Origin of the sequence: Carboxydothermus ferrireducens DSM 11255 (assembly GCF_000427565.1) — a bacterium.
GTDB lineage: Bacteria > Bacillota > Z-2901 > Carboxydothermales > Carboxydothermaceae > Carboxydothermus > Carboxydothermus hydrogenoformans.
This window is the reverse complement of sequence record NZ_ATYG01000018.1, coordinates 1-57,671: the sequence shown is the minus strand read 5'-3', so window position 1 is coordinate 57,671 and position 57,671 is coordinate 1. Positions and strand designations below refer to the sequence as shown.

Annotated in this window: 57 protein-coding genes and 1 pseudogene (1 of these 58 running past the window's edge); 2 read left to right on the top strand and 56 right to left on the bottom strand. The window is 40.5% G+C overall.

Annotation, left to right across the window (positions count from 1 at the left end; all coding sequences use genetic code 11):
• From CARFE_RS0107695 to CARFE_RS0107675, 5 genes and pseudogenes are all read right to left on the bottom strand, one after another.
• A protein-coding gene (locus tag CARFE_RS0107695; protein WP_028052335.1) for an acyl-CoA dehydratase activase crosses the window boundary here: on the bottom strand, nt 1-1,315 show its 5' portion. Its footprint begins 317 nt before the window's first position; only the first 1,315 of its 1,632 coding nucleotides appear in the window; the start codon lies at nt 1,313-1,315; the stop codon falls past the left edge of the window.
• A 23-nt stretch (nt 1,316-1,338) separates the two neighbouring features.
• The gene (locus CARFE_RS0107690) at nt 1,339-2,589 is read right to left on the bottom strand and encodes a 2-hydroxyacyl-CoA dehydratase subunit D (protein ID WP_028052334.1); all 1,251 of its coding nucleotides are present in this window, start codon (nt 2,587-2,589) and stop codon (nt 1,339-1,341) included.
• A 115-nt stretch (nt 2,590-2,704) separates the two neighbouring features.
• Nucleotides 2,705-3,136: pseudogene (locus CARFE_RS16830) on the bottom strand (ASKHA domain-containing protein).
• 60 nt (nt 3,137-3,196) lie between these two features.
• Entirely contained in the window at nt 3,197-4,531 is a 1,335-nt protein-coding gene (locus tag CARFE_RS14695) for a hypothetical protein (RefSeq protein ID WP_034541878.1), read from the bottom strand.
• Between the two features lie 113 nt (nt 4,532-4,644).
• A complete protein-coding gene (locus CARFE_RS0107675) occupies nt 4,645-5,937 on the bottom strand; it encodes a vWA domain-containing protein (RefSeq protein WP_161625132.1) in 1,293 nt (430 codons plus the stop codon).
• 28 nt (nt 5,938-5,965) lie between these two features.
• Here CARFE_RS0107675 and CARFE_RS0107670 point away from each other — a divergent pair, with 28 nt between their 5' ends.
• Nucleotides 5,966-6,826 (top strand): AAA family ATPase, encoded by an 861-nt coding sequence (locus CARFE_RS0107670; protein ID WP_028052332.1) that lies wholly within the window; start codon nt 5,966-5,968, stop codon nt 6,824-6,826.
• Here CARFE_RS0107670 and guaB read toward each other — a convergent pair.
• Nucleotides 6,814-8,265, bottom strand: coding sequence for an IMP dehydrogenase (gene guaB / locus CARFE_RS0107665; protein WP_011344097.1), 1,452 nt, complete (start codon nt 8,263-8,265; stop codon nt 6,814-6,816). The genes CARFE_RS0107670 and guaB overlap by 13 nt on opposite strands.
• Before the next feature lie 134 nt (nt 8,266-8,399).
• Here guaB and CARFE_RS14690 point away from each other — a divergent pair, with 134 nt between their 5' ends.
• Entirely contained in the window at nt 8,400-8,675 is a 276-nt protein-coding gene (locus CARFE_RS14690) for an alpha/beta-type small acid-soluble spore protein (RefSeq protein ID WP_084138863.1), read from the top strand.
• On the opposite strand, the gene CARFE_RS0107655 is transcribed toward CARFE_RS14690, so the two are convergent.
• The 50 genes from CARFE_RS0107655 to CARFE_RS0107410 all read right to left on the bottom strand — a co-directional run bounded on the left by CARFE_RS0107655 (nt 8,676) and on the right by CARFE_RS0107410 (nt 57,361).
• Nucleotides 8,676-9,101, bottom strand: coding sequence for a DUF3842 family protein (locus CARFE_RS0107655; protein ID WP_028052330.1), 426 nt, complete (start codon nt 9,099-9,101; stop codon nt 8,676-8,678).
• Nucleotides 9,098-10,249, bottom strand: a complete 1,152-nt coding sequence (locus tag CARFE_RS0107650) for an aminotransferase class I/II-fold pyridoxal phosphate-dependent enzyme (protein WP_028052329.1) — start codon at nt 10,247-10,249, stop codon at nt 9,098-9,100. Before CARFE_RS0107650 ends, CARFE_RS0107655 begins: the two co-directional genes overlap by 4 nt.
• 27 nt (nt 10,250-10,276) lie before the next feature.
• Nucleotides 10,277-11,161, bottom strand: coding sequence for a dipeptidase (locus CARFE_RS14685; RefSeq protein WP_051250225.1), 885 nt, complete (start codon nt 11,159-11,161; stop codon nt 10,277-10,279).
• Between the two features lie 76 nt (nt 11,162-11,237).
• Complete coding sequence (locus CARFE_RS0107640; protein WP_028052328.1) at nt 11,238-11,498, bottom strand: stage V sporulation protein S; 261 nt, start codon at nt 11,496-11,498, stop codon at nt 11,238-11,240.
• Between the two features lie 120 nt (nt 11,499-11,618).
• A complete protein-coding gene (locus CARFE_RS0107635) occupies nt 11,619-12,395 on the bottom strand; it encodes a TIGR00282 family metallophosphoesterase (protein ID WP_034541877.1) in 777 nt (258 codons plus the stop codon).
• Between the two features lie 17 nt (nt 12,396-12,412).
• The gene (locus tag CARFE_RS0107630; RefSeq protein ID WP_154652739.1) at nt 12,413-12,940 is read right to left on the bottom strand and encodes a hypothetical protein; all 528 of its coding nucleotides are present in this window, start codon (nt 12,938-12,940) and stop codon (nt 12,413-12,415) included.
• Between the two features lie 55 nt (nt 12,941-12,995).
• Entirely contained in the window at nt 12,996-14,537 is a 1,542-nt protein-coding gene (rny, locus tag CARFE_RS0107625; RefSeq protein WP_011344089.1) for a ribonuclease Y, read from the bottom strand.
• 131 nt (nt 14,538-14,668) lie between these two features.
• The gene (locus tag CARFE_RS14680) at nt 14,669-15,112 is read right to left on the bottom strand and encodes a regulatory protein RecX (RefSeq protein ID WP_011344088.1); all 444 of its coding nucleotides are present in this window, start codon (nt 15,110-15,112) and stop codon (nt 14,669-14,671) included.
• A gap of 2 nt (nt 15,113-15,114) precedes the next feature.
• On the bottom strand, nt 15,115-16,146 hold the full coding sequence (gene recA / locus CARFE_RS14675; protein ID WP_210432941.1) for a recombinase RecA: 1,032 nt from the start codon (nt 16,144-16,146) through the stop codon (nt 15,115-15,117).
• Nucleotides 16,147-16,199: 53 nt separating this feature from the next.
• A complete protein-coding gene (locus tag CARFE_RS0107610; protein WP_028052327.1) occupies nt 16,200-16,691 on the bottom strand; it encodes a CinA family protein in 492 nt (163 codons plus the stop codon).
• Entirely contained in the window at nt 16,684-18,000 is a 1,317-nt protein-coding gene (gene rimO, locus CARFE_RS0107605; protein ID WP_028052326.1) for a 30S ribosomal protein S12 methylthiotransferase RimO, read from the bottom strand. The genes CARFE_RS0107610 and rimO overlap by 8 nt, the downstream gene beginning before the upstream one ends.
• Nucleotides 18,001-18,019: 19 nt before the next feature.
• On the bottom strand, nt 18,020-18,712 hold the full coding sequence (locus tag CARFE_RS0107600) for a helix-turn-helix domain-containing protein (protein ID WP_028052325.1): 693 nt from the start codon (nt 18,710-18,712) through the stop codon (nt 18,020-18,022).
• Nucleotides 18,709-19,749, bottom strand: a complete 1,041-nt coding sequence (mnmH, locus tag CARFE_RS0107595; protein WP_028052324.1) for a tRNA 2-selenouridine(34) synthase MnmH — start codon at nt 19,747-19,749, stop codon at nt 18,709-18,711. The genes CARFE_RS0107600 and mnmH overlap by 4 nt, the downstream gene beginning before the upstream one ends.
• A 96-nt stretch (nt 19,750-19,845) precedes the next feature.
• On the bottom strand, nt 19,846-21,213 hold the full coding sequence (gene ypeB / locus CARFE_RS0107590) for a germination protein YpeB (RefSeq protein WP_028052323.1): 1,368 nt from the start codon (nt 21,211-21,213) through the stop codon (nt 19,846-19,848).
• 4 nt (nt 21,214-21,217) lie between these two features.
• Complete coding sequence (locus tag CARFE_RS0107585; protein ID WP_028052322.1) at nt 21,218-21,700, bottom strand: cell wall hydrolase; 483 nt, start codon at nt 21,698-21,700, stop codon at nt 21,218-21,220.
• A gap of 79 nt (nt 21,701-21,779) precedes the next feature.
• Nucleotides 21,780-23,984, bottom strand: a complete 2,205-nt coding sequence (locus CARFE_RS0107580; protein WP_028052321.1) for a DNA translocase FtsK — start codon at nt 23,982-23,984, stop codon at nt 21,780-21,782.
• A 24-nt stretch (nt 23,985-24,008) separates the two neighbouring features.
• Nucleotides 24,009-24,794, bottom strand: a complete 786-nt coding sequence (locus tag CARFE_RS0107575) for an undecaprenyl-diphosphate phosphatase (RefSeq protein WP_028052320.1) — start codon at nt 24,792-24,794, stop codon at nt 24,009-24,011.
• A 14-nt stretch (nt 24,795-24,808) separates the two neighbouring features.
• Entirely contained in the window at nt 24,809-26,407 is a 1,599-nt protein-coding gene (locus tag CARFE_RS0107570) for a ribonuclease J (protein WP_245570762.1), read from the bottom strand.
• A gap of 195 nt (nt 26,408-26,602) precedes the next feature.
• Nucleotides 26,603-27,484 (bottom strand): 4-hydroxy-tetrahydrodipicolinate synthase, encoded by an 882-nt coding sequence (gene dapA, locus CARFE_RS0107565; RefSeq protein WP_028052318.1) that lies wholly within the window; start codon nt 27,482-27,484, stop codon nt 26,603-26,605.
• Nucleotides 27,485-27,506: 22 nt separating this feature from the next.
• Entirely contained in the window at nt 27,507-28,739 is a 1,233-nt protein-coding gene (gene dapG, locus CARFE_RS0107560) for an aspartate kinase (RefSeq protein WP_011344076.1), read from the bottom strand.
• Nucleotides 28,732-29,751, bottom strand: coding sequence for an aspartate-semialdehyde dehydrogenase (locus CARFE_RS0107555; protein WP_028052317.1), 1,020 nt, complete (start codon nt 29,749-29,751; stop codon nt 28,732-28,734). Before CARFE_RS0107555 ends, dapG begins: the two co-directional genes overlap by 8 nt.
• Nucleotides 29,752-29,774: 23 nt before the next feature.
• Nucleotides 29,775-30,347 carry a dipicolinate synthase subunit B gene (dpaB, locus tag CARFE_RS0107550; RefSeq protein ID WP_028052316.1) on the bottom strand — a complete coding sequence of 191 codons (573 nt, stop codon included), beginning with the start codon at nt 30,345-30,347 and terminating at the stop codon, nt 29,775-29,777.
• Nucleotides 30,344-31,252, bottom strand: coding sequence for a dipicolinic acid synthetase subunit A (dpaA, locus tag CARFE_RS0107545; RefSeq protein WP_028052315.1), 909 nt, complete (start codon nt 31,250-31,252; stop codon nt 30,344-30,346). The genes dpaB and dpaA overlap by 4 nt, the downstream gene beginning before the upstream one ends.
• Before the next feature lie 74 nt (nt 31,253-31,326).
• The gene (dapB, locus tag CARFE_RS0107540; RefSeq protein ID WP_028052314.1) at nt 31,327-32,118 is read right to left on the bottom strand and encodes a 4-hydroxy-tetrahydrodipicolinate reductase; all 792 of its coding nucleotides are present in this window, start codon (nt 32,116-32,118) and stop codon (nt 31,327-31,329) included.
• A 91-nt stretch (nt 32,119-32,209) separates the two neighbouring features.
• Nucleotides 32,210-32,455, bottom strand: coding sequence for a YlmC/YmxH family sporulation protein (locus CARFE_RS0107535; protein WP_028052313.1), 246 nt, complete (start codon nt 32,453-32,455; stop codon nt 32,210-32,212).
• Nucleotides 32,418-32,723 (bottom strand): hypothetical protein, encoded by a 306-nt coding sequence (locus CARFE_RS14670; protein WP_011344070.1) that lies wholly within the window; start codon nt 32,721-32,723, stop codon nt 32,418-32,420. The genes CARFE_RS0107535 and CARFE_RS14670 overlap by 38 nt, the downstream gene beginning before the upstream one ends.
• 55 nt (nt 32,724-32,778) lie before the next feature.
• Entirely contained in the window at nt 32,779-34,008 is a 1,230-nt protein-coding gene (locus CARFE_RS0107525) for a M16 family metallopeptidase (protein WP_028052312.1), read from the bottom strand.
• Between the two features lie 12 nt (nt 34,009-34,020).
• The gene (locus CARFE_RS15600; RefSeq protein ID WP_051250223.1) at nt 34,021-34,998 is read right to left on the bottom strand and encodes a D-alanyl-D-alanine carboxypeptidase family protein; all 978 of its coding nucleotides are present in this window, start codon (nt 34,996-34,998) and stop codon (nt 34,021-34,023) included.
• A gap of 42 nt (nt 34,999-35,040) precedes the next feature.
• Nucleotides 35,041-35,730: a polysaccharide deacetylase family protein gene (locus CARFE_RS0107515; RefSeq protein WP_028052311.1), complete on the bottom strand. Its 690-nt coding sequence runs from the start codon at nt 35,728-35,730 to the stop codon at nt 35,041-35,043.
• Nucleotides 35,731-35,796: 66 nt separating this feature from the next.
• Nucleotides 35,797-36,060, bottom strand: a complete 264-nt coding sequence (locus tag CARFE_RS0107510) for a late competence development ComFB family protein (protein ID WP_028052310.1) — start codon at nt 36,058-36,060, stop codon at nt 35,797-35,799.
• Nucleotides 36,061-36,085: 25 nt separating this feature from the next.
• Entirely contained in the window at nt 36,086-37,837 is a 1,752-nt protein-coding gene (gene pyk, locus CARFE_RS0107505; protein WP_028052309.1) for a pyruvate kinase, read from the bottom strand.
• 19 nt (nt 37,838-37,856) lie between these two features.
• The gene (gene pfkA / locus CARFE_RS0107500; protein ID WP_028052308.1) at nt 37,857-38,822 is read right to left on the bottom strand and encodes a 6-phosphofructokinase; all 966 of its coding nucleotides are present in this window, start codon (nt 38,820-38,822) and stop codon (nt 37,857-37,859) included.
• On the bottom strand, nt 38,819-39,793 hold the full coding sequence (locus CARFE_RS0107495) for an acetyl-CoA carboxylase carboxyltransferase subunit alpha (protein ID WP_028052307.1): 975 nt from the start codon (nt 39,791-39,793) through the stop codon (nt 38,819-38,821). The genes pfkA and CARFE_RS0107495 overlap by 4 nt, the downstream gene beginning before the upstream one ends.
• A 14-nt stretch (nt 39,794-39,807) precedes the next feature.
• Entirely contained in the window at nt 39,808-40,650 is an 843-nt protein-coding gene (gene accD, locus CARFE_RS0107490; RefSeq protein WP_028052306.1) for an acetyl-CoA carboxylase, carboxyltransferase subunit beta, read from the bottom strand.
• A 12-nt stretch (nt 40,651-40,662) separates the two neighbouring features.
• The gene (locus CARFE_RS0107485) at nt 40,663-40,848 is read right to left on the bottom strand and encodes a DUF2007 domain-containing protein (RefSeq protein ID WP_028052305.1); all 186 of its coding nucleotides are present in this window, start codon (nt 40,846-40,848) and stop codon (nt 40,663-40,665) included.
• 18 nt (nt 40,849-40,866) lie between these two features.
• Complete coding sequence (gene mtrB / locus CARFE_RS0107480) at nt 40,867-41,109, bottom strand: trp RNA-binding attenuation protein MtrB (protein ID WP_051250230.1); 243 nt, start codon at nt 41,107-41,109, stop codon at nt 40,867-40,869.
• A gap of 3 nt (nt 41,110-41,112) precedes the next feature.
• Complete coding sequence (locus CARFE_RS0107475; RefSeq protein WP_028052303.1) at nt 41,113-41,790, bottom strand: cation:proton antiporter regulatory subunit; 678 nt, start codon at nt 41,788-41,790, stop codon at nt 41,113-41,115.
• 42 nt (nt 41,791-41,832) lie between these two features.
• A complete protein-coding gene (locus tag CARFE_RS0107470; protein ID WP_028052302.1) occupies nt 41,833-45,183 on the bottom strand; it encodes a DNA polymerase III subunit alpha in 3,351 nt (1,116 codons plus the stop codon).
• A 47-nt stretch (nt 45,184-45,230) separates the two neighbouring features.
• On the bottom strand, nt 45,231-46,538 hold the full coding sequence (locus CARFE_RS0107465) for a DRTGG domain-containing protein (protein ID WP_028052301.1): 1,308 nt from the start codon (nt 46,536-46,538) through the stop codon (nt 45,231-45,233).
• Entirely contained in the window at nt 46,539-46,940 is a 402-nt protein-coding gene (locus CARFE_RS0107460) for a Fur family transcriptional regulator (protein ID WP_028052300.1), read from the bottom strand.
• Between the two features lie 45 nt (nt 46,941-46,985).
• Nucleotides 46,986-48,122, bottom strand: coding sequence for an N-acetyl-alpha-D-glucosaminyl L-malate synthase BshA (bshA, locus tag CARFE_RS0107455; protein ID WP_028052299.1), 1,137 nt, complete (start codon nt 48,120-48,122; stop codon nt 46,986-46,988).
• Nucleotides 48,123-48,130: 8 nt separating this feature from the next.
• Nucleotides 48,131-48,838 carry a bacillithiol biosynthesis deacetylase BshB1 gene (bshB1, locus tag CARFE_RS0107450; RefSeq protein ID WP_028052298.1) on the bottom strand — a complete coding sequence of 236 codons (708 nt, stop codon included), beginning with the start codon at nt 48,836-48,838 and terminating at the stop codon, nt 48,131-48,133.
• Nucleotides 48,839-48,851: 13 nt separating this feature from the next.
• Nucleotides 48,852-50,087: a VWA domain-containing protein gene (locus CARFE_RS0107445; protein ID WP_028052297.1), complete on the bottom strand. Its 1,236-nt coding sequence runs from the start codon at nt 50,085-50,087 to the stop codon at nt 48,852-48,854.
• Between the two features lie 13 nt (nt 50,088-50,100).
• Nucleotides 50,101-50,973, bottom strand: a complete 873-nt coding sequence (locus CARFE_RS0107440) for an AAA family ATPase (RefSeq protein ID WP_028052296.1) — start codon at nt 50,971-50,973, stop codon at nt 50,101-50,103.
• A 76-nt stretch (nt 50,974-51,049) separates the two neighbouring features.
• Entirely contained in the window at nt 51,050-51,898 is an 849-nt protein-coding gene (gene nikC / locus CARFE_RS0107435) for a nickel transporter permease (RefSeq protein ID WP_051250222.1), read from the bottom strand.
• Nucleotides 51,899-51,911: 13 nt separating this feature from the next.
• Nucleotides 51,912-52,916 carry an ABC transporter permease gene (locus CARFE_RS0107430; RefSeq protein WP_028052294.1) on the bottom strand — a complete coding sequence of 335 codons (1,005 nt, stop codon included), beginning with the start codon at nt 52,914-52,916 and terminating at the stop codon, nt 51,912-51,914.
• A gap of 61 nt (nt 52,917-52,977) precedes the next feature.
• A complete protein-coding gene (locus CARFE_RS0107425; protein ID WP_028052293.1) occupies nt 52,978-54,579 on the bottom strand; it encodes an ABC transporter substrate-binding protein in 1,602 nt (533 codons plus the stop codon).
• A gap of 61 nt (nt 54,580-54,640) precedes the next feature.
• Nucleotides 54,641-55,627 carry an ABC transporter ATP-binding protein gene (locus CARFE_RS0107420; protein WP_028052292.1) on the bottom strand — a complete coding sequence of 329 codons (987 nt, stop codon included), beginning with the start codon at nt 55,625-55,627 and terminating at the stop codon, nt 54,641-54,643.
• Entirely contained in the window at nt 55,608-56,597 is a 990-nt protein-coding gene (locus tag CARFE_RS0107415; protein WP_028052291.1) for an ABC transporter ATP-binding protein, read from the bottom strand. The genes CARFE_RS0107420 and CARFE_RS0107415 overlap by 20 nt, the downstream gene beginning before the upstream one ends.
• Nucleotides 56,598-56,740: 143 nt before the next feature.
• Nucleotides 56,741-57,361 carry a response regulator gene (locus tag CARFE_RS0107410; RefSeq protein WP_218852237.1) on the bottom strand — a complete coding sequence of 207 codons (621 nt, stop codon included), beginning with the start codon at nt 57,359-57,361 and terminating at the stop codon, nt 56,741-56,743.
• Between the last annotated feature and the right edge of the window lie 310 nt (nt 57,362-57,671).

Here is a 57,671-nt window from a genome sequence, read left to right as displayed (position 1 = left end):
CTTCCGCATGTACTTTGGCCATTTCATTTATTGAAATACCTAAAGTCCTTGACATCACTTCTAAAAACCGGCCTGTCCCGGCGGAGCATTTATCATTCATTACAAAATCAATAACATTGCCGCTCTCATCAAGCCTTATTACTTTGCTATCCTGTCCCCCTATATCGATTACGGTCCTCACCCTATTGTCTATAAAAAATGCCCCTTTACCGTGACAGGTAATTTCGGTGACCATTTTATCTGCAAAGGGAATGCTTACTCTTCCATATCCTGTAGCTACTATCGATGTTATATCCTTTTCTTTAATTCCTGCATTGTTTAATGCTATTTCAAAAGCTTTAAAGGCACTCTCTAACGCCTTAGGCCCCGTTGGTATAATAGAATATGACATTATATTTCTATTTTCATCAATAATCACGACATTTGTAGAAGTAGAACCACTGTCAATTCCTGCAAAATATCCTTTTTTAGCTTTTTTTTGTTCCATTTTTTTGATGTCAGTTGTTTCAAAAAAAGCAGCTATCCTTGTTAAAATCTGTCCACTGTTAGAATCAGTATAGTCAGTTTCAATTTTTAAAAAAGGAATATTTAACTGACTTTTCATTTCAGCATACTCATACGAGTAATAATCACAGAACTTTATAGTATTGTAAATTATACCCTTGAAGTCTTTATTAAAGAACTTACTCCGATCTTCCGCCATTCTCATGCAGGGCGTTAAATTAAGAAGCGATGCCGCATAGCCTTTTAATAAATTATCTTCTGATTCAATATTGAACATTCTGTCTTCACCTGTACATGTAAAATTTATAATATTTACTGAGCAGGAATTTTTAATTTTTTCTACAACATCATCTTTGAGTCTTGCACCTAAAATCGCAATACTTTCAGATGGTTCTTGCATCTTTCTGAAGGATGATTTATCTTCTAAAATTTTCAAGAAATTTTCTATAGTAAAGCCTTTATTTTTAAATGCTTTATACGCATCTATAAATTTAATAATTTCCTTATAAAATACATCTACCGCAAAAGTATCTTTTTTTCTGGGAAGGTCCAGAATATAGATAAATTTTACTCTATCTTTTAAAACATCATAAAGTCTTTTTATACTGTCACAACAGCTGGTCAAAACCACTTCTTCAATATTATTTTCAATAATATTTTCCAAGACTCCTTTCACGAAACTGCACGTATTTGGATGAAGCAGGGCTTCGGCACGTTCATAAGACTTACCTCCCGATTCAATCCTTTCCGGTTTTTCTCCAAAGGCTTCAATAATTTCCACCGGAGTATATTTACAAACGTAACCTACCAAGTTTTCACCCCCTACGGGCATTACTAAAGCATTTCCAGAAAAGCTTCCAGCCTCGTCCTGTTCTGCCCCACCTGGTTATTTCTTTTATCTACACAGTCGCCATCTAAATAAAGAAATGGGATACCCATTTTTGTTGCAAGATCTTTAATGATAAAAGTTCCACCTATGGACTGCTTGCAGCCAAGGTGGCAAAACTGTATTATTCCGTCTGGTTTTATCTTTTCAATTAATTCTCTAATTCTGGTGACTTTTCTCTCCATTTCACCATTGAAAGTATTTAAAATAAGTTTTTCAGCAATTCCGCGAAAAGGGTCCTTTTCGTCAATTTCGTCAAGATAATCAAAATTTAAATCACTTCCAGCAATATGAAATTTATTACTAAAATTAAAATAATCTTGAAAATTTTTCTCAAATATAGGGAGAAGGTGAACAAAAAATATACTTTTTCCACTTCTTGGGGGAGCATTTTTTATATCGTCGAGCAGCATTTCATAAAACTTTAATATCTCTTTGCTCCCAATAAATATATGAGATGCAAAAAGCATATACATTTCAAAAGTCATGGGAATCAAAAGGGTTTTTTCTTTTAAATAATTTAAATACTTATTTATGAGGGTTCTTGTCTTATTTTCAATTTTTACAACTTCCCTTAATTTATCAAGATCAAGCTTTCTCTTAAAAACTTCTTCAAGTTTTTCCACCATTTCTATAAGCTGTTTTTTTACATAAGCTACGGCTTCTTTAGAGTACTTATAAGGCACATCGATAATATATAATGGAACGTTTTGTTTTTTAGAAAGATACCTGAAGGTAGGTACGTTTGCATCACAAATGCTGGAAGTGGTTAGCATAAATTCTGGCTTTTTAAGAATTTTAAGCTCATTGGCCCCGATAAAAGTTTTATGATAACTACATAAAGTATTTGATATCCCCCTAGATTCGGCAGTATCAATAAGATAATCTTCAATAAAAAAACCTGACATAAAAGAAGAATATGCTTCAATAAATAAGGGCTTTATATCCAGAGCAATTAAAAACTCACAGGGTGAAAAAATGTTTACCCAGGCAGAATTTTGAGGATTTTCTAATGAATCTTTTATACTTTTTATACAGTATTTAGTTAGATAATGTAAAGAATTGGGTCCCCTTTTATCTTTAAAAATGCTTACATAGTAATAAGCAGTAGTAAGTCCAAAATTTATAAGTTTATTTATTTTTTCAGGTTTATCCATATTTCTTTTAATAATATTACTGTAAAACCTAACTACATCCATTTTCATCACTGCCTCTTATCCCCAAGTTTTTTATCGCCAATTTACCCGCTCCCGGGCTTTCTTGACCGCCGTATCGGGAAGGCTCACTACCTCCATCCCCGGTAGCCCGCGTTTTTTATCTATCCCCATTTTTTTCTATTAATACCGTTATAGGTAACGGTATGGACTTTGGAAAGCCTTTTTCTTCTCCTTTGGTCCTTTCTGTTTCCTTATTCGGCATCTTTCCCAAAATTCCTCTAAAAAGAAAAAACCCTGCTTGAAAAAGAGGGAAATAGTCGAGATTAGTATAAGGCAAAAACATGCTGCCGACGAATTTATTCATAAAGGCCTGGCTGGCATAGAACTCGAAGTAGGTAATGTTACGCGCAATGGCCCCAGCCTCGACCCGTTTCTGCTTGGATTAAAGTACCAGTCGGGCCCCTTCTCCGGGAGAGTTACCCAGGCGCACCATCCTATCCCGGGGTAAGTCTGGATACAAACCAATGGTAATGGCCGATTCAAGGTGAAGATACTGGCCAAAGCCTCCGGCGACATAAAAACGTTCGATGTCGGAAAGTTGGTATGAAATAATATGATTTCAGAAAAAAAGCTCCCATCACGGGAGCTTTCAAATATTTAAATTTACCGTCCGCCACCAGGTTACTATCTTACATAAAATACTTATTACCGGCAGTTTTAAAAGATCTTCCTGGTGTTTTATGATTTCCTTTTGCTTTTCGATTTCTTCTAAAAGTTCTTTTTCTCGCTTTTCCAGGGATTCCTTTTCATTTAAAAGGAATCCTAAATCAAGGGAGTACCGCTCTAATTCCTGCCTTAATTTCTTTTCTTTTTTTTGCCAGCTTTCCTCCGCTTTCTTGAATTGTTCCTGAACTTCAATTACTTCCTTTTCAAGCTTAGCCACTTTTTCTTCAAAGGTATTTTTAAGCTCAAAAAGTTTTTTTCGGTTTTCCTTATCTTTTTCCCGATAGGCATTTAACTTTTGAAACATATTTACAACAGAGTTTTCTAATTTTTCTTTAATTACCAGAAGTTCTTCTTTATCCCGGATTACCCGCTGATAGCGAGCATGCCAGAGGCGGCACTGGTATAAGATACTATCGGCTTTTCGCCTTAGCTTTTCATTTTCCCGGCTCATCCGGATCAATTCTTCCCGCCGTAAAGCCAAAAGAAAATCTTTTTCCGCAATTTTTTCCCAAAGCTCATTAATTTCTTCTTGACTTTTTCTCTGCAATAACTGGACCGCCGCAGCTTGCTCTAAAGCTTCCCGGGCTTGGGCTAAAACTTCGGCACTAACTTTACTTTTTTTATCAGCATAAAACATTTTTAACTTTTTAATGACATCCATATATTTCAGTGAAGCCTGAGCGTATACTTTTTTTAGTTTCAGGTCTAATTTATAATAACCGTAACCGTTTTGCTCAAAAAAAGGATACTTTTTTAATATTTTTAAAACTTTTTCCGGTGAAGAATCCACTCTTTTTGCTAATTCCTCCAGCCTCAATTCTTCTATCATAAGTTCTCGGGCAATTTTTTCCCGCAATAAAAAATCACTTTCATTTATTAACCAGTAGGTCAAAGCCCAGGAACCATCATCTAACTGCACAAACCGACTGTCCCGGCTTAATTGCTGAACTTTTTTATTTTTTTTGTCCTTTAAGGTATATTTTTGCGGCTTTTTACTGATTAGTACCTGTTTAAAAAAAGAATCGTTTTCCCGAATTCCCTCTTTGCGCACCGCCCAAAAGCCTTCTTCATTCTGGTAAAAACAGGGATTTTGCTTAAGACAGTTACGGGTTTTCTCCAGAATTTCCCTATACGAAAATTCCTTTAACATTTTTGCCCGGACATAGCCTACCAGCTCTTCTTCCGACATACAGGGAAAATAACACAGAACCGTTTTTAAAATATCGGTTAATGAGTTTAAGTTTTTGGCAAGGCGCAATACTACCACCTCAGATCTTATTTTGATGGTAGTATTATTCAATTTTCTGGCATTTTTTTCCTGCCGCGAAAATTGTTAGTCATAAAAAAACCTTTCGTCAAGATAAAACAAATTTAAAACAGGTCCCGGTAAAATTTTTCGATATCCTTTAAGCTTCGGCATAAAAATATTTTATCAATAAAAGGTTTGTATTCATGAATTACACAATCGGTTTTACTTGTTTCTTCCATGGTTAAAGGGGTTAACCAAAAGATTTTTTTTACCCTTTCTTTAATTTCCCTTAAATATTCCGCACCGGAATCCTGCCAGTTATTTTTTGCATCTCCCAAAATTATCAATACTTTTTGCCTGTTTAAAAGCTTGGGTTTATTTTGCAAAAACTCTAAAAAAGCTCTCCGGTAATCGGAAAAGCCTGTATAACTTAACTTTTCCTTCTCCAAAGCTTCAATAAATTCCCGGTAGGGCAAATTTAAAAGGTTGGTGACATCGGTTACTTTATCCACAAATAAGAATAAATTAATTTTTTGAAACCGTTCGGCAATATGATAGGTGAATTTTAAAAAGAAGCTGGAGTAATCTGCCATGGAACCACTTATATCCAGTAAAAGAATAATTTCCGCCGGCTTTAATTTATACTGATGATAAACTATTTGCGTGGGAACTCCGCCGGTTTTTAGGGTTAACCGGAAAGTGTTTGGGCCATTAAAAAGTCCGCGCCTTGCCAGCTTTTTTCGGTAACTTTTTTTCCAGGCTAAATTTTGAGCAATTTTTTTAAGATAACCATCCAATACTGCTTTTTCCAGCGGGTCTATTTCTAAAAGATCCTTTTCCGTCAGGTCAAGGGTTGTTTGGAGAGGCTTGGTTTTAAAATTTTGGTTTTTATTTTTATAAAGATATACTAAATATTTTTCTAACTCTTCTTCAGTTAGTTTACGCACATCAATTCCAAATTCTTTTTCAATTTTATAAAGATTTTCATACCAATTTATTTTCCGTTTAACGTTAGCTAAAAACTCTTTAATCTCCGCCGACCAATTTTCCTGGCTGCCTAATAGCTTTTTTATGGCTTCTTCGTTGTTAATGCGGAGTAAAAAATATAAACTTTCCTCATTACCAATTTGCCCCGACGGTAAGCCTAAATCCCCCGCATCCTCACCCTTATCTTTTAAAGTTGGTAAATTTAAGTTATAATCTTCAATTAGAAGGTAGGAAAAAATATCGTCTAAAATTTTTTGCTGTTCGGGAGTTTTGGCCAGGGTAATTTTTACAATATTCTTGAAGTTTTGGATAGTTAAAGGTCGTTCTAAAGCGCTGAGGGCGTTAAAAAAGTCTATGGTTTCGGCAAGAGAGCAGGTAATCCCCTGACGCCGCAGATAATTAATAAAATCAAGTAAAGGTTCCATCATGTCAATCACCTTTTTAGGAGGGAACATAATGCCTTTTAAAAATCCCGAAGATATAGCTTCCCGTTTGAGCAAAGTGGGTTATTTTAGCGATAAGCAAATTGCAACCGCAATTTATTTAGCCTACAATTTAGAAAAACCGCTTTTAATTGAAGGCCCGGCAGGCGTAGGCAAAACCGAAGTTGCCCTTGCAGTTAGTCAAGCCTTAAAAGTTCCGCTCTTAAGGCTTCAGTGTTATCCTGGATTGGATGAGGCCAAAGCCCTCTATGAATGGAATTACCAAAAGCAGCTTTTGTTTTTACAAACGGTAAAAAATAACTGGCAAGAAGTAAAAAAGGATTTATACAGTGAAGAGTTTCTCCTACCCCGCCCCCTTTTAAAAGCTCTAACTTCCGCAACTAAAACCGTTTTGCTTATCGATGAAATTGATAAAAGCGATGAAGAGTTTGAAAGTTTCCTTTTAGAAACTTTAGCAGAATATGCCATAACCATCCCCGAATTAGGTAGGATAAAAGCCAAAAATCCACCGTTTATCATAATTACCAGCAATAACTCTCGGGAACTTTCCGATGCCCTGAGGCGTCGTTGCCTTTATCTTTACCTTGACTATCCCGCCCGGGAGCGGGAAGTTGAAATCATTTTAAACAAAGTTCCGGGAATTGATGCCAAACTTGCAGGCCAAATCGTAGATTTTGCCAACCGTTTAAGATCCCGGGATTTAAAAAAGAAACCAAGCATTGCCGAAACGGTGGAAATGGCCAAAACTATAAAATTATTAAATTTAACCTCATTAAATCCCGAAGTACTGGATACCACCCTGGGCGTGTTACTTAAACACTGGGAAGATTTAAAATACGTAAAAGAAAAAGAGCTGCCCAATTACAAGCTGTAATTGGGCGCTTCTTTTGTAATGGTTACATCATGCGGATGACTTTCTCTAAGCCCTGCCTGAGTAATTTTGATAAATTTTGTTTTGGTTTTTAATTCATAAATATTGCGAACACCACAGTATCCCATTCCTGCCCGAAGTCCACCAATTAATTGAAAAATAGTTTCCGAAACAGGCCCTTTAAAGGGAACTCTTCCTTCTACTCCTTCCGGCACCAACTTTTGCTCGTTTTCCTGGAAATATCTATCCTTGCTTCCCTCTTTCATCGCGCCTAAAGAACCCATTCCGCGGTAAACTTTATAGCTCCGCCCTTGCCAGATTTCAATTTCCCCGGGGCTTTCTTCGGTTCCAGCCAACAAACTTCCCAGCATAACTGTATCAGCACCCGCGGCTAATGCCTTGGTGATATCCCCGGAATATTTAATACCTCCATCGGCAATAATGGGTACATCATACTTCATGGCAACTTCAGCGCAATCAAGAATGGCAGTAATTTGCGGAACCCCAATCCCCGCCACTACCCGGGTGGTACAAATTGACCCTGGACCAATGCCCACCTTTACCGCATCGGCACCGGCTTTGATTAAATCTTCGGTAGCTTCAGCAGTGGCCACATTTCCGGCAACTAATTCCACTTCTGGATATTTGCTTTTGATTTTATATACTGCCTCTAGTACACCCCGGGAGTGACCGTGTGCAGTATCCACCACAATCGCATCGACTTTAGCCTCAACTAAAGCCTTAACCCTGTCCATCATGTCTCGACTAACCCCGACCGCCGCTGCAACCCGCAACCTTCCTTTTTCGTCTTTTGCGGCATTGGGATATTTCCGGGTTTTTTCAATATCTTTAATCGTAATTAAACCTTTTAAATGGAAATTTTCATCTACTAAAGGTAACTTTTCTATTTTATGCTTTTGCAGTATTTTTTCCGCCTCTTTTAAACTCGTCCCTACCGGTGCGGTAATTAAATTATCTTTGGTCATGACATCAGCAATTTTTTTGCTGTAATCCGATTCAAAGCGTAAGTCTCTATTGGTTATGATTCCTACCAGCTTTCCCTCAACGGTAATGGGTACTCCTGAAATATGGTACCGTTCCATTATTTCCAAAGCATCTCTAATTAAATGCTCCGGCGACAGCGATATTGGGTCAGCAATAATTCCATGTTCGGACCGTTTAACTTTATCCACCTCCATCGCTTGCTCTTCAATAGACATATTTTTATGTATGACCCCAATTCCTCCCTCCCGGGCCATAGCTATAGCCATCCGCGCTTCGGTTACCGTATCCATACCTGCACTAACTATGGGAATATTTAATTTGATCTTTTTCGTAAAACGCGTAGTAGTATCCACATCTCTGGGTAATACTTCCGATTTTGCAGGAATCAAAAGTACATCATCAAAAGTTAATCCTTCTTTAACTATTTTTGACTCCATTCTAATTCCTCCTTTTTCATTATTTTATCAATTATATCAAATTTATCACATTTTGCAAAATTTATACTTATACCCCAATAATTGTTCGAATAATTATTTTAATTTGACAAAAAATATAATTGGAGGTGGTGACAGTGGTAAAATCACCATTGGAAAAACTTAAATATGAGGTTGCCGGGGAACTTGGCATCGGCACCGACGACACCACCTACAGACAAAACTTAGAAAAAATGAAAATCGAAGCCGCCAGGGAAATCGGTATTTATGACCAAGTTAAAGACGGCTACTGGGGTGAAGTTCCATCCCGGGAATGCGGCCGGGTTGGTGGAAGGCTTGGTGGAAAAATTGGTGGTAACATGGTAAAAAAATTAATTGCCTTGGCAGAACAGCAATTACAACAAAAGTGGTAGCTAATTACCACTTCTTTTTTGTATTTCTTTGGCTAAGAGCTCTAACATGTCATCAACCATATGGGGAAGAGGCAGGTCACCAATTCCCGCAAATAAATAATTTTCCCGGGCCAGTGGTAACAAAATTTTTTTAATATTGGCCAAGGAAAAAGCTTTTGCCATTTCCGGTGTAATCTCCCCAAGCATCCCGTAGGGAAAAGCAATTCCAATCGGGCCCAAGATGATGTCAACCCGGGACAAATTATAAATAAGAGCAGATTCGCCCGTTGCCCCCTCATTTGCTCCTGCCTTTAACATGCTGTAAGTTGCATGACTGTTGGTTCCAATAGCGATTATTTCAATCTCCTGACCAAAAGCTTTACGTATTCTTTCAATAATGTACTTCCCAATGCCTCCGCCCTGACCATCAATAACCGCAATTCTCATACTACCCTCCTGTACTGCAAATATTCACCGATTCTTTTTCCTGCTTCTATAAGTTTATCCTCGTCCGCCACCAGGGCAATTCGAACGTACCCTTCACCGAGGTCTCCAAATCCGATACCCGGAGTTACTGCTACACCAGCATTGGTGAGAAGATCTAAAGAAAACTTTCTTGAATCTTTTATTCCATCAGGAAGCTGGGCCCAGACAAACATTGTAGCTAAAGGAGGTTTTACTTGCCAGCCATACTCGGATAAAGTTTTAATAAGAACATTTCTCCTTTTTTCATAAGTCTTAACTAAATCCGGGATAATAACCTCTCTAAGCTTAAACGCTTCTAAAGCCGCTTTTTGCAAAGGCTTAAAAACGCCGTAATCAATATTTGATTTTAATATTGTTAAAGCGGAAATAACCTTTTGATTACCAGCAGCAAAACCTACCCTGATTCCCGCTAAATTAAATGATTTTGAAACGGAATAAAATTCAACTGCAACGTCAATTGCTTTAGGAATTTCTAAAAGACTAATACTTCTGGTCTCATCAAAAGTTAATTCTCCATAAGCCAAATCATTAACTAAGATAAAACCATATTTTTTGGCATAAAATACAAGTTTTTCAAAAAATTCGTAATTGGCCATGGCAGTCAAAGGGTTATTAGGGTAGTTGAGAAAAATAATTTTTGCCGTCCGTAAAATATCATAAGGAATCTTTTCAATGTCCAAAAGATAATTATTTTCCTCTAATAAAGGGTAATAATAAATCTTCGCTCCCGCAAGTTTTGCTGCCGCTTCATATATAGGATAACCGGGATTTGGTACTAACACCAGATCTCCCGGATTCAAGAAAGAAAGGGGTAAATGAGCCAAGCCCTCTTGCGAGCCGAGTAATACAAGGGTTTCATCAATTTTTAAATTAACTCCATACTTTTTTTGATACCAGGCAATTAAACCTTCTCTTAATTCCTCTAAGCCTGGATTTAAGGTATATCCATAGCTTTGGAAATCCTGTACCTCTTTGGCCAACACTTCAATTATTTTAGGGTGTGGCGGTAAATCGGGACTTCCGATGCTTAAATTTATCACGTCGCGCTCTTTGGATACTTTTTTAATCAGCATCGATAATTCGTCAAAAATACCGGTTGAAAATTTCATCCCCTACCCACCTTTTAATTTTTAAAATTAATATAACACTTCTTTTAAAACTCTATCAATATTTTGGTAAAATATTTTTTCAACCTCACCGGGTAAAAATCCGGCCCTCAATAACGCTTCCTTTAAATTTTCGTACTTGCTACAATCTTCTACTCCTTCAGCTCTTTTCTCCATTCCATCAAAATCAGAACCAATTGCTAATACATTAACCCCTGCAATTTCAGCAACGTGGATAAAATGGGCCACTAACTTTTCTAAGGTGGGAAATTCGGCAGATATAAAGTCCGGGACAAAGCTAATTCCAATTACCCCGCCTTTTGCCGCTAAAGCTTTTATTTGCCGGTCGGTAAGATTACGGGGATGGTCACAAAGGCTTCGGCAGTTGGCATGGGAGACAATAAAAGGTTTTTCCGATAAATCTATTAAATCCCAAAATCCGGGTTCAGCAAGATGGGCAGCATCTATCAGAATTTTTTTCTCGTTTAATTTCCGCACCACCTTCCGGCCAAAAGTAGTAAGGCCTTGGGGGTTATTTTCTAAAACACCGTCGGCAATTAAATTTTTATAATTCCAGGTAAGGGTAAGAGAAGCTACCCCCAGTTGCTTTAAATGTTCAATTCGCAAAAGATTATCTATTACTTCCCCACCTTCCACACTTAAGTACAAGGAAGTTTTCTCTTGGTTAAACAAGCTATTTAAATAATTCTGATAAAAATTATAGATCTGGATAAATCTTTCCCAGGCTCCATCGGGTTTAAATTTTTCTTCAATGTAGATAGCTAAAAATGGTACAACGTCTGCTTCTTTTAAACTTCTCCAGCTGGTTTGAGCTTCTGGATCAATTTCATTAAAAAAATTTAAACCCTTATTATAGTAAAATACTAAAGAATCCAGATGACAGTCGATAATCATCAATCATTTCACTCTCCTTAGAAAGAATAAATGCCTGTCTATCGTTAAGATAAACAGGCATTTCACTTAAAACTTTTTAACGGGGCTGAACAATTAATTTTATGGCAGTCCGTTCTTCACCGTCGATAACGATGTCGGTGAAGGCAGGGATGCATACCAGATCCAAGCCGCTGGGCGCTACATAACCACGGGCAATCGCCACAGCTTTCACTGCTTGATTAATCGCCCCTGCACCAATAGCTTGTAACTCCGCGCTGCCTCTTTCCCGGATAACCCCAGCTAAAGCACCGGCTACCGAATTTGGATTAGACTTTGCTGAAACTTTCAACACTTCCATTAGCAAACCTCCTTAGTTTGTATATTTTACTATATCTGGTATATCATATATTCGCTATTTTAGGGAAATTTCCTTTTTTATTTTTAAATTTTTTTTAAATTTTTACTGGGAATTTCCCCTTTACTCCCCCTCAATATACTGAATACGGGTTATGTTTTCTGCTTTGCCATCCTCCGTCAGGGATACCAAAATTCCGGAAACAATATAGGGACCGCTGGCACTTTCAAATCTTTGAGGCATTTGCGTTAAAAACTTTTGGAGTACCAAATTAGTTTTAACTCCAATCACCGAATTTAACGGCCCACTCATCCCAACGTCGGTAATATAGGCGGTTCCCCCGGGTAAAATCCGTTCATCGGCCGTCGGTACATGGGTATGGGTGCCAAAAACTAAAGAAACCCTGCCATCCAGATACCAGCCAAGGGCTATTTTCTCCGAAGTAGCTTCGGCATGAAAGTCTACAATTATGTAATCAACATCTTGCAGTTCTAAAAGTATTTCGTCCATTTTGCGAAAGGGACAGTCCAATTCGGCCATAAATACCCGTCCCATTAGGTTAACTACCGCAACATTTTTCCCATTAACCCTAAAAATTCCATACCCCTGTCCCGGGGTCCCGGGAGGGTAATTCGCCGGACGAATAATGCGCGCTTCATCATTGATTATGGTAAATATTTCTTTTTTATCCCAGGTGTGGTTTCCCATCGTTAAAACGTTAATTCCTGCGGCAAATAGTTCTTGAGCAATTTCCGGGGTTAAACCATTTCCTCCCGCCGCGTTTTCCCCATTGGCAATGATAAAATCTACCATATGCTTTTCCAGTATCCGGGGAATAACCTCTTTAACCCCTCGACGTCCCACCCGTCCTACTATATCCCCGAGTATTAAAATATTCAAAGCCATATCCTCCGTTTCTAATTAGCTATCACAACTCTTCCTTCCTCACGGAACGCAAATACCGTGTTATAAAAACTTCGTTTGGTATTTTCTAAAAGTAAACTTATATGCTGCTCGTCAACTTCGATAAAATCAAGAACATCGTTAAATTCATCGGTAAGGTAATTAAAACCTAACCCTTTTCCCACCTGAACTGCAAAATTTAATTCCCCTAAATGAAAGGTATTTAAATCCCTGAATACTTCTATCATAACATAATTTTCCAGGGAACTGCATTTTATCTCTAACGTATATTTTCCCATCTTTTTTAAGTCTAAATAACTTTTCCATAAATACTCGGTCTTTTTAAGCCTTTGGGTAACATCTTTCTGGCTTTCAATAAAGTATTTTAATTTAACTTGCTTGGCATTGGAATCAATTTGTATCGCTGCCAGCTCGGGATGTAAAAGGAAGATTGATGTGAGAAGATTTACAATTGTTTCGTTTTTAACGGATTTCGCAGGATTTTTCATTGCTATCTCACCACCATAAATTAATTCTACCACAAAACCATTTTTTCCTTCTATAATTAAAAACGACCCCTGCGGGTCGTTTTTTTGCCTATTTTGCGTAATCGACTGCCCTGGTTTCCCGTATAACGGTAACTTTTATTTGCCCGGGATATTCAACCTCTTCTTCAATTTTCTTAGCAATCTCCCGAGCTAAACGAACGGAAGCCAGGTCATCTATCTTTTCAGGTTTTACCAGGATTCTTAGTTCCCGGCCAGCCTGTATAGCATAAGATTTCTCAACACCTTCAAACTCATTAGCAATTCCTTCTAATTTTTCGAGCCGTTTAAGATAGGCTTCCAAAGTTTCACGCCTTGCTCCGGGTCTTGCGGCAGAAATGGCATCGGCAGCTTGCACAAGTACTGCTTCCACTGTTTTTGGCTCTTCATCACCATGATGGGTGGCAATTGCATGTAAAACTTCCGGATGCTCGCGGTATTTTTTAGCAAGCTCAACCCCAATTTCCACATGGGATCCTTCCACTTCATGGTCAACGGCTTTCCCGATATCGTGCAAAAGCCCAGCCCGTTTTGCTAAAGCAACATCAGCTCCCAACTCAGCAGCCATTAAGCCGGCTAAGTGGGCAACCTCAATAGAATGCTTTAAAATATTTTGTCCGTAACTTGTTCTAAATTTTAACCTACCAAGTAGTTTAATAATCTCGGGATGTAAACCGTGAACGTTAACCTCAAAAGCCGCTTGTTCACCAGCTTCCCTTATATCTTGCTCTACTTCTTTGGTAGCCCTTTCCACCATTTCCTCAATACGCGCCGGGTGAATTCGTCCATCTTGGATTAACTTTTCCAGGGCTCGTCGGGCAATTTCCCGGCGGATTGGATCAAAACCGGAAAGAATTACAGCCTCGGGGGTATCATCAATAATTAAATCAACACCCGTTAAAGATTCAAAAGTCCTTATGTTCCGACCTTCACGCCCTATTATTCTTCCTTTCATCTCATCATTGGGGAGGGCAACAACCGTAACTGTGGTTTCGGCCGCATGATCAGCAGCACATCTTTGAATTGCTAATGTAATAATTTCCCTGGCTCTTTTTTCGGCCTCTTCTTTGGCTTTTGTTTCAATTTCCTTGATTAATAAGGCCATTTCTTGTTGAACTTCTTCTTCCACTTGTTTTAAAAGGAGCTCCCTGGCCTCCTCGGTAGAAAGTCCCGAAATCCGTTCTAACTCAGCCAATTCTTTTTGCAGCGTCTCCTCTAAGCTTTGCCGCAAATTCTCTATTTCCTGCTCCTTTTTGGCTAACTGCTCTTCTTTCCGCTCAAAACTTTCTATTTTTCGATCCAAGGTTTCTTCCTTGGAAAGAAGCCTGCGCTCTAAACGTTGCAATTCCTGGCGTCTTTCCCGGTGTTCTCTTTCTACTTCATTTTTCATTTTTAAAATTTCTTCTTTTGCTTCTAAAACCGCTTCTCTTTTCTTGGCTTCAGCGGCTTTTGTTGCTTCATCAATTATTTTTTTAGCCTGAGCTTCTGCGGAACCGATGGCTGCCTCAGCAATGTTTTTTCTGATAACATAACCTGCAGCAACCCCAACCCCAACTCCAGCAACAGCAATAATTATGTCGGTTATTAAATTCAATTTTTCACCTCCTTACTATCGGGTAGCTAATAAAAAAAACCGAGTTTCTACTCGGCTGAAATAGAATAAGAAACCTACCAACAGGCCAAAACCAATCGGCAGGTCCCATTCTACTTTCACCTATCCATATTTTACCCGTTCTCCTTATCATCTGTCAAGAAAACTGCCTTTCGCGCCACCGCCGGCGAAAAACCACGTCCCACCAAAAATCGGTAATATTTGCCATAATCTTCTGGGTCAAGCTGTTTATACTTCTTTAATAAAATCTCCTTTGCTTTAATAACTTCCTCCTCTTCGTCCACCGGCAAATTATTTAAAAGTTCCAAATCTATTCCTTTTTGCAAAAGCTTAGATTTTATTCGGTATATTCCGTATCTTAAAGCCTTTCCACTTAAAAGATAATTTTCCACGTACCGTTTGTCATCTAAATAACCGATAGCAGTAAGCCTGGAAATCGCCTCTTCAATTTCTTCATCGGAAAAACCATTTTTTGAAAGATACTGGCGCACTTCTGCAGTTGTCCGCAGGGCACGGGAAAGGTAGTTTAAGGCTTTTTGGTAAGCCCGACTACTCAAAATTATTCCTCAAACTCCTCGGAATGTTTAAAAGTCGACGATTCTGGAGAGTTCAATACTTGCTCCCGGATCTTTTGCTCAATTTCTCTGTAAATTTCCGGGTTCTGCCGTAAAAACTCTTTGGCATTTTCCCGGCCCTGGCCCAATCGCTCATCATTGTAAGAATACCAAGACCCTACCTTTTGAACAATTTTTAACTCAACAGCAACATCCAACAAACTTCCTTCCTTGGAAATCCCTTCCCCGTACATAATATCAAAATCCGCCTGTTTAAAAGGAGGGGCAACTTTGTTTTTAACGATTTTTACCCGCGTGCGGCTGCCAATAATATCATTTCCTTGTTTTATGACATCTATCTTCCGAACATCCATGCGAATTGACGCATAAAATTTCAGGGCTCGTCCTCCGGGAGTAGTTTCCGGGTTTCCAAACATAACCCCTACTTTTTCCCGCATTTGGTTGATAAAGATCGCCACAGTTTTTGATTTACTTATGGCCCCGGTAAGCTTTCTTAAAGCCTGAGACATAAGGCGGGCCTGCAAACCGACATGAGCATCACCCATTTCTCCTTCAATCTCCGCCCGCGGAACTAAAGCAGCCACCGAATCAATTACAATCACGTCAATCGCACCGCTTCTTACCAAGCTTTCGGCTATCTCTAAAGCCTGTTCGCCGGTATCGGGCTGGGAAACTAAGAGATTTTCAATATCAACTCCTAACTTTTGGGCATAAACCGGATCTAACGCATGTTCGGCATCAATAAATGCTGCGATACCACCCATTTTTTGCGCTTCCGCTATAATATGCAAAGCCACGGTAGTTTTTCCGGAAGATTCGGGGCCAAAAATTTCAACCACCCGGCCTCTGGGAACTCCACCTACCCCTAAGGCTAAATCCAGAGCCAGAGAACCAGTAGGAATTACTTCCACCTGAAATTTTCCGGTGTTTTCACCCAGGCGCATAATTGAGCCTTTCCCAAACTGCTTTTCAATTTGGGAAATGGTAAGCTCTAAGGCTTTTAGTTTATCATTCATAAAAGCTCCCTCCATAAAACATTTGTTCGTGTTTATTATAACTTTTCGCCGGTTTAATTGTCAAAACAATTTTGAATTAAAAGTTTTAATGCCTCCTTTACCGTTTGCGTTCTAATTTCCTGCCTATCACCGTTAAGTTGATATTTAAAAGCTTTAACATCCTGAACGTTCGCAATACCGATATATACCAGGCCAACGGGTTTATCCGGTGTACCCCCAGAAGGTCCGGCAATTCCCGTGATACCCACTCCTACCGTTGTTTTAAGCTTATTTTTTATTCCCAACGCTAAGCCTTTAGCAACTTCGGGGCTTACCGCACCTTTTTTAAGTAAAAGGTCTTTATCTACGTCGGTTAAGATTTCTTTGGCCTCATTGGCATAAACTACTGCCCCTCCAATATAATATTGAGAACTTCCGGGAACAGCAGTAATTACCGCTCCTAAAAGTCCGCCGGTGCACGATTCAGCCGTTGCCAAAGTTAAATTCTTAGCAATAAACAACCGCTGCACTTCTTGGGCCAAAGAAAATAAAGTATTATCAATCATTTATAAACTCTCCTTTTAAATCGTATATATCATAATCGGTTATTAAAACATTAATAATTTGACCCTTTTTCAATCTTTTTTCCGCTTTAATTTCAATTATTCCGTCAATTTCGGGGGCATCCATATAGGTTCGCCCAAGGTAAAGGTTTTCTCCTCTTATCTTTTTTTCAACAATGACGGGAATCTTTTTACCTACCAAAGCTTTGTTTAAGTTTAGGGAAATCTCTTGCTGCACCTCCATTAATTTCTCATAACGTTGCTCCTTAACTTTTTTCGGTATTTGGCCCTTCATTTTTGCTGCAGGAGTGCCTTTTTCGCGATAATAGGGAAAAGCCCCCAGGCGATTAAATTTAAACTTTTTAACAAAATCTAAAAGATAGTTAAACTGTTCTTCCGTCTCTCCCGGAAATCCAACTATAAAGGTAGTCCTGATAGTTATATCAGGTATTTCTTTTCGGAGCCTTTCTAAGGTTGATATAATTTCTTCACTACTTCCCTTCCTTCCCATTTTCTTTAAAATTTCGGGATGAATATGCTGTAACGGTACATCGACGTACTTAATTACCTTGGGATTTTCTTTAATCTCGTTAATTAATTCGGGAGTAATTTTATCGGGATAAAGATACATCAACCTTACCCAAAAATTTCCTTTAATGCTGCCAATTTTTCTTAAAAGTTCAACCAATTTAAACTCCCCATAAAGATCAATACCGTACGCGGTAGTATCCTGAGCTACCAAAATGATTTCTTTAATTCCCTGTTTCAGGGTATCTTTAATTTCTTCTAAAATATCATCAAGCGGCCTGCTGGTGTATTTACCCCGAATTGCCGGTATAGTACAGTAGGTACAACGGTTATCACAGCCATCGGCAATCTTGATATAACGATAGACCTCATTGCTTTTAGCTCGCGGTTTTTTTTCCAAGTTTAAAAATCCCGGCTCGCTTAAAACTAATTTATTATTTTCCCCAAAATCAGCTAAAAGTTTATCAAGGTTATTTATTTCCCGGGGGGTAAAAAATAGGTCAACCTCCGGTAAATGTTTTGCTAACTCTTTACCCTCCCTTTGGACCAAACAACCGGCAACCAGGATTTTTTGTCCGGGTTTTTTCAGGTGAACAAGATTTAAAATTTCTTCAATACTTTCTTCGATAGCCGCTGAAATAAAACCACAGGTGTTTACAATTAATAAATCGCTTTCTTCCGGATTTAAAGAGCGCTCATACCCTTTACTTTCCAGAATTCCCATTATTACTTCACTATCCGCTTGATTTTTGGTACAGCCCAAGGAAAGGATAAAATATTTCAACTACTTTCACCTCTTACCCTTAATATGTTATTTTAACCACCTGGCCCATCTTTCCTGGGGTTCCGTAGGTCACTCCATTTACCGTTACCACTACCGCTCCGGCATTGCCAAATTTTATATTAACGGGTTTGGTCGAAATAAATTGTTTTTCGGCAGGAGGATTGATTTTACCCGTAAAGACAACCTTATCTTCTTCTTTAACTTCTAACCAGCAAGGCCCGTAAACGGCCCTAACAATAATCGTTTTTTCAAATCTTTTCACCGGCAGTACCCTTTGGCTTTGTTTTTGATAAACTTTACCGGGAACCGGAGGTTTGATGGCCTTACTGGGTTCTTTGGTTATTCTGCCGCTTATAAAAGTATAAAACAAGCCGCTGGTTATAATTAGAAAGAACAACGTAATAAAGACAGTTTTTAATGGTAGAAAAAATTTTTTTTCTTCTTTAAAAGCCTTAACTTGTTTTGTCTGCTCCGAGATAGATTGCTCCGTATTTACCACGATTGTTGGCAAATCTTCGGGCTCGATCGTTACACCTAAAAAGCGGGCATAGCTTTGTAAAAAAGGTTTTATATAAGCTTTCCCAGGAAGTTCATCAAACCTTTCCTCTTCCAAAGCTTGTAGATACTTACTACGGATCTTAATCTCTTCTTCCACTTGCTTAAGGGTTAAACCTAATTGCTCCCGGCGTTTTCTTAATTTTTCCCCAATCATTTTTGTTTCCCTCCTGCCACTTCCCTCCAAAATTCCCCTACTTTTGCGGTTAGCTCATCAATATCTTTTCCGGAAATAACCTTTTTTATATTTTGTAAATAGGCCGTGGATTTTTTATAAAGAGGGTCGTAATAGTCAAGAAGCAGAGTCTTAGTAAAATCATAAAATCTTCGCATTCTTAAATCATCTATAAGCTTTTCCACCTTTGCTCTGCCCAAATAGGGTGTAATACTTTGCAAAGCTTTTATAAACAATTCAATATCAATTTTTTCCGCTTTATATTCAGACATGAGGTTTTCAATACGCTTTTCTTCCGGCAATTCTAACAATACCACCGGTGCTTCCTGCATCTTTTTAAACAATCCTCTGGGAATAAAAAGTTTTCCGATCTTTTGGCTTTCTCCTTCCGTTAAAAAGGGGATTCCCTGCAAATCCTTTAAAACTTCGTATAATTTAGATTCAAAAAATTTTTGGGAGGGCTGGGGCTCAAGCCCCAAATGTCCAAAAACCGAACCCCGGTGATTGGCAAGTTTTTCTAAGTTTAAAACCGGTAATTCTTGCCGTTGTAAGTTTTCTAAAATTTTTGTTTTCCCAACCCCGGTCATTCCGTAGAGAACAATAGGATGCAAATTTTCAACTGTTTCAAAGAATTTAACTACTTCTCTGCGGTAACTTTTATAGCCCCCTTCTAAACGGTAAACATAGATATCAACCATCCTCAGTATTTCTGCCAAAACAAAACTTCGTAAACCTCCCCGCCAGCAATAAATTACGACATCTCCCTGTTCTTTATATTTAAGGATTTCATTCACCATGCGGGGAAGCTTTGGAGATAAAAAATTTAATCCTGCTAATTTTGCCTGGCTTACGCCTTGAAATTTATATATTTTACCTATAACTTCCCTTTCCCAATCACTAAAAAGCGGTAAATTCAGGGCGCCGGGAATGTGATCCTCAATAAACTCTTTAGGAGAACGGACATCAACAAACACCGGATTTTTTAAATTTTTTACGTCGGAAAAAGTTACGCTTTTCATGGAGTATCACCCAAAAGCTAATGAAAGAGTCTCGATTAAGTATAACACCGGCAATTTTTCCGGTCAATAATAAAAACCGGGCATCCGCCCGGTGAATTATTCGTAGTTAAAAACCGTTTCCGCATCCTTTGCCGGAGTTATTTTAAATTCCTTTAACCTCACAATTTTTTCTTCCTTACCCGTTTCGGTATTTACGTAAATTAAATATTTTTCCCCCAGCAATTCACCTAAAAACTCGTACGTTAAGATCTCCTGGTTTCTGTCATTTAAAATCACGGCTTTGCGGGTTCGTAAAATCTTTAAATGCGGGTTAATATTTTTTTTAGCTTTAGCTTCAGTTAAAAGGAGTTTATTAAGCGGTCGTGGCCTATCGTACATGTAATACTGGGTTCCTTCAAAAGCCGTAACATCTCCTTTATCCATTCCCACTTTTACCTTAATAACTTTGGGGTAATATAATATATCACCTACTTTACTAACAAAGGTAATACTTAATTCGTTATCTATTTTATCTATCTCCGTGGGCTCTATGTTTCCAAAACCGAACTTAAGAAGATATTTTTTTGCTTTTTGAACGCATTCATTAACCGTTAAAGAAGGAGAAGTGGTTGGCCTTGTAGTCAAAAAGCTAAGAATTTTGCCCCCGTTAACGGAAACATTATAATAAATTTTCGTTTTAGCTTGACGGTCGATCACTTCGTACAAATACGTCGGAATTAAACCATTGACCCTGGTAACCGGCAAAATCATCCTGCCAGCAGCTTCCTGCCCCAAGAAATCTTTAATTATTGTTTTCGCCTCAATCATGGAAACCGGTTTACCTTTTATTCCTAAAGGGTAGGGATTAATGTTGACAAAATCACCTTCGTAAGCAACCTTTTTATTTCTCAGATCTAAAACATTGTTTTCCACATCTCGCAAGGCATTAACTATCGCTTCCGGCATCAAATCTTCCCGGAGGGAATACAGTTTGGTTTCTTTAGTTATCATAATCGGTTGATTTTTTAAGATATCTACCGCTTTTTCCAGTTTATTGTTAATTTTTTTCAGCTCATTATAGTAGGTTGCCAGGGTTTTTCTTTCTTCAGGGCTCAACGATTTACCTTCGGTATCTTTAATGGCAACGGTATAGGTAAAGTCTCCAACCTGATTGTAAAATGCTTTTGTTTTTTCCAGGGAAAAAGTAGTTACCGGCAGTTGCCCCAAATCTTCCACCACAGCATAAGCCTGCCGCCACCCCTTGGCCGCCTGCTTTAAATTTTGCTGCAGTGACATGGAAACCAATGTTTTTCCCACCTGGGCTTCCAAGGTTTTACTGTGTCCGTATAATTCTTCAAAAGCCCTCCGGTACTGACTATTTAATTCCCAGTAAAGCCGATTCTTTTTTTGACTTTGATCGTAACCCCAGATAAATACACCTACTAACAATAAACTGCCCAGGATAACGGCAATAGTCCTTTTCATTCCATCATCTCCCGAAAACATGTTTGCCAATCCTTGCTATGATTTTTCTGGTCCAAATCCACCGGGAAACCTTTTTGGCCGGATTCCAGAAAAATAGAGCACCATATGTTGGATCCCAACCGCGCAGAGCATCATAGGCAGCTTTAATACTTTCCCGGTTCGGCAGTAGCGACCAAAAACGTCCGTTGGCAACCGATTCAAAAGCACCAGGCTGAAAAATTACTCCGGCAATGGTGTTGGGAAATCCGGGGTGCCGTACCCGGTTTAAAATAACCGCAGCTATGGCAACCTTTCCTGCATACGGTTCCCCTTCCGCTTCCGCCCGAATAATCCGGGCTAAAAGATAAAGATCGCTAATTCCCGAATAAGTGTACGCTTTCGGCTTGGCGGCCAAAACCTGATTGTAATAGTAAGTTACGCTACCCGCCCAGAAAATTACCAGGGTTACTACCGCGATAAGTTTTAGTTTTGTTTTAGTTTTTGTCATTTTCTCACCACCTGTAATCATAGTTTTCTTATTTTACGGTAAGTTTATACAAAAAAAGGACCTTTAAAGGTTTTTTCCTTTAAAGGTCCTTAAACATTTCTTTATATTGTTCGTATGAAATTAACACAGGCCGCGGTTTACTTCCTTCATAGCCCCCAACAATTCCTTTTCTTTCCATTTGGTCAATTAAACGAGCTGCCCGCGCATAACCAATTCTAAGACGTCTTTGGAGAAGGGAAATCGAGGCATGCCCGGCATCCATGACAATTTTCACCGCCTGCGGCAATAACTCGTCTTCTTCCAACTGTGAATCTTCTTCGACATCCAGTTCCTGCTCGAACTCGGACGAAAATTCGGGGTCCCCCTGTTTTTTCCAAAACTCCACCACCGCTTCCACTTCTTTATCGGACATGTAAGCTCCTTGAACGCGAATGGGTTTGGAGGCACCAACCGGAAAAAACAGCATATCTCCTTTTCCTAAAAGTTTTTCCGCACCAGCCATGTCCAAGATAGTACGGGAATCGGTCTGCGAGGAAACCGCAAACGATATCCGTGAAGGAATATTGGCTTTTATTAAACCGGTTATTACGTCCACCGAAGGACGTTGAGTTGCTACAACCAAATGCATCCCGGCAGCTCGCGCCATTTGTGCTAACCGGCAGATAGAATCCTCCACTTCTGCCGGAGAAACCATCATTAAATCGGCCAGCTCATCAATAATAATAACGATGTAAGGCAAATAACTTAAATCCTCGCCACCTTTAGTTAAAACTAAGCTGTTAAAGCGCGTTATATCCCGAACTCCGTATTTAGCAAAAAGTTCATAGCGCCGCTCCATTTCTCTCACAGCCCAGCGGAGAGAAATGGCTGCTTTTTTGGCATTGGTAACTACCGGGCTAATTAAATGGGGAATGCCGTTAAAAGTAACCAGCTCGACCATTTTCGGGTCGATCATCAGAAACTTTACTTCCTGTGGAGTTGCCCGGAATAAAATGCTGGAAATCAGGGTATTTAAACAAACACTTTTCCCCGATCCTGTTGCTCCAGCAATGAGTAAATGAGGCATTTTTTGGAGATCGGCCACAATTGGTTTACCGGCAATATCCTTGCCCAGGGCAAATGCAAGAGGTGAAGCTTGATTCTGAAATTCAGGAGTTTCGATAATTTCTCTTAATACCACCATATTTATTTCTTTGTTGGGAACTTCAATTCCAACCGCGGCTTTTCCTGGAATTGGCGCTTCAATTCTGACATCCGCTGCCGCTAATTTTAAAGCAATATCGTCAGCTAAGCTTACTATCTTACTAACCTTAACCCCGGGGGCAGGTTCCAATTCATAGCGGGTTATCGCCGGTCCGCAGGAAACTTCCTTAACAGTGGCTTGAACCCCAAAACTCTCAAGGGTTTCTTCCAGGATTTTGATATTCTCGGAAATATCCCGATTCATTTGATTGCGGGATGATTTAGGCCGATTTAACAGAGATATTGGTGGCAGTTGGTACTTTTCAAAATCTTTAAGACTTAGCTGTTCAAAGGAAGTTAGATTTTCTTCGGTTTCCTTTATGGTTTTCTTATTTTCGTTCTCCTTTTGGGCAGCCCTATCTTCTGCCTCTACATGAACCGGAAAGCTTTCTGATTGAAAATTAAAAACAGGTTCAGGCGGTGGCGGCATCTCAATAATTACGGGCTCTTTTCTTTGCTTTTTGGGCTTGAGTTCTTCTTCCTCAATAAACAACGGAAAGATGCTTTCCACCACAAAAGCCTTTATTTTATTCAGACCGCCAATGAGATTTTGCATAAATTCTTTAAAAGATAAATCCAAAATTAGTAAAAATCCAATTAAAATAAGGGTTAGGAGCAAAAGGTAGGTGCCTACTAATCCCAGAGATTTTAAGGCACCATAAGTTAGGAGCGCCCCAATTACTCCTCCCCCGTCACCCTGCCAGGCCATGGTAAACATTACGCTTAACGGTAGTTTTATCGTTAAAAAAATCAAAAATGCTGCCACGAGGACAAGTAAACCCGCTTCTTTTTTACCCAAGTGTTTAATAGTATGACCAAAAGAGAGTTTAAAACCAATAGCAAAAATAATTAATGGTAAAAGAAAACTCCCCTGACCGGCAAAAACGGTAAACCAGTACCGGAAAAACAATCCTATCGAGCCGGTTTTATCCGAGAAAATACTGACGACTCCAATCATTCCCAAGAGCATTAAAAAAATTCCCAACAATTCACCGGTAAAACTTTTTTTATTTTTCTGCTTGGTATTCTTGTATTTTGCCATTCAATCCCTCCAAAAAGCGGCAGGTTAAAATTTACCTGCCGCCTGTAACACCAAAATTGTTACTCCCAAAATCCAGACGTAATAGGAAAACCAGGTTAACTTTCCTTTACGCAAGATCTCTAACATAAATTTTACCGCAAAGTATCCTGAAAGCATTGCTGCAAAAAACCCAACAATAAACGGCATCAAATCAATACCCGCTAAATTTGCGTTTTGCTCGACAAAATTTTTTAAATCCAAAACTGCAGCTCCCAAGATGGCAGGAATAGATAGTAAAAAGGAAAATTTTGCAGCCCATTCGCGGTTTAAACCTCTTATTAAAGCCCCGGAAATGGTTAACCCCGACCGGGAAATTGCCGGCAAAATGGCCAATCCCTGAGCTACACCTACAAAAATTGCATCCAAAAAAGTTGTTTTTTCGAGATTTTTTCGACCGCTTTTCTGCCGTTCGGCCAGCCACAGGATTAGTCCGGTAATAATAAATTCAATTCCTAAAGTAGAACCTGAGACAAAAAGCCGTTCAAAGAAGTCCTTAAATCCAAGGCCAATTAAAGCTGTAGGAACGGTACCGGCAATTATAAGAAGAGGTAATCGCCCCCAGGGTTTTTTGATAATTGCCCAAATTTCATCGCGAAAAATAATTAAAAGGGGAACAAGAGTTCCTAAATGAACCAAAATATCAAAGAGCAGAACATTTTCCTTTAAGCCAAAGATTTTTTGCAATAAAACCAAATGCCCGGAACTGGAAACGGGTAAATACTCGGTTAAACCCTGAACAAGTCCTAAAATTAAAGCTTGAAATAAGTTCAATGTCCTCTCCCTTTCTAAATTTCCATTATAATCGGTAAAATCATTGGACGACGGCGGGTCTTTTCAAATAGATATTTTCCTAACGCATCTCTAACCTGACTTTTTATGGCAGACCACTCTAACAAGCCGTGATTAAAACATTTATTTAAAGCTTCGGTAACCTTCTGTTTGGCCTCATCGATTAACTGTTCCGACTCCCGGACGTAGACAAATCCCCGGGTTACAATGTCTGGACCGGCAACAATGTCTCCCGATTCACGGTTTAAAGTAAGAACTACAATAATAATTCCATCCTGGGCCAGCTGTTTTCGGTCCCTTAACACAATATTCCCGACATCCCCCACTCCGAGTCCATCAACCAATACCCGGCCGGCCGGTACTTTTCCGGCAAGACGTCCGGATTTTTTCGTGAATTCCAAAACCTGACCGTTCTCCACCACAAAGATGTTTTGGGGTTTTATGCCTAACTCCCGCGCAATTTCCGCATGCTTAATTAAATGGCGGTATTCTCCGTGAATGGGAACAAAGTATTTTGGTTTTAAAAGGTTGATCATTAATTTTAATTCTTCCTGGCTGGGGTGTCCAGAGACATGAATACCTGAAACCGCCTCGTAAATAACTCTGGCACCCAATTTAAATAACTGGTCAATAATTCTGGAGACCAACTTCTCATTTCCCGGAATCGGCATTGCAGAAATGATAACCGTATCTCCTGCTACAATTTCCACCTGGCGGTGCTCAGACATGGCCATGCGGGTAAGAGCTGACATTGGTTCTCCCTGGCTTCCCGTAGTTAATATAACAACTTGTTTATGAGGGTAGCGGTTTATTTCATCCACATCAATTAACAGTCCATCGGGAATATCCAGATAGCCCAGCTCGTTAGCAATTTCTACCACATTCAACATGCTTCGGCCAACAATGGCCACTTTTCTTTTAAATTTATGGGCGGTATAAATTGCTTGCTGCAACCGATGAACATTTGAGGCAAAAGTTGCAATGATAATTCTACCTTCCGCCACCCTGAACGTTTCTTCAAAGGTATTACCCACGGTTTTTTCCGACAAGGTAAAGCCGGGCCTTTCGGCATTGGTGCTGTCCGACATTAAAACTAAAACGCCTTTTTCTCCAAGTTCCGCTAACTTATAAAAATCCGTAACCTTCCCATCAACCGGAGTAGGATCCAATTTAAAATCGCCGGTGTGGACCACTGTCCCCACAGGAGTATGTACCGCAATTCCTACAGTATCCGGTATACTGTGAGAAACTTTGATAAATTCAATCTTAAACGGCCCAATATTTAAAACATCCCGCGGAGCCACAACATTTAAGCTGGCTCTGGGAATCCCCGCTTCTTTAAGCTTGGCACTTAAAAGCCCCAAAGTCAGCCTTGTTCCGTAAACCGGAACATCAAATTGTTTCAAAAAATAAGGCATCCCACCAATGTGGTCCTCGTGACCATGGGTTAAAAGCACCGCTTTAACTTTATCTTTATTTTCTATGAGATAAGACATGTCGGGAATGACCATGTCAATACCTAACAGTTCTTCTTCGGGAAACATCAGTCCGGCATCGATCACTATAATGGCATCGTTATATTTGATGACCATCATGTTTTTCCCGATTTCTCCAAGGCCGCCTAATGGTATAATTTGAAGTCTTCCATCTTTAATTGGCAATACACCTCCTGCTTAATTTTTAATTTATATTAAACCGCCCATTTGTTAGCTTTTTACAATCTATTGTAATTATAAAAAATAAAAAAAGGAAGGACAAGTGAAAATAGCCTTCCCCAAAGATTTTTTAATTTATAACAAATTAAGGTTTTTCAATTCCCGTACCAGTTCCTCCTTTTCCTCCTCGGTCATGTCCACCAGCGGAAGTCTAAAACCACCAACTTTATGTCCCATTAAATTCAGCGCAGTTTTTACCGGTACCGGATTAGTAGTTATAAATAATGCTTTAATTAAAGGATAAAGCTCCTGGTGGAGGCGAGCTGCCACCGCCACATTTCCTAAAAGAAACTGGTCGATCATTTCCTTTATTTTAAGACCAACAAGGTGACTTGCCACACTAACAACTCCGTAACCTCCCACCGCTAAAATGGGCAGGGTCAAGCTGTCATCTCCGGAAAATACCTTTACCCTTTCCGGTAAAATTCTTATTAGTTCGGTTGCCTGATCGACACTTCCCGCAGCTTCTTTAATTGCCACAACATTTTCCAGTTCGGCAATTTTAGCCATCGTCTTGGGTAAGATATTAACCCCTGTGCGACCGGGAATGTTATAAATCATAACCGGTAAGCTGGTGGCTCCGGCAATTGCCTGAAAATGTTCGACGAGCCCCTTTTGGGAAGGTTTGTTATAGTACGGAGCTACCAGCATAACCCCATCTACTCCGACCTTTTCCGCAGCTTTAGTAAGTTTAATCGAAGCTTCCGTTGCATTGGATCCCGTTCCGGCAATAACTGCTGCTTTTCCACCTACCGCTTCGACAACAGCTTTAAAAAGATCTACTTTTTCTTCAAAGGATAAAGTTGGTGATTCACCGGTAGTCCCCGCCACCACAATACCGTCAGAACCGTTTTCCACCAAGAAACTGGCTAATTTTTGTGCCTGCTCCAGGTTAACCTTCCCATCCCGATCAAAAGGGGTTACCATAGCGGTTAACAATCGTCCAAACACTGCCATCCTTTCACCTTCTTTTAATTTTTTATTCGTTTAGTTTAAAAGCTTTGTGAATAGCCCTAACAGCTTTTTCCATATTTTCCCCATCCACCAGTACCCAGATGGTAGTATACGAGTCGGTGGATTGGAGAATTTCAATTTGTTCCCGCGTTAAGGCTTCCACAATTTTAGCCATAACCCCCGGCACACCGGTCATCCCGGCTCCCACCGCAGCTATCTTAGCACAATTTCGGCGTATTCTCGGGGTAAAACCCATATTTTCTAAAACATCCACCGCTTTTTCCGTCACTTCCCCTTTAACGGTAAACGCCAAGCCCTCGGGACTTATATTAATAAAATCCACGCTTATTTCCGCCAAAGCTAAGCCTTTAAACACCTTTTGGGCCAAATTCACAATTTCCGGGGTATCTTCCCTTAAAATTTTTATCTGGGTTACCCCGGGGATATGGGCAATACCGGTTATAATCCGGTCCCGAATTACTTCAATTACTTCGCCGTAAACTTCAGCGTGGGAGGTGACAAGTGTTCCTTCACCGTCGGTCAGGGTTGATTTAATGCGCAGAGGGATATTTTTTTGCATTGCAATTTCCACCGCCCGGGGATGAATAACTTTAGCCCCTTCATGCGCCAGCTGGGAAATTTCGTTATAAGTCACCACCTCTAAGGTTTTAGCATCCTCAACTATACGCGGATCGGCCGTTTTGATTCCTTCCACATCGGTGTAAATATCAATAAACTCGGCCTTCAAAGCAACTCCCAAAGCCGCAGCAGTAGTATCGCTTCCGCCCCGTCCCAGGGTGGTAACCTCGCCGTCTTCCGTTACTCCCTGAAATCCGCAAACCACAGGGATAAAACCTTCATCCACCGCTTTTAAAATCTTATCGGCTTTAACTTTTAAAATTGATGCCGAGGTAAAGTTATCATCGGTGATAATTCCTGCCTGAGCACCGGTAAACAGTTTTGCTTTATACCCCATTTTGGCCAGGGTATTAACCATAATTACACCGCTAATTATTTCCCCGCACGCCATTAATAAATCCGCTTCCCGAGGTGGCAAATCCCGATTTACCTCGTAGGCAAAGTTTAACAAAGTATCGGTAGCATAAGGGTCGCCTTTCCGGCCAATAGCCGATACCACCACCACCGGTTGATAGCCGGATTCAAAAGTATTAATTATTTTTTGGGCTACCTTTTCCCGGAGTTCCGCCGTCTTTAAACTTGTTCCGCCAAACTTTAAAATGATAAACTTTTTAGCCATTTTGCTTCACACACCCGTACTTTATTAGTAGTTCAGCAATCTGAACAGCATTTGTAGCTGCACCCTTCCGTAATTGGTCCGCAACAACCCAAAGATTTAAGCCATTGGAAATTGTATTATCTTCCCGTATTCTTCCCACAAAAACCTCATCCTGGTCCGAGGCATACAGGGGCATTGGGTACTGCTTTTCTTCAGGATTGTCAATTACTTTTACCCCTGGAGCCTTTTTCAAAAGCTCAATAGCTTTCTCCCGGGTAATTTTAATTTCCGTTTCAATGTTAATGCTTTCCGAGTGACTTCTAAAGACCGGTACCCTTACAGTTGTGGCGGTTACTTTAATTTCCGGATCGTGCATTATCTTTTGCGTCTCTAAAACCATTTTCCATTCTTCTTTTGTATAATACATATCCTGGAATACATCGATGTGAGGAATTAAATTAAAAGCAATGGGATACGGAAAGACGTTGGGTACCGCCTCTTCACCGTTTAAATACGCCTTAACCTGCTGCTTTAATTCTTCTATGGCTTCAATGCCAGCACCGGAAACCGCTTGATAGGTCGAAACAACCAACCGTTTAATTTTTCCATAATCATGCAAAGGCTTTAACGCCACAACCATCTGGATTGTCGAACAATTGGGATTGGCAATTATACCTTTGTGCCATTTAACATCCTCGGGATTTACTTCAGGAACCACCAATGGTACGTCCGGCTCTAAACGAAAAGCACTGCTATTATCAATTACCGTTACCCCTTTTGCTGCAGCAATGCGGGCAAATTCTTTACTGGCAGAACCCCCGGCAAATAAGGCAATATCCATACCATCAAATATTTCCGGTGTTGTTTCTAACACCTTATACGTTTCTCCCCGAAAAACCACTTCTTTACCGGCAGAACGGGAAGTTGCCCCCAGTCGAAGTTCTTTTACGGGAAAGTTTCTTTCCTCTAAAATTTTTAGAATTTCTCCTCCTACCGCACCGGTAGCTCCAATTACTACCACATTATAGCTCAAAAATAACACCTCCAAATATGTTATTAGGAATAGGTAATAAGCATTGGTTGAATTTGTCTTCCCTTTAACGCTTCACTTATAGTATCTTCTAAGTAATTTAAGTTTGCAATTAAAGAATTCGGCTTATCTTTGGGATTATCCTGCCCAAACGGTACAAAAAATATATTTTTTGCATTTAATAATAACCCTAAATTCTTGGCATTCATACCCAAAGCATCGTTGGTGGATATTGCTAAAATTAAAGGCTTTTGGTTTCTTAAGTGGGCTTTAGCAGCCATTAACACAACCGAATCGGTGATCCCGTTGGCCAGCTTTGCCATAGTATTACCGGTGCAGGGAGCAATCACCAATACATCAAAAAGTTTTTGCGGACCGATAGGCTCCGCTTCCGTTAGGGTTGTTATACCCTTTTTCCCGGTAATGCTTTCTACTTTTTGCATGAATTCTTTCCCGTCACCAAAACGCGAAACGGTATTTTGTACACTTTCCGAAAAAATCGGAGTAATATCAAATTTTCCGGCCAATTTTTCCAAAACCCCGAGTAAACCGGGTAATGTACAGTGGGATCCAGTAAAAGCAAAACCAACTTTAATCATCCCAAATCCCTCCAATCCCGCGCCTTACAGTGCTTAAGGATTAATTCAGGTAAAACCTTGGCTAAAAGTTTTCCAGCAGTTTTGGGAGCCACTTTACCGGGAAGTCCCGGTGCTAAAACCGCCTGGATACCAAGGGATTTTGCCGCTTCAAAATCAACTCCACCGGGATTGGAGGCAAGGTCAATTATAACCGCATCTTTCTTAAGTTTTTGCAGTAAATTTGCCGGTAAAACCAGAGCAGGAACGGTATTAAAGACAATATCCGCCTCGACAATTTTTGCTTCTAACTCCTTAAAGGTAACGGGAATATAGCATTGCTCATAAATCCTGGCCAAATCCTTAGGTTTCCGTGCTGCCACAAATACCCGTGCCCCAATTCCAGCTAACATCCGGGCTAAAGTTTGTCCGGTACGGCCAAATCCTATAACAAAAGCATTGCTCCCATGGATGGTTATAGGAATCATTTCCATGGCCATTTGGATAGCCCCTTCGGCCGAGGGAATGGAGTTATAAATTGCCACATGGTCCATTTCGGCAATTTCAATAAGCTCTACACCCAAATCCGCCGCCAAATGTTTTAAATAGCTGTTGGCAAAGCCAACGACAAATAAAACCTCTTCTTTAATGCTGTCCTTGAGTTCGGGAGTAAGGTAATAACTTTCCTCACAAAGAGGCGCAAACAGCTTCCCCTGATGATTTACCCCCGGCATGGGTAATACAACTACATCAGTATCTTTGAGCGCTTCCTCTAAGGAATGACATAAAACGACCTTCGAACGGCGGGCAACCGGTAAACCTAAGACTTTAATAAATGCTCCAAGTTTTTCTAACTCGTCAATCAAATAAACGTTTCGGAGATCCCCTCCTAAAATTGTAAGATTAATTCCCAGCAAGACCTGTTTCATCGCTCCAACCCCCAGTGGTTAAAAGCTAATAGCAGTATATGAACATGGGAGTTGGGCGGTGCTTGTCCTAAAGTTTAAAACAATAATTCATCCAGACCAAACACAAACCTATCCAATTCCAAAACCTTTTTAAGAGCAAATAAGATTCCATCCAAATAGCTTTCCCGGCTGTAAACATCATGCCTCAACGTTAGACTCTGGCCCCTGCCCCCAAATATTACCTCCTGGTGGGCAACTAACCCGGGAAGACGAACACTATGTATTTTTATACCCCTGTAGTCTCCGCCACGGCTCCCGGGAATTTTTTCTTCTTCTTGAATTGCGCTGGGCTGATTTTCCAGGATAGAGCTAAGGAGTTCTGCAGTTTTTATGGCAGTTCCGGATGGAGCATCAACTTTTAGATTATGGTGGTATTCAATTATTTCTACATGGGAAAAATATTTTGCTGCCATTTGCGCCAACTTCATCAATAATAAGGCACCAATAGAAAAATTGGGAGCTATGATACAACCCAGGTTATTTGCATTACTCACATCCTCAATTTTTTTAATCTGCTCCTGGGAAAAACCGGTAGTACCGGAGACCACTCTTACCTTGTTTTCTAACGCTATTAAAATATTAGTAAATGCTCCGGAAGCCCGCGAAAAATCCAAAACAATCTCGGGATTCGTCTTTAAAATTACCTCTTTTAGGTTATCCTCCACCGTTTTACCCAACCGGGAAATACCCAAAATTTCACCGAAATCCTGCCCCACATTTACCACGTCAACAAATCCAACTAACTCATGTTCGGAATGCATTAGAAGGTTTTTACTTATTTCTCTTCCCATTTTACCACAAGCCCCATGCATAACTATTCGCGCCATAAAAATCCTCCTTAATTTGTATAAAAACACATTTTTAATTATTTTCTATTTAAATGCCATTTCTGTCAAGAAAAAAACCGGTCTTCCCGGTTTAATATGTATTATCTAATTCAATTAAAATTACTTCGCTACCAATTAATTTAACCGCATGCCAGGGAATTTCTTTTGGTATATTTTCTTTAAAAAAGGAAAAAATCCCCCCTTTCCCCGGCATGATAACACTTACAATTTCACCGGTTTCTGGTATAATCTGAAAATCCACTCCCTCCACTACTCCAAGGCGGCTTCCGGTTTTAACATTAATTATTTCTTTGCCGGCAAGCTCTTCTAAGCGCATTTACAATTCCCTCCCCAACCGGTTCTAATAAAGCAAGAAGCAAAGAAACAGCAGGAAGGGGTTTTAAGGCAACATCACCTATGACAATTTTTTCGGGAATTTTTATCCCCAAAAATTTTAGGGTTGCATCAAGACTTAAATATATCGCCCCCGCACCGGTTAAAAGCTGTTTTACGGAACTTCCTAATCTAAATTCACTCCTTATACCTCGTTTATACTGCCTTAAAAAAAATAAAAAAATAATTAAAATAAGTAAAAAGGCAAGCATAAAGGTCCCCTTCCGGTTTTATTTTATGCCTGCCCCAAAAGCCTTAGAACCTAAATTAAAAGCCTTCCCACGGACCTATTGAAACTTTGGTAAAATTGTTTAAATCCGAAATTTCCTCAGCCATAGCCTTTATATCTTCCAGGGAAACATTAAAAACCTTTTCAACAATTTCTTCAGGAGAAATGATCTTACCATGATATAAAAACGATTTAGCCAGACGGGACATCCGCGTGGTAACACTTTCTAAGCTCAGTAAGAGGTTACCCTTAATTTGCTGCCGGGCCCGCTCTACTTCCTCTGCAGAAATGTCACCGGTTTTTAACTCCTTCAACTGCTTTTGGATAAGTTCCAAAGCTTCATTTACTTTATTCGGGCCGAGACCGGCATAAATTCCAAATAAACCTGCATCTTGATAAGCTGTGGTATAAGAATAAACGGAATAAACCAAACCGTGTCGTTCCCGTAACTCTTGGAAAAGTCTTGAACTAATCCCACCCCCTAAAATTGTGCTGAGGATGTTTAGGCCATAAATCCGATCATCATTAATGGCATAGCCTTTCGTTCCCAAACATAAATGAACCTGTTCGGAATCTTTACGACGGCTAAAGCTATGTAAATTAAACTCGGGAATCGTTATTTTATCACCTTTTTGTTCCCCCTGGATACTCCCAAATAACTCCATTATTTTATCCAAAAGCTGTTGGTAATTTACCCTTCCGGCCACCGCAATAATTAAATTATCCGGAGTATAGTATCTTTTATAATAATTTACTACTTTTTCCCGGGTTAAACTCTCTATATCCTGAATTTCACCCAAAATAGGGCGCCCTAAAGGATGGTTGTTCCACATTACTTCGGTCAGGAGATCGTGAATTAGCTCGTCGGGCGCATCTTCATACATTCTAATTTCTTCAATTACCACGTTTTTTTCTTTTTCAATGTCTTCCTCGGCAAATTTGGAATTAAAAACCATATCGTGAAGAATTTCTAAGGCCAAAAGGGTATGCTCGTCTAAAACCCGGGCATAGTAACAGGTATACTCCTTGGTAGTAAAGGCGTTTAACTGTCCGCCTACCTGGTCCAGAGATTCAGCTATTTCTTTTGCGGTACGATTAACAGTGCCCTTAAACATCATGTGTTCAATGAAATGAGAAATTCCGCTTTCGTCCCTACGTTCATGACGGGAACCAACTTTAAACCACAAGCCAATGGCCGCGGAACGAACGTAGGGAATCTCTTCTACCAGAACGGTTATTTTGTTAGGTAAGGTGGTAACATGGATCATACTAAACCTCCATCATCTTACTTTTTGTAAATTTTGCTCGGCCAAAAATGCACCATTTAAAAAAAATAATGCCCGAACAAAGGAATCACTGTCTTCAATAACTACTTTAACAAGCTTATGTTCATTACCCACAGAAAATATTTTAACGTCTTTTGTTAAAGTCCACCAGTTATTTTTTTTAAAATACATTTTTTGGCCTTTGGACCAGATAACTTTTTCTTTTAGCTTTTCATCGTTTGTTTTAAAAGTTTTATACACGGCTGTAAACCTATCGGGACAATTTAAAACGGTACCAATTAAGAAACTGTTTCCCCGCCAGGCCCCTACTAAACATTTACCCGCTTCATTGGTTGTACCGGTTTTAACCCCTATTACCCGGAAATCGACAGCTAACAAGCGGTTAGTATTGTGAAATACCCTTGGCTTAAAGCCACTTTGCGCCTCATATTGTTTGGTTTTACATATATTGGCAAATTCATCTTTTAATAATGCGTAAAAGGTCAAAACGCTTAGGTCTTTCGCCGAAATTTTGTGACCCGGGGCAGAAAGGCCTGAGGGGTTTTTAAAAGAAACCGAAGTTAAACCCATTTGTTTTAAATAATAATTTAATATTAACATAAAATTTTCCTTTCCTACAACCCACGCCAGGGCATTTGCCGCATCATTTCCCGATTCCAACATTAATCCGTAAACAAGGTCAATTACAGCAATTTTTTCGTTGGGTTTAAGGTAAATTTTGGTACCCGCTACCCGCACCGCTTCAGGTTTTACCGTTAGGGTAAAATCCTTCGGATAAAGGTCCAATGCTGTTAAAGCGGTAGCAATTTTGGTGGTACTTGCCGGTGGTAGGGGAAAGTCTTGGTTTTTGGCCTCAATGATTTGATTAGTAGTTGGTATAAAAAAGTAATAAGCTTTTGCCTTTATTTCCCCATGGACTTTTACCGGTAACGTTAACAAACATAAAAGCAATGGAATCAAATATCTCTTCATCAATTATCACCAATTGTATTGTTGCCAAATAAACGTAAAATATTAATCCAGGATTTCCCCAACGGTAACTATCCGGTAACCTTTAGCTTTTATTTTTTTTATTAAAATGGGCAGTACCTCCAAGGTTTGCGGCATGGGATGAATTAAAATAATTGCTCCGTTATTTAAATTTGGCAAAACCCGGTTAATAATTGTACCCGGCCCCGGTTTTTGCCAATCAATGGTATCAATGCTCCACATAACCGTCCTATATTTGAGATTGGTAGCGGCTTGTAAAACATTTTTTCCCCTCTCCCCGTAAGGCGGAGTAAAAAGATAGGTTTTATAACCGCAAATTTCTTCAATAACTCTTTCGGTTTTCAGAATTTCTTCCTCATTTTCCTTAACCGAAAGTAGGTCCGGATGTTTGTGTAAATAGCCGTGATTGCCAATTTCATGGCCGGCATTTTTTATTTGCCTTACAACTTCCGGATGTTTTTTGGCCCAAATCCCGCCAAGAAAAAACGAAAACTTTACCTGTTCTTCTTCTAAAATTTTCAGCATTTCAGGAATTATTTCCTCACCCCAGTAAACATTACATAAAAAGGCTACCTGTTTTTTTTCCGGGTTTCCCTGGTATACGGGATTCATGTAGCCGCTAACCACCACGGTCCGTTCAAAATAAAAGCAAAGCATAAAGGTTAAAATTAAAAAGCTCAGGGCTAAAGCTTTTTTCAAAATATAGATTCGCATGCCCACCCTCCCCTCTTTTTACCATAATTTTACGACCGAGAAGGGCTAAAAAGAACAAAACCCGTCTTAATGGGACGGGTTTTTCTTGACTTTATCTATTGCTCTTAAAATTGCCGTAAGAACCTCGGTGCGGTCCGCAATTTTGGTAAAATTTAAACGGGTAATAACTTCACCTCGTTCGGTAACAACGTATTTGGGTGGCAACTGGTTTAAAGCTATGGCTTTGATGTCTAAAAGGCAGCGCTCACACTTACAAACGTCCTGGGTGGGCAAAATTTCCTGAAGTATTTCCTCCACCACTTCTTCGGTATAATTACGCAATACCGGCATTGCCTTCTCCCCCTATAAACATTTTTTATAAAACTTTAGCAGAACCGTGGTAAACCAAACCCCTCTGGGGATCCAGAGTTAACTTTTCCCCATCTTTAATTATTGAAGTAGCACCATCGACCCCAACTATTACAGGTATCCCAAATTCTAACCCCGCAATAGCCGCATGCGACGTAAGTCCTCCCGCTTCAACTACCAGTCCCGCGGCCTTTTCAATAGCCGAAACAAAATCTCTGTCGGTTGCTTCGGTTACCAAAATATCTCCCGGCTGAATCCGCTCGATTGCTTCCCTGGCGGTTCGACAGACCCGAGCCGTTCCGGTTATAGGCCTCGTTCCTATGCCAACACCTTTGGCCAAAACATTTCCCGCTACATGGACTTTCAAAAGGTTGGTTGTCCCTTTTACGCCCACAGGTACTCCGGCGGTAAGCACCACCAAATCGCCAGGTTTTAAAAGCCCACTTTCTAAAGAGGCTTCTATTGCTTTACTTAACATTTCATCGGTAGAATCGGAGGTTTTAACCAAAAGGGGAAATACCCCCCAAACCAGTGTCAACTTTTTAAGTACCTTCATATCCGGTGTAGCAGCAATAATAGGAACCGCCGGGCGGTACCGGGAAACCATTCGCGCCGTATAGCCCGAAGAAGTAGGCGTGATAATTGCCCCCGCATCCAATTCTTCAGCGGTGGTAACACTGGCATGGCTTATGGCATCGGTTACAGTTTTAAAAGATTTTGTGGTAGGTTTATTTAGCTTTCGTAACGTGAGTAATTTTTCTTCCGCTTTTTCCGCAATCCGCGCCATTGTTTTAACCGCTTCTACCGGATATTTCCCGGCCGCCGTTTCCCCCGACAGCATTACCGCATCGGTGCCGTCAAAAATAGCATTAGCCACATCGGTAGCTTCGGCCCTGGTCGGACGTTTATTTCTAATCATTGAATCTAACATCTGGGTGGCGGTGATTACCGGTTTACCATTTTTATTACACTTTTCAATTATTTCCTTTTGCACCAAAGGCACATCTTCCGTTGGAATTTCTACTCCCAGATCCCCCCGGGCAACCATTATCCCATCCGCAACTTTGATGATTTCATCGATGTTTTCGACCCCTTCTTGGTTTTCGATTTTAGCAATTATTTCCATGTCCGCTCCTTTTTCTTCCAGGTAACGCCGTAAAGCTAACACATCCGCTGCTTTTCGGACAAAAGAGTGGGCAATAAAGTCCGCTCCAATTTCAATACCAAAATCAATATCCTTCCGGTCCTTTTCGGTTAAAGCCGGTAGATTAACTTTAACTCCCGGTAAATTTACTCCTTTGTTATTGGATAACTCACCACCGGTTATAACCCGGGCAATAACTTTATTACCCTGAATATCTTCGATTTTCAATTCTATTAACCCATCATCTAAAAGAATAGTTCCTCCGACATTAACATCCCGGGCTAATCCCGGATAATTTACTGGAACTCTCAAACCTTGACCCTCTGCTATATCCGGATCAAATACCACTAAGTCCCCTTCTTTTAAGACAATTTTTCCGTTTTCAACTTTACCAATGCGAATTTCCGGACCTTTTGTATCAATTAAAATTGCCACCGGGATTCCTACTTCTAAAGACGCCCGTCTAACCTTTTCAATTCTCTCCCGGTGCTCCTCGTGACTGCCATGAGCAAAATTAATTCTGGCCACATTCATTCCGGATATAATCATTTCTTTTAAGATACCTACGTCGTTTGAAGCCGGCCCAATTGTACAAACAATCTTGGTGCGTTTCATTTTAATTCTCACCCCGGTATTAAATCGATAAAATATCGGCTAAGCGATAATATTCAAGGTCAATTTGCTTTTTCCCCGAAAAAGCAGTTTCCAGGGGCTTTAAAACATATTCGCCCTTCTCAAAGGCAACCATCATCCCTTGGGAAATCCCCTCTCTTAAGGCATCAACCGCCATAGCACCCATCCGGCTTGCTAAAATTCGGTCAAAAGCCGAAGGGCTTCCACCCCGCTGGATGTGGCCTAAAATCGTTACCCGGGTCTCAAAACCGGTCTTTTCCTTAATTACTTCTCCCAGCTTAATGCCGCTTCCCGCGCCCTCAGCAATGATAATTATGCTATGTAATTTTCCCCGCTGATGGCTCTTAATTAACTTTTGGCAAATTTCCTCGATAGAGTAAGGTATTTCCGGGATAATTATCGATTCAGCTCCTCCAGCAATTCCTGCTTCTAAAGCTATAAACCCGGCGTTTCTTCCCATAACCTCAACAATGAAGGTACGTTCATGGGAAAAGGCAGTATCCCGTATTTTATTAATAGCATCTACCACCGTATTTACCGTCGTATCAAAACCAATTGAATAATCGGTACCATAAATGTCATTGTCAATAGTTGCGGGTATACCGACCACCTTTACCCCAAATTCCTCATAAAGTTTTAAGGCTCCCTGGAAGGAGCCATCTCCTCCAATAACCACCAAACCTTCGATGCCATGGTTTTTTAAATTTTGAAAAGCTCTTAACCTGCCTTCATAAGTTTTAAATTCTAAAGAGCGGGCAGTTTTTAAGATCGTTCCGCCCCTTTGGATGATGTCACCAACACTGCCCAAACTCATTTCTTTTATCTCATTATTAATTAAGCCGGCATAACCTCGTTCAATTCCGTAAACTTTTATCCCGTGAAAAAGGGCTTTTCTAACTACCGCCCGAACCGCTGCGTTCATTCCCGGTGCATCGCCACCGCTGGTTAAAACCCCAATGGAGTTCACAAGCTTACGCCTCCCTCTACAATGCCGCTCCCTATAGAGCGATACCGCTGATACCGTCTTCTTAACAGCTCTTCTACGGGAATTTCTCTTAAGATTTGCAGATTTTTAACAACTTCTTCTTTAACCGCCTTTAATGTTTCCGCTGGATTCCGGTGTGCTCCTCCCAACGGCTCGGGGATAATGCCATCTATTAACCCAAACTCCAATAAATGCTCGGAAGTAAGTTTTAAAAGTTCGGAAGCTTCCTGGGCGCGGGATGAGTCTTTCCAGAGAATTGCCGCAAAGCTTTCCGGAGCAATAACCGAAAAAACCGCATTTTCTAACATCAATAACTTATCACCTGCTGCCAACGCTAAAGCTCCGCCGCTTCCGCCTTCCCCCGTAATAACGGCTAAAACCGGAGTTTTTAAGCTAATAAGTGTGGCAATTGCTTCGGCAATAGCCTGAAACTGCCCTCTTTCTTCCGCTCCAATTCCGCAAAAAGCCCCTGGTGTATCGATAAACGTTAAAACCGGCCGTCCAAACTTCTCTGCCTGTTTAAATAAACGAATGGCCTTGCGATATCCTTCGGGATGAGCCATGCCAAAATTTCTCAAGATATTTTCCTTGGTATCTTTCCCCTTTAAATTTCCGACGATAGTAACCGGGATATTTTCTATTATCCCTATACCGCCAATCATCGCCGGATCATCACCAAAGCGCCGGTCACCTTTCAATTCAATAAAATCATCGCAGAGGTAATTTATATAATCCCGCGTATTGGGCCGCTCGGGATGTCGGGCCAATAAAACCCTCTGCCAAGGAGTTAGGTTCTGGTATATTTCCTTTGCCAATTGCTGGGCCTTGGCCGAAAGCAATTCTAACTCGCGGGAAACATCAATGTTTTTCTCTTCAGCAAACTTTTTTAAGTCAGATATTTTATTTTCTAATTCAACCAAAGGCTTTTCAAACTCAAATAAAAAATTTGCCATACGCTGCCCCCAATTTACTTTTGGCTGTGCCAAGCCAAGAGTTTTGTAATAACTTCTTTTTGCTGCTCTCTGGAAACCACAGCATCGATAAAACCGTGCTGCTCCAGAAATTCTGCCCGTTGAAAACCTTCGGGAAGCTTTTGCCGGATAGTTTGCTCAATAACCCGGGGTCCGGCAAATCCTATTAAAGCCCCCGGTTCAGCCAATATTATATCACCCAAGGCTGCAAAACTTGCCGAAACACCGCCGGTAGTAGGATCGGTCATAACTACCAAATAAAAAATTTTTTCTGCATTTAAACGATTTACCAGTTGAACCGTTTTGGCCATCTGCATTAAAGAAAAAATTCCCTCCTGCATCCGAGCTCCTCCGGATGCAGTAAAGACTACAAGCGGTAGCTTTTTCTCAAGAGCTTTTTCCATCGCTAAACATATTTTTTCCCCTACAGCCGTGCCCATACTGGCCATAATAAAATTCGGGTCCATTATTGCCAAAACTACTTCTCTACCATTAATTTTTCCCAATCCGGTAACTACCGCTTCTTTTAAGCCGGTTTTTTCCCGGGCTTCCGCTAACTTTTCTTCATATCCTGGAAAATTTAAAGGATTGCCCCCATTAATTTCCCGGCCAAATTCTACAAAACCATTTTCATCGCATAAGAGTTTAATTCTTTCCCAGGCACTAATTTTAAAATGATACCCGCATTTTGGACAAACTTTAAAATTTTTCTCCAATTCCTTGTTAAAAATAATTTCCCCACACCGGGGACATTTCTGCCACAAACCATCGGGAATCTCTTTCTGTTTAGTTTCCGGCTTTACAGTTACATACTTCGATTTGCGAAAAAAGTCAAACATACCAAAACTCCTTTACATTTCATTTAAAATTTCCATCGCTTCTTCCACTTCTGCTTCGGGTACCATAACTTCATAGGTGGAATTGTCTCCTTCGATCCCTATTGGTTTAATCTTTACCAAAAATCCTTCTTTCGCTAAAGCCTCCTGAACCCTTAAAGCTTCTTTTTTATTAGGCGCAATATAAACCACAGTCCACATACAATTCCCTCCGGCTCTTTATTCGTTTTTTATCACACCATGCTTGGTATAAATTTCCGCTTTTCCTCTAATTTTAATTGCTGAAGTATGCTCGGTAAACTGGGCCACCATAACTTCACCCTTATCTAATTTTTCTGTATGGTGAAATTTGGTATCTTTTCCGCGGGTCAAGCCCATAATAGTTACCCCATTTTCTAAAGCTTTCACGACAATATATTCGGCATTTATTGCCGAGTTAAAAGCAAAATTATCACACACCACCAATCACTCTCCTTCTCGAAAAATTGATTGCTGTAACAAGCAATTTTTTATACTTTCGGTTTTGCCGTAAACAATTAATTTATCCCCCGCTTCCAGTACTTCATTTCCCCGGGGAGAGTGAATAAAACTGCTACCCCTCTCAATGGCCATGATAAATATTCCTTTGTCCCTTATCTTACTCCCAGCTATGCTTTGACCAACCAGAGGTACGTCCGGATGGAGAATAAACTCCGCCACCCCATAATCATCAGAAAGCTTTAAAACCTCCCAAAAAGTTTGGTGATGAAGGAAAGACTTTTTTATTTGCTTTTCCAAACCTCTCTCAAAAATATTTATTAAATAGCGGTTGGAAAATAGTAAAAAACCTCCCACAAAAATTGAACCGGCAATTAATACCTGATGAGGTGTAATCTTTTTCGTCCACGAACCAAACACCGAACCAACCACCGTGGCCATCCCCAGGTAACTTATTACCATTAAAACGGAAATTACCCTGCGTCTTAAGGGATGCTGGACAATTAATTCCGATTCCCGGGTGGTAAAGCCAACGGAAGTTAAGGCTGATAAAGCCTGAAAGCGTGCTTTACCGATTTCCATTCCTGTTGATTTTAAAATTATTGCGGCAATTTCCATAATCAAAATCAATAAATAGAAGGTTAAAACTAAAATAATCAGGCTCATACCACCACTCCGCTTTTAGCTTACAATAGGGGCCAAATACTGTCAAGAAACGGTTTTTGTCTTAACGTTTTCATCCCCCAAAAGCTTTTTAATCTCCCAGAGGACAGGACTTTTTAAATCAATCCAGTATTCTTGCGAAAGTTTTATAAGTTTCTTCCCTCCCGGATACAGGTAAACCGGTGCTGGTCCCGGGTACTTCCGTAAAATCCCCTGGACCAATGGGATATTTCCGGGAGAAACTTTTAGATAAACTTCCAAGGCATTACTCATATCTAACTCGTAAACTCTTTCAACAATCATCTTTAAACCTTCCTCATCTTCTTCAACGGCACCGTAAAACCATAAGATATTTTCCTCCTGCAGCAGGTCACGGTAGGTTAACCAGCAGTCAGGGAATATTACTGCTTCAACGGTCTGATTCAATCCTTCCAGCAGGGCAAAAGCCATTGGTTCTCCTTTGCGGGTTACAGTCCGTTTTATCTCAGCCAAAATAGCCGGATAGTATATTTTTTCTTTGTTTTCTTTTAGGTTACAATGCTTTTGGATAAAGCTCCTAAGGCCAGCCAAGGGATGACCGGTTAAATACAACCCCAGGCTCTCTTTTTCCAACCGCAGCAGTTCCAGTTTTGAAAATTCTTCTTCCAAACGCAGATTGTAGCGGTCGGCCTCCGGTAAAAAATCCCCAAGGGTTAACTGAACGCCATTTGATTTCTTGCTGTAAAATTCTAAAGCATCATCCAAGTTATTTAACAGGGTTTTGCGATTAAAGCCAAAACTCGCAAAAGCCCCAGCTTTAATTAAACTTTCAATTACCCGTTTATTAACCGTTTTTTTGTCTATTCGGTGTAAGAAATCATTAAAATCACGAAAAGGGCCTTTCTGGCGTTCTTCAATTATTTTTGCCGCCGCAGCCTCCCCAACATTTTTTACAGCGGCTAAACCAAAGCGAATTTCCTGACCCGAAATGGTAAAGTCGACTTCACTTAAATTTATATCGGGTGGTAAAACCTTTATACCTCTTCTCTGGCAATCTTCTGCATATACCGTTACTTTATCAAGATTATCTTTTACACTGATTAACAAAGCAGCCAAAAAGGCAACCGGAAAATTTGCCTTTAACCAGGCGGTATAATACGCCACAAAAGCATAAGCCGCACTATGGGACTTATTAAAACCGTAACCGGCAAAATATTCAATAAGATTGAAAATTTCCTCCGCCTTTTCCCGGGGATAGCCCCGTGCCACCGACCGCTCAATAAAATCGTTTTTTAAGGCAGCAATAATTTCGGGCTTCTTCTTACCCATAGCCCGGCGAAGTAAATCCGCCTCCCCGAGGGAAAACCCGGCCAGCACACTGGCAATTAACATCACCTGTTCTTGATAAACTATAACCCCGTAAGTTTCTCTTAAGATCGGCTCCAAGTCGGGATGAGGATATTCCACCGGTACCCTTCCGTGACGACGATTGATAAAATCCTCCACCATTCCGCTGCCCAGCGGCCCAGGCCGGTATAACGCCACCAAGGCAATTAAATCCTCGATACTGGTTGGTTTTAGCTCTTTAAGGATTTGCCTCATCCCCTGACTTTCTAACTGGAAAACACCAACGGTGTCACCCTCTCCTAAAAGTTTATAAGTTTTTTCATCGTCCAAGGGGATGTCTTTTAAATTAATCTCCTTCCCCGTTTGCTTTTTAATGAAATCCAAAGCTTTTTCAATTACGGTTAGCGTTCTTAAGCCCAGCAGGTCAATTTTTAAAAGACCTAACTCCTCGACCGTATCTTTTTCAAACTGGGTGGTCACCACCCCTTCAGAAGTTTTAAACAGCGGTATATGCTTATCAATTTCTTCCGGCGCAATTACCAAACCCGCCGCATGAACCGAAGCATGTCTTGGCATACCTTCAATTTGCCTTGCTAAATCCAATAACTCACGGACTTTGGGGTTGTTTTGATATAATGTTTTAAGTTCCGGAGTGGTTTCGATAGCCTCTTCCAAGGTTATCCCCAGGACGTTGGGAATAAGTTTGGCTATCTTATCTACTTCACTGTAGGGCCAATCCAGGGCCCTCCCTACATCCCTAACTGCAGCTTTGGCAGCCATCGTTCCAAAGGTGATGATTTGGGCTACCCGGTCTTCCCCGTACTTTTGGTACAGATAGTCGATTACCTCCTGCCTCCGTTCAAAACAAAAATCCACATCAATATCCGGCATACTAACTCTTTCCGGATTTAAAAAGCGCTCAAACAAGAGGCCATATTTAAGCGGGTCGATATCGGTGATTTCAAGGGTATAGGCTACCAAGCTCCCCGCAGCAGAACCCCTTCCCGGTCCCACCATAATTCCTTTTTCCCTGGCATAACGGATAAAATCCCAAACAATCAAAAAATATCCAGAAAATCCCATTTGCTCAATAATCTTTAATTCATGCAACAAGCGCGTTTTTACTTCTTCCCCCGGGTTTTGGTACCTTTTGTAAAGTCCCTGAAAACAAAGCTCTTTTAAATATTGCGCAGGAGTTTTCCCCTCAGGTACCGGGAAATCAGGCAAAAGGTATCTACCAAACTCGAACTCTAAATTGCATTGTTCGGCTATATTTAGGGTGTTTTTTAAAGCATCTGGCAGCTCGCCAAAAATAAGCTCCATCTCATAGGGGGTTTTTAAATAAAACTCCTCCGTGGGAAATTTCATCCTACCAGGGTCGTTAATCGACTTTCCAGTTTGGATTGCTAAAAGCACATCATGAGTTTTGGCATGCTCTTTTAAAATGTAATGAACGTCATTGGTAGCTACCAGCGGAATATTTAATTGTTTGGAAAGAGCAACTAATTCCCGATTCACCACTTTTTGTTCGCTTATGCCGTGGTACTGAAGCTCTAAGTAAAAATTTTCCTTTCCAAAAATATCACAGTAGATGCCCGCAACTTCCCGCGCCTTTTCCCTTTGCCCGGATAAAATCAACTCGGGAATTTCACCGGCCAAGCACGAAGATAAGGCAATTAAACCCTGGCTGTTTTCCGCTAAAAGCTGTTTATCCACCCGTGGTTTATAATAATAGCCTTCCGTATACGAACGCGAGACAAGGCGCAAAAGATTTTGATAACCGGTGCGGTCTTTGGCAAGTAAAACCAAGTGCGTTAATTGGTCATCAATTTTAGGAGTTTTGTCAAATCGAGACCTGGGAGCAACGTAAACCTCCACGCCAAGAATAGGCTTTATGCCCTGGGCCTTTGCCTCTTTATAAAATTCAATAACCCCAAACAAGTTTCCGTGATCGGTCAAAGCCAGGGCAGGCATCTTTAATTCCACTGCCCTTCCTACCAGGTCTTTAATTTTCCCTGCTCCATCCAACAAACTGTAACAGCTATGGGTATGCAAATGTACAAAACTCATACATATATCCTCCTATAATAAACCAAAATACACCTCCGACGGGTGCCTTATTTTTCAATTAAACGGACATCAATTAAAGCCTTGGCATTCAGGTTATTTTGCCTATAAAAATCTATCTCTAATTTAGCATTTCTTTTTTCCAGGTACAACAACTTACCCCGAACTACAAGGGTTTCTCCATAAGTCAGGGGAGTTAACAGAGATAAAGAAAAATTATTAACCACTACCGGCGCTTTAACTTTTTTTCGCACCATCAGATTGGCATAAAAAATGGAAAGGGATAAAAGAACAGTGGAACTTAACATACCCAGTTCATTTATTAAAAAATCATTAATTTTTCCTTCTAAAAATACCCCGTTTTCGTCCTCACCAACATGGAAATTTTTTATAATAAGATCTTCTAAAGTTTCGCCAAAATGCGGTTGTCTTTCCAGCCGCTGCAAAGCATCAATAATATTTTGGCGGCTAATAATGCCTAATAACTTAAAAGACTCATCCACAACCGGAACCAAATCAATCCGGTCCCAGGTCATAACCCTGGCTATATGACCAATAGGCGTTTCGGGACTGGCGGAAATAACATCTTTTGACATTAAATTTTCCACTAACTCGTCTTCCCCGGCACCGGCAACATCGGTAGCAGTGATTATGCCGCAAACCCGATTTTCCTTATCCACCACCGGAAAACGGCTGTGGCCGGTATTGAGAAATAATTGGCGCCAATCCCTTACCCTTTGCCCTAAAGAAAGGGTAAATACTTTTTTTACCATAATGTCTCTTGCGGTTATAACTTCTTTTTCTTTTAAGCGCTCATATAAAGCTTGATGCAAAAGCGACGTTACCGTAAAAGTATCGTACGGTGATGATAATATCGCTAAATTATTTTCCCTTGCCAGTTCTAAAAGTTCCGTATTTACCGGAAAACCTCCGGTTATCAGCAGGTGGGCACCGCTTTGTAAAGCTTTTAACTGGGCATCTTCCCGGTTGCCTACGATAAATAAGCAACCCTCTACCAAAAATCTTTCGATGGCTTCAACAGCCATTGCTCCAATTAAAAAATTTGCAAAACGGTAATTTAGCAAATTTTCCCCCACCAGCAAATGGGACTCGGTTATTTTTATAATTTCATTTAATGTTAAATCCTTTAATTCTTTTTTTTCGATATTTGTTATGCGAATCGTTCCTACTTTAGGAACAGTTTTTACCAAACCTTCCGCTTCCGCTTCTTTAATTGCCCTGTAAGCGGTACCTTCGCTAACCTTTAATTCTTTAGCTAACAATCTTACCGACACTTTGCTACCGGAAGGTAAATTGCGAATATAAGCTAATAATTTTGCATGTTTGGTATTACTCATTTAATCCACCCTAACTTTTTGCTGGCAATCACTGCATACTCCGTAAAATTCTAAACGATGATTTTTTACAGAAAACCCCATCTTTTCTTCCACTTCTTTTTCAATCTTCTCTAAGACGGGCATATCTACATCGTAAACCCTGCCACAATTTTCACATACAAAATGGTAATGAGGCACCGGATTTCCGTCAAAACGGCTGTAAGAACTGCCATAATTCAGTTCTAAAATTTCCCCGGATTGGGTTAATTGTCTCAAATTCCGGTAAACGGTACCAAGGCTTATATCGGGAATTATTCTTCGAGCCTGTTCGTAAATCCAATCGGCGGTTGGATGATTTTTGGTATTTTTTAAAATGTCAATAATAACTTTCTTTTGTCGGGTCATTCTTGTGGTAGCTGCCATTGGTTTCACCTCAAGAAAAATTATAATAATAGTTCTTATTTACTATTATAATCCCTTTAAAATTTTTTCATAGTAGTTTAAATAGTTTGTTACTTGTTTTTCTTTACTAAAACGTTCTTTTGCTCTAATTCGCCCCCATCTTCCAAAATCCCTTTTAAGCCAAGGCTCCTTAAGTAATTTTACCACCGCCTCTGCCGCCTTTTCGAGATCCAAATAATCCACCAGGTAACCGGTCTGCCCATCAACAACTACCTCCGGCAAACCTCCAACCCGGTAAGCAACCACCGGAACTTCCATAGCCATCGCTTCTAAAGCTACCAAACCAAAACTCTCGGTTTCGGAAGTAATTAACAGTACATCGGAAATACTTAACACGTCACTGACTTTGGGCATTTTCCCTAAAAACTTCACCTTATTTGTAAGCTTTTTCTTCTGCACTTCATTGAGAACTTTTCCGGTATCCGGTCCCTCACCTACGTACACTAAGACACTATCAACCTCGGTTTGCACTTTAGAAAAAATTTCTAAAACATCTAAGGCCCGTTTTACTGGCCGAAAATTGGAAATATGAATGATTACTTTTTGCTTTTCCGGAACTCCCAATTTTTCTTTTAAACTTTCATCCGTTTTCGGCTGATACTCGTCAAGATCAACAAAATTGTAGATAACCTCAATGGTCCTGGGACTTATGGCAAATATCTCACAGGTTACATTTTTTAAATACTCGGAAACCGCTGTAACACCATCGGATTTTAGTATGGACCAGCGGGTTACATCAAAAAGTTCTCGCCGCTGGCCAACTAAGGTAACATCAGTGCCATGGAGGGTAGTAATAACTTTGAGCTCTTTACCTTCGCTACTTAAAATTTCCTTCGCCATCAAGGCTGCCACCGTATGGGGGATAGCATAGTGGGTATGAATTAAGTCTATATGGTAAGTTCGAACAACTTCAATAATTTTTCCGGCCAGGGGCAAGTAGTATAACGGAAACTTAAAAAGCGGATAATCGACCGGCTCTACCTCGTGGTAATAAATCCCGGGGAGAATTCCTTCTAAACGAAAAGGGCGTTCAAGGCAGATAAAATGGACTTCAATCCCTTTTTGTCCTAAAGCTTTTCCCAGTTCCGCAGCTACAACCCCACTTCCGCCATAACCGGGATAACAAACAATACCGATTTTCACAGGATCACCTACTTAATCAATACCAGGGGGTGTTCTAACTCCAGGAATTCCTGTAAGACAAAACCTTCTCCGTACCTTTTTCCTATTTGCGCTCCAAAAAAGAGGTCCCGGCTTTCTATCCTGCCCAGAAACTGTCCTTCATTTAAAAATGTCTGACTGAATTCCGGACGGTGCGCAAACTGCGAAACATGGGCTAAAACAGCCCTTTTTTTAATGGAATAATATTCGGTTACATCCACTACAAAGCTCGGTGTAGCTGAAATCGTTAAAAAATATCTTAAATACTTCTCCGGTCTTTTAATTGGCTTTATTTCCGGTAACACTTTGTTCAGTCCTGCACTAAAGAAACCTTCTTTAACTAAGCTTCCAGCCCTTTCGTGATCCGGATGCCTGTCCACCCAGTAGGGGGCAGCAATCACCTTCGGCTGGGCTTTGCGTAAAATCTCGACTACTTTTTCAATATTTTCCGGCGTTAAATTAATACCCCGATCGGGAATTTCTAAATTTATCCGAAAGCTTGCTCCTAAAATTTCCATTGCCTTATACGCTTCATCCTGACGTTGTTCGATAGTACCGTTGGTAGCCATTTCACCCAGGGTTAAATCCACCAGTCCCACTTTATAACCAAGCCGGGTTAATTTGGCAATCGTTCCACCAATGCCGCATTCAATATCATCAGGGTGGGCTCCAAAAGCTAAAAAATCAACCTTTTCCATTTATTTTTCCTCCTTAACTCAAAATTTTACTGAATACAGCCTGCAAATGTTCTACGCTGTTTGTTTCAATCATGGAAACTTCTTGGGCTAATTTTTTAAGTAAAGTATCTTCCTGCCATTTTTTGGCCGGTACCGGATTTAAAAATTTTACATCCTGGTATTGCCGGCAAATTTTCTTAAGCTCTTCTAAAGTTTCAGCAAACTGCACCGTTTTTCCATCGGAAAAGATTAAAAGCGTCTGTCGAAAACTTCTCCTGGTTTTGGCAATATTTAGGTAACTTTTTAAGGTTTGATTGAGATTTGTTCCGCGTCCCCACTGCTGGCTATCTTCAATTAGCCGCTTTAAATCCAAAAGAGACTTGTTATAATTTTTAAGCGGTAACACTTCTAAATCTTCGGCAAAAAGGTAGAGTTCAATTTTTTTTAAGCTTCGCGCCACAGCAAATAAAAAAGAAAGGGCAAATTTAGCGTAAATCGCCATCGACGCCGAAACATCAATTAAAAGGGTAATTTGGGGCTTATTTTTTTTCTTCTCCCGATATTTTAAGTTAAATAACACTCCCCCGTGGGATAAATTGGCGCGAATGGTTTTTCGTAAGTTTATATACTTTTTTCTCCTGGTTTCTTTCAACCGCCTCGAAGCTTTGGCATTTAATCTTCCCGCATAACGTTTAATTAATTTTTCCACCCTTTCGTAATCCCGTTCGCTTAAATCCTTTAAATTAGCAGTAAAAAGGTCTTTTCTCCGACCACCAACTCCCGCCTCCGGTAAAACCATCCGTTCTTGATAATATTTTAAGACTCCCTTTATAGTTTTTTCTAACAGAGGAAAGCTATCTACAATTTGATTGGGGTAAAATTGCTTAATTTTTTCGTATAGCTTTTGGAAAACTTCCGGTGGAAGACTGTTTAAAACTTCCTTTTCCTTATTATTAAATTCAATTTCCCGGTAAATTCCGGCCTGTTTCAAAGCTTGATTAACCTTGTGAGCTTTATCCTCCCATTTTTGCCTTGGGTGGTGGACTGGTTTTAAAAAATCATCGGTAAAATAAAAATCAAAAATTTCACCAAAACTATCTTTAAGACCGCTACTTTTTAGTAATGTTGCCTGAAAAACCGCTTTTAACTCGCTATTATTCTGGGGATTGACTAACGCCAGGGCTTTTAACAAATCTTCAATTTCCCCGGTGGAAATGGAAAATCCCTGAATCCTTAATAAATCCACAAAAAACAGGACATTTTTTAACATTTTACTCCCTCATTTAAGTATTTTCATCTATATATTGGAGCAGGCGATTTGCCCCCCCTTTTTCATAAAACGTCTCAATATCCTCTTTATTTTTTAAAACAAACCCAATGGTGTTTTCGATAAACTCTTTAGTTAAGCGCTCATCCCCCAATAAAGCAAGAGTTTTTGCCCAGTCCAACGTCTCGGAAATAGCGGGAGGTTTATAAAGATCCAACTCCCGGCGGAGAAAATGAACGGCCGTTGCCACTTTTTCCGCTAATTCTTGATGAATTTCTTTTACTTTTTTAAGAATTATCTTTGTCTCTAATTTTATATCGGGAAAATCAATATATAAATAAACGGCTCGCCGTTTTAAACCATCGGATAATTCGCGACTTCCGTTGCTCGTTAGCACCACCAAAGGAATCTCCCTGGCCTTAATTGTTCCAAGCTCCGGTATTGTTACCTGAAAATCCGAAAGAAGCTCAAATAAAAATGCTTCAAATTCTTCATCCACCTTATCAATTTCATCGATTAATAGCACTGGCTTTTTTTGCGCCCGAAGAGCTTTCAGTAAAGGTCTTTCCAAAAGGTACTCCTCGGAAAAAACAAAAGTCTTATCGTCGTTATTTTTACTGCTTTGAATGGCAATTAACTGTTTATGATAGTTCCATTCGTATAAAGCTTTAGCTTCATCCAAGCCTTCATAACACTGAAGGCGAATTAGATCTGTATTTAACACTTTAGCCAGCACCTTTGCCAGCTCCGTTTTACCAACTCCGGGAGGTCCTTCAACTAAAATTGGCTTGTTTAATTTTAAAGCTAAGAAAACTGGAATGGCAATCTCCGGAGAGGTTAAATACCCCGCTTCTTCCATTTTTTGTAGAAGGTTTTGATAATTTTCCAAAAATTTCCCTCCTTAACTTCCCTGTTTTCAATTAATTATAGCACAAAAAAAGCTGCAGGAACTGCAGCTTAAAAACCTATTGTTTTAAGCGGGGATCCAGAGCATCTCTTAAACCATCTCCTAAAAGATTAAAGCCCAGAACGTTTAACATAATCGCTAATCCCGGGAAGAAAGCAACCCATGGGGCTTTTACTAAAAGTTCCCGGGCATCAACCAGCATCGCACCCCACTCGGGGGTTGGCGGCTGGGCACCAAGCCCCAAAAAGCTAAGCCCGGCGGCATCCAATATTGCAGTACCAATATTCATGGTACCCTGAACAATTATCGGCGCCATGGAGTTAGGTAAAATATGGCGAAACAATATGGTAAAATCATTGGCCCCAACCGCCCGCGCCGCTTCCACAAACTCCATTTCTTTTAAACTTAATACCGTAGACCGTACTACCCGGGCAAAACTTGGCACCATTACAATTCCCACGGCAATCATCGCGTTATTTAAACTGGGCCCCAAAACCGAAGTTATGGCAATAGCCAAAAGAATGCTGGGAAAAGCTAAAATAATATCAACAATCCGCATAAGAAGAGAGTCAAGAAAACCACCATAATATCCGGCAATTAAACCCATTAACGTTCCAACGATTAACGCCAAACCTACAGAAATCACGCCAATTTCTACCGAAATTCGTGCTCCAAAAATTATGCGGCTTAAAATATCCCGACCCAACTTATCGGTACCAAGCAAATGCTCCGAAGAAGGGGGTTTTAACCTATTTTGTAAACTTCCATCTTTAATCGGATCATAGGGAGCAAGCACGGGAGCAAAAATTGCAGTAAAGAGTAACAGTAAGACAATAATTAAACCCACCACCGCCGCTTTATTTTTCAAAAGGCGTTTTATCCAGTCTTTTTCCCAAAGTTTAGCCATAGCTATCCTCCTGCTACTGATACCGAATTCGGGGGTCTATTACTGTATATAAAATATCGACAATTAAATTAATTAAAACAAAAATTAGGGCGATAATTGTGATACTACCCTGAACTACGGGAAAATCCCTGGCCATAATGGCTTGATAAATATACCGTCCTACCCCCGGCCAGGAAAACACCGTTTCGGTCATGACCGCCCCGCCTAAAAGGTACCCAAACTGCAAACCAATAACGGTTAATACCGGTAAAAAAGCATTTTTTAATGCGTGTTTTAAAATTACCGTTGCTTCTCCAAGACCTTTGGCCCGGGCAGTACGGATGTAGTCCTGGCGCAAAACCTCCAGCATCGAACTCCGGGTCATGCGGGCAATAATCGACATTGGTATTGTTCCTAAAGCTAAAGCCGGTAAGATTAGGTGGGCTAAAGCATCTTTAAACGCCGCCCAGTTGCCCGCCAGTAAAGTATCAATCAAGTATAAATTGGTAACGGTTGGAACCGAATATTCAATGCTTAAACGGGCGGACGGGGGAAGCCATCCTAAAACTTGGGCAAAAAGGTAGATCAGCATCAAACCCAGCCAAAAAATCGGCATGGAAACCCCCGTTAAAGCTCCAACCATACTTAAATTATCAAACCACGAATACTGCTTAACCGCTGCCACAATTCCTGCTGCAATTCCGACAATGGTAGCAATAAACATGGCAGCAAGCGTTAACTCGACCGTTGCCGGAAAAAAGGTTGCCAATTCTTTTAGGACTTTTTCATGGGTTATAATTGAACGCCCCAGGTCTCCATGGAGTAAGTTATTCAAAAACTTTAAATACTGCTTATATAAAGGGTCATTTAAACCCAATTGCTCTCGTAGTTCCGCTGCCCTTTCCGGTGAAGCATGTTCTCCAAGAATAACCGTCACCGGATCGCCGGGAATAAAGTGTATGAGCATAAAAGAAAGAAAGGTTATCCCAAAGAGTACCGGAATCAGTTGTAATAATCTTCTCACTATATAGTTGGCCATACATAGTATACCTCCATTTTTAAAAGAAGGGGGTTATTTACCCCCTTCTTTATAACCCGTTTTACTCTTCTTTATCAACTTTAAAGAAACATTCACTACCGGTGGGATGAGGTATCCAGTTTTTAACCGATTTCCTGGCTGCTACCGGTGGCGTTGAGTGAACCAGGGGAACCCAAGGAGCATCATTATGAATAATTACTTGAGCTTCTTTGTAGTACTCGGCACGCTTGGTCTGGTCACTTTCCTGCTGAGCCTTTATTAATAACTCATGAACTTTATCATTTTTATAGAAAGCAACGTTGGAAGCTGAACCTTTCTTGGCATTGTCTTTATCCAGCAATACATAAAGGAAGTTATCGGGGTCACCGTTGTCGCCGGTCCAACCCAGGAGATATAAGTCATGCTCCCCATTTTCACCTTTCTTTAAGTAAGTAGCCCAGTCATAAGTCACAATTTTTGCTTTAATTCCAACCGCCTCTAAGTCTTTTTGAATTGCTTCTGCTATTTGTTTCGGTTGCGGCATGTAAGGTCTTGCCACCGGCATTGCCCATAAGGTGGTGGTAAAGCCATTGGGATATCCCGCTTCCGCTAACAGAGCTTTGGCCTTGGCCGGATCATATTCGTAGTCTTGAATCTCATCGTTATAACCCCAAAGGGACGGTGGTAAGGGGTTCTTGGCGGGTTTGGCAAGACCGCCGTAAAAAGCATCCACTAACGCTTTTTTATTAATAGCATAGTTAATTGCCTGTCTAACTTTAACATTATCAAAAGGTTTCTTTTCCGTGTTCATCGCAAGGTACCCAACGTTCATAGAAGGTCGTAACAGTAACTGCAGGTTGGGGTCATTTTTAACCGTCTCTACATCATCAGGATTTATGTCAGTTATTGCATCCACGTTACCCGACTTTAATTCCATGAGTCGGGCCGAATTGTCGGGAATTGTACGGAAAATAACCTTGGCAAAGTTGGCTTTTCCTCCCCAGTACTCATCAAACCGCTCTAAAACCACCCGGTCATCTTTTTTCCATTCGACAAATTTAAACGGACCGGTACCCACAGGATGTTTAAAGTAATCCTGGCCGTATTTTTTAATAGCTTCTGGACTGGAAATAGCAAAGCTGGGCATTGCCAGGTTGGATAAGAAGGGAGCTAAAGGAGTTTTTAAAGTAATTTGGACGGTGTATTCATCAACCACCTTAACCTCCTTAATTACTCCCGGATAACCACCAAACATGTAACCGTAATACTCAAACTCGCCGTGATGGTAGGGATTGTTTTTATTCATCCAGCGGTCAAAATTAAATTTCACCGCTTCCGCATTAAACGGTGTGCCATCGTGGAACTTTACGCCTTTCCGGAGATGAAAAGTCCAGGTAAGCCCGTCTTTAGAAGTTTCCCAGGACTCGGCAAGCCCGGGAACCACTTCGGTATTGTCATCCTTATATTTCACCAGGGTTTCAAATATTTGCTGGGTTACATAAATTGACTCCCCATCGGTAACGTTTGCTGGATCTAGGCCTACCGGATCACCGGATTTGGCAAAAACAAATACTTTTTCTTTTGTTTCTTTAGTTTCATTTTTAGCCGTATTTCCCCCGCAAGCAGTTAATGTAAATACAAAAGCTAAAAGTACTAAAAAGGAAACTACTTTAATTTTCTGCAAAACTTTTCCCTCCTCCATTTTGCTTATTTTCTTATGCATTGCTAAAAATCTCTAAAAAATTCTATATCCCCCTTTTCACCTCCCCGCTATATAAATGGCACCTCACAACGTGCCCGTTTTCCAGTTCCACAGGTTCCGGCATAACTTCAGTACAAATCGGTTTTTTGTCAGGACAGCGGGGATGAAAACTACAGCCCGCTGGAGGATTTATGGGACTTGGAACATCTCCTTCTAAAATTATTCTTTCTTTTTTGGCCCCGGGCTCCGGTACCGGAATCGCCGAGAGTAACGCGATGGTGTACGGATGCTTGGGGTTATTAAAAATTAGATCCACCGGTCCCGATTCCACTATTTTTCCCAAATACATTACCGCGACCCGCTGGCTAATATGTTTGACAACGCTTAAATCGTGAGCGATAAAGATATAAGTTAGTCCGTATTCTTTTTGTAAATCTTCCAAAAGATTGATAACCTGAGCCTGAACGGAAACATCCAAAGCAGAAACCGGCTCATCGCAGACAATTAATTTGGGATTTAAGGCCAAAGCCCGGGCAATGCCAATTCTTTGGCGCTGGCCTCCGGAAAACTCATGGGGATAACGGTCCAAATGCGAACGGCTCAAACCAACCTTCTCGATTAATTCTTCCACCCGTTTTTTAATGTTTTCTTTGTATTTAAAAATCCGTAACGGTTCAGCAATAATTTCCGCAACGGTCATCCGCGGGTCCAATGAAGCAAAAGGGTCCTGAAAAATAATTTGCATTTCTCTTCTTTTTTTTCGCATCTCTTTTTGAGTTAATGTTAAAATGTTCTCTCCCTCAAAGATAACCTCTCCGGAAGTCGGCTCAATTAAGCGCAGAATTGCACGACCGGTCGTCGATTTACCGCATCCCGATTCCCCCACTAACCCCAAAGTTTCCCCTTTATATAACGTAAAAGACACGTCATCAACTGCTTTTAACCATCTTTTTTCTTTAAACGGACCGAAGCCCTTCCCTACCGGAAAATATTTTTTGAGGTTTCTTACTTCAAGAAGCGGCTGCATCATCCAAAACCCCCTGGTATAAGTGACAGGCAATTTTGCGGTCCGGTAATTCCCGGAAATCCGGTTTAACTTGACTGCATACTTCTTGTTTAAAGCTGCAACGGGGATAAAAAGCACATCCCCTGGGCAAATTCCCCAAATCCGGTGGTGAACCTTCAATTGGGGTTAAACGGGTCTTTTGCTCTTTAAGCCTGGGAATTGAGTTTAAAAGCCCAAGGGTATACGGATGCTTGGGGTTAGCAAAAAGAGTCTTGACATCGGCAAACTCTACCGGTCTTCCCGCATACATCACCAACACCTTGTGGCACATTTCCGCCACAACCCCAAGATCATGGGTAATCATTATGATGGAAGTCCCGTACTCTTTCTGCAGTTCCTTCATTAAAGCTAAAATCTGGGCCTGAATGGTGACGTCCAGGGCGGTGGTTGGTTCATCGGCAATTAATAAGGCCGGATTTAAGGCCAGGGCCATGGCAATCATAACCCTTTGGCGCATCCCACCGCTAAACTGATGAGGATAACTTTTAAGGCGTTTTTCTGCTTCCGGAATTCCAACTTTTTTTAATAGCTCCACAGCTTTTTCCCGGGCTTCCTTTTTACTTAACTTTTTATGTACCCGAAACACCTCTAAAAGCTGTTCCTCTATGGTAAAAACGGGATTTAGCGAAGTCATCGGATCTTGAAAGATCATGGATATTTTTTCACCGCGAATTTTGCGCATTTCTTTTTCGCTTAATTTTAAAAGATCCTCACCGGCAAAAATAATTTCTCCTCCAACTATCTTCCCGGGAGGTGAAGGAACAAGCCGCATAATAGACAGGGAAGTAACCGATTTTCCTGAACCTGATTCACCCACAATTCCCAAAATTTCTCCCCGGTTCAGGGTAAAACTGACACCATCAACTGCCCGAATTTCTTTCCCTGAACTGTAAAAATAAGTTTTTAAATCTTTTACTTCCAAAATCTTTTCCATAACCCTCGCTCCGATTTATTTTTTTAATATTATTTCACATTATTAAATAATTTTCTATTTTTTCTCATATTTCTCATTGTATACAAAAAGGGACAGTCCCTTTTTGTATAGTTTAAGTATAATTTTAGGGACTGTCCCGAAAATTATATTAGCTTATATTTATTCTTGGGACGGCCAATGCGACCGTAGTCACACTCGATACTCACTATACCTTCATTTACCATATACAGTAAATACCGGTGTACTGTTGGGTAAGCAAGGCCCACTCCTTCAGTAATTTCCTCTATAGTTTGCGGTTCCTTTTGCTCTTTGAGATACTCTACAATTAAATTGAAGGTTTTTTTATTAATTCCCTTGGCCAAAAATCCATCCTGATCTTTTTTCTCCTGTGAGCGATTTATCTCAATCATGCGCGCATGTACTTTTAGCCTGGCAATTAAATCCGGTGCCTTAATTGGTTTTAAAGCAAAGTCAGAAGCTCCCACTTCCAAAAATTTATCGGCAATTTGTTGACGTTCATCTACTGTCAGAACAATTATCGGAACCCCTTGATCAATTTCCCGAATCCTTTCCACCGTATCCAACCCATCTAACGCTGGCATGTGATAATCAACCAGCACCATATCCGGCTTTTCCCGTACAAATTTTTCAATACCTATTGCTCCGTTTTCCGCTTTAATCGCTTCCCAGCCCATAAAGGCGATAATTTCCCCCACAGTGTAGCGAATGCCTTCATCGTCATCAATAATGAGTACTTTCACCATATCCCTGGTCATCCAAACTGTGCAAAACTGCATCAGTTTAGAAGGTTGGGGTATTTGTTGTCCGCCTTTCAGACTGCCCCGGCCCCAACTGGCGGTATTTGGGACAGTCATAGCCCCTGCCCCAAGAAGCAGGAACTCACCGTGGCCTTCAGCCACCTTCTCCCATACCGCTTACGAGCATCCTCTTCAGCGGTGACAGGTCACGATATAATGGCCTGTCCAGGAGAGCTCCCGTCAGGAGGGCTACCCGCAAAACTCGCCACGGTTTGTACGGTAAGGTTTTCCCCTTTACCGCAGTACCTTCATTCCT

Excerpts from the sequence above, each read along its gene's own strand:
- CARFE_RS0107690 (WP_028052334.1), bottom strand. The coding sequence starts at position 2,589 with ATGGATGTAGTTAGGTTTTACAGTAATATTATTAAAAGAAATATGGAT.
- CARFE_RS0107675 (WP_161625132.1), bottom strand. The coding sequence starts at position 5,937 with ATGATGGAACCTTTACTTGATTTTATTAATTATCTGCGGCGTCAGGGG.
- CARFE_RS0107670 (WP_028052332.1), top strand. The coding sequence starts at position 5,966 with ATGCCTTTTAAAAATCCCGAAGATATAGCTTCCCGTTTGAGCAAAGTG.
- guaB (WP_011344097.1), bottom strand. The coding sequence starts at position 8,265 with ATGGAGTCAAAAATAGTTAAAGAAGGATTAACTTTTGATGATGTACTT.
- CARFE_RS0107655 (WP_028052330.1), bottom strand. The coding sequence starts at position 9,101 with ATGAGAATTGCGGTTATTGATGGTCAGGGCGGAGGCATTGGGAAGTAC.
- CARFE_RS0107650 (WP_028052329.1), bottom strand. The coding sequence starts at position 10,249 with ATGAAATTTTCAACCGGTATTTTTGACGAATTATCGATGCTGATTAAA.
- CARFE_RS14685 (WP_051250225.1), bottom strand. The coding sequence starts at position 11,161 with ATGATTATCGACTGTCATCTGGATTCTTTAGTATTTTACTATAATAAG.
- CARFE_RS0107640 (WP_028052328.1), bottom strand. The coding sequence starts at position 11,498 with ATGGAAGTGTTGAAAGTTTCAGCAAAGTCTAATCCAAATTCGGTAGCC.
- recA (WP_210432941.1), bottom strand. The coding sequence starts at position 16,146 with ATGAATGATAAACTAAAAGCCTTAGAGCTTACCATTTCCCAAATTGAA.
- CARFE_RS0107610 (WP_028052327.1), bottom strand. The coding sequence starts at position 16,691 with ATGATTGATAATACTTTATTTTCTTTGGCCCAAGAAGTGCAGCGGTTG.
- CARFE_RS0107600 (WP_028052325.1), bottom strand. The coding sequence starts at position 18,712 with ATGATTGGGGAAAAATTAAGAAAACGCCGGGAGCAATTAGGTTTAACC.
- mnmH (WP_028052324.1), bottom strand. The coding sequence starts at position 19,749 with ATGAAAAGCGTAACTTTTTCCGACGTAAAAAATTTAAAAAATCCGGTG.
- ypeB (WP_028052323.1), bottom strand. The coding sequence starts at position 21,213 with ATGAAAAGGACTATTGCCGTTATCCTGGGCAGTTTATTGTTAGTAGGT.
- CARFE_RS0107585 (WP_028052322.1), bottom strand. The coding sequence starts at position 21,700 with ATGACAAAAACTAAAACAAAACTAAAACTTATCGCGGTAGTAACCCTG.
- CARFE_RS0107580 (WP_028052321.1), bottom strand. The coding sequence starts at position 23,984 with ATGGCAAAATACAAGAATACCAAGCAGAAAAATAAAAAAAGTTTTACC.
- CARFE_RS0107570 (WP_245570762.1), bottom strand. The coding sequence starts at position 26,407 with ATGATGGTCATCAAATATAACGATGCCATTATAGTGATCGATGCCGGA.
- dapA (WP_028052318.1), bottom strand. The coding sequence starts at position 27,484 with ATGGCAGTGTTTGGACGATTGTTAACCGCTATGGTAACCCCTTTTGAT.
- dapG (WP_011344076.1), bottom strand. The coding sequence starts at position 28,739 with ATGGCTAAAAAGTTTATCATTTTAAAGTTTGGCGGAACAAGTTTAAAG.
- dpaB (WP_028052316.1), bottom strand. The coding sequence starts at position 30,347 with ATGATTAAAGTTGGTTTTGCTTTTACTGGATCCCACTGTACATTACCC.
- dpaA (WP_028052315.1), bottom strand. The coding sequence starts at position 31,252 with ATGAAACAGGTCTTGCTGGGAATTAATCTTACAATTTTAGGAGGGGAT.
- dapB (WP_028052314.1), bottom strand. The coding sequence starts at position 32,118 with ATGGCGCGAATAGTTATGCATGGGGCTTGTGGTAAAATGGGAAGAGAA.
- CARFE_RS0107535 (WP_028052313.1), bottom strand. The coding sequence starts at position 32,455 with ATGCGCTTAGAAGAGCTTGCCGGCAAAGAAATAATTAATGTTAAAACC.
- CARFE_RS14670 (WP_011344070.1), bottom strand. The coding sequence starts at position 32,723 with ATGCTTGCCTTTTTACTTATTTTAATTATTTTTTTATTTTTTTTAAGG.
- CARFE_RS0107525 (WP_028052312.1), bottom strand. The coding sequence starts at position 34,008 with ATGATCCATGTTACCACCTTACCTAACAAAATAACCGTTCTGGTAGAA.
- CARFE_RS15600 (WP_051250223.1), bottom strand. The coding sequence starts at position 34,998 with ATGAAGAGATATTTGATTCCATTGCTTTTATGTTTGTTAACGTTACCG.
- CARFE_RS0107515 (WP_028052311.1), bottom strand. The coding sequence starts at position 35,730 with ATGCGAATCTATATTTTGAAAAAAGCTTTAGCCCTGAGCTTTTTAATT.
- CARFE_RS0107510 (WP_028052310.1), bottom strand. The coding sequence starts at position 36,060 with ATGCCGGTATTGCGTAATTATACCGAAGAAGTGGTGGAGGAAATACTT.
- pyk (WP_028052309.1), bottom strand. The coding sequence starts at position 37,837 with ATGAAACGCACCAAGATTGTTTGTACAATTGGGCCGGCTTCAAACGAC.
- CARFE_RS0107495 (WP_028052307.1), bottom strand. The coding sequence starts at position 39,793 with ATGGCAAATTTTTTATTTGAGTTTGAAAAGCCTTTGGTTGAATTAGAA.
- accD (WP_028052306.1), bottom strand. The coding sequence starts at position 40,650 with ATGTTTGACTTTTTTCGCAAATCGAAGTATGTAACTGTAAAGCCGGAA.
- CARFE_RS0107485 (WP_028052305.1), bottom strand. The coding sequence starts at position 40,848 with ATGTGGACTGTGGTTTATATTGCGCCTAATAAAAAAGAAGCTTTAAGG.
- CARFE_RS0107475 (WP_028052303.1), bottom strand. The coding sequence starts at position 41,790 with ATGAGCCTGATTATTTTAGTTTTAACCTTCTATTTATTGATTTTGATT.
- CARFE_RS0107470 (WP_028052302.1), bottom strand. The coding sequence starts at position 45,183 with ATGAGTTTTGTACATTTGCATACCCATAGCTGTTACAGTTTGTTGGAT.
- CARFE_RS0107465 (WP_028052301.1), bottom strand. The coding sequence starts at position 46,538 with ATGAGTAATACCAAACATGCAAAATTATTAGCTTATATTCGCAATTTA.
- CARFE_RS0107460 (WP_028052300.1), bottom strand. The coding sequence starts at position 46,940 with ATGGCAGCTACCACAAGAATGACCCGACAAAAGAAAGTTATTATTGAC.
- bshB1 (WP_028052298.1), bottom strand. The coding sequence starts at position 48,838 with ATGGAAAAGGTTGATTTTTTAGCTTTTGGAGCCCACCCTGATGATATT.
- CARFE_RS0107445 (WP_028052297.1), bottom strand. The coding sequence starts at position 50,087 with ATGTTAAAAAATGTCCTGTTTTTTGTGGATTTATTAAGGATTCAGGGA.
- nikC (WP_051250222.1), bottom strand. The coding sequence starts at position 51,898 with ATGGCTAAACTTTGGGAAAAAGACTGGATAAAACGCCTTTTGAAAAAT.
- CARFE_RS0107430 (WP_028052294.1), bottom strand. The coding sequence starts at position 52,916 with ATGGCCAACTATATAGTGAGAAGATTATTACAACTGATTCCGGTACTC.
- CARFE_RS0107420 (WP_028052292.1), bottom strand. The coding sequence starts at position 55,627 with ATGATGCAGCCGCTTCTTGAAGTAAGAAACCTCAAAAAATATTTTCCG.
- CARFE_RS0107415 (WP_028052291.1), bottom strand. The coding sequence starts at position 56,597 with ATGGAAAAGATTTTGGAAGTAAAAGATTTAAAAACTTATTTTTACAGT.
- CARFE_RS0107410 (WP_218852237.1), bottom strand. The coding sequence starts at position 57,361 with ATGGTGAAAGTACTCATTATTGATGACGATGAAGGCATTCGCTACACT.